Below are 57671 nucleotides of genomic sequence, written 5' to 3'. Positions count from 1 at the left end.
CTGCGTATCGAACTGGGAGAAATCCAGGCGCGGTTGACCCAGTTCTTGGGTGTGAAAGAGGCGGTGGTCCTGGCCCGGGAAGACGTGCCGGGGGACAAGCGCCTGGTGGCTTATTACACCACCGAGCTTTCCAGCGAACGCCTGGAAACCGAGGCCCTGCGCAGCCACCTGCTGGAGCAGTTGCCGGAGTACATGCTGCCGGCGCTGTTCGTGCACCTGGACAGCCTGCCCCTGAGCCCCAACGGCAAGCTCGATCGCAAAGCCTTGCCGGCCCCGGATCTGGAGTCGCTGCGGGTGCATGAATACGAAGCACCGCAAGGCGACACCGAAATCCTCCTGGCGCGGATCTGGGCCGAGTTGCTGAACGTGGAACGGGTAGGGCGGCACGACCATTTCTTCGAGCTGGGCGGACATTCGCTGCTGGCCGTCAGCCTGATTGGTCGGCTGCGCCAGGAAGGCATGGAAGCCGATGTCAGGGCGCTGTTCGAACAGCCGACCCTGGCGGGCTACGCGGCAATGACCGAACGAATGGAGATCGTCCTGTGAGCATGATCGAAGTACTGGCGACACTGAAGGCCAAGGATATTCAACTGGCGCTCAAGGGTGATCAGCTGCTGGTGCAAGGCAACAAGCAGGCGCTGAGCGAACCGGCGACCCTGGCCCTGCTGCGCGAACACAAACCGGCGCTGATCGAGCTGATCCGTAGCGGGCACTATGACGCCAGCACGGCCGGGCGGGTCGCGGTGCCGGCCAACCTGATCGGCGCCGATGCCCGGCATATCACCCCGGCCATGCTGCCCCTGGCCAGCCTGAGCCAGGAGGCGATCGAGCGGATCGTCGCCACGGTGCCCGGCGGCGTGGCCAATGTGCAGGACATCTATCCGCTGGCGCCCTTGCAGCAAGGCATCCTCTACCACCACGCCAGCGCCACCCAAGGCGACCCCTATGTGCTGCAGGCGCAGTTCGCCTTCGCCAGCGCGGAGCGCCTGGCGGCCTTTGCCGAGGCCTTGCAGGGGGTGATCGACCGGCACGACATCCTGCGCACCGCGGTGCATTGGCAAGGGCTGGAAGAACCGGTGCAGGTGGTCTGGCGCCAGGCCACCCTGGAGCTGGAAGAAGTCGTGCTCGACCCGGCGGACGGCCCGGTAGCCGAGCAGTTGCGGGCGCGTTTCGACCCCCGGCATTACCGCCTGGACGTGACCCAGGCGCCGCTGCTGCGCCTGGTATACGCCCGGGACGACGCCGGGCAGCGCCTCGTCGCCAGCCTGCTGTTCCACCATATGGCCATGGACCACAGCGCCCTGGACGTGGTCCGCCACGAATTGCAGGCCTTCCTGCTGGACCAGGCGCAGGGCCTGGGACCGGCGGTGCCGTTTCGCAACTATGTGGCCCAGGCGCGTCTGGGCACCAGCGAGCAGGAGCATGAAGCGTTCTTCCGCGAGATGCTCGGCGATATCGACGAGCCGACCCTGCCGTTCGGTTTGCAGGATGTGCAGGGCGATGGCGGTGCTATTAGCGAGTCCAGCCTGGCCATCGAGCCTGGCTTGAGCCAGCGCCTGCGCTTGCAGGCGCGGCAGGCGGGGGTGAGCGCCGCCTGCCTGTTCCATTTGGCCTGGGCCCAGGTGCTGGGCGCGCTGTCGGGCAAGCAGCAGGTGGTGTTCGGCACGGTGCTGATGGGCCGCATGCAGGGCGGCGGAGACAACGACCGGGCCCTGGGCATGTTTATCAATACCCTGCCGTTGCGGGTGGATGTGGGCAGCCAGCCGCTGCTGGCCGGGGTCAAGGCCACCCACGCCCGACTGACCACCTTGCTGCGCCACGAACACGCGCCTCTGGCCCTGGCGCAACGTTGCAGCGGCGTGCTCGCGCCGGCGCCGCTGTTCAGTGCCTTGCTCAATTATCGGCACAGTGCCGCGCCCAGCAGCGCCGAACCGAGCGCGGCCTGGCAGGGCATCAGCAACCTCAGCTCCCAGGAGCGCAGCAACTACCCGCTGACCCTGAGCGTCGACGACCTCGGCGAAGGTTTCAGCCTGACCCTGCTGGCCAGCGCCGAGGTCGATGGCGCGCGTATCTGCGGTTATATGCACTGTGCCCTGGAGCACCTGGTCCAGGCCCTGGAGCAGACCCCGCAGCAGGCGCTGGACCAGCTGTCGATCCTGGCCCCGGCCGAACGCGAGCAACTGCTGCGCGGCTTCAATGACAGCCGGGTGGATTTCCCTCCGGCGCAGACTATCCACCGGCGCATCGAGGCCCAGGCCGCGGCGACGCCCCAGGCGTTGGCGGCGGTCTGCCTGGGGCAGTCGCTGACCTATGCCGAACTGAACCAGCGGGCCAATGCCCTGGCCCATCACCTGAGCGCGCTGGGCGTCGGCCCGGACGAGCGGGTGGCGATCGTCGCGCGCCGTGGCCTGGACACCCTGGTCGGCCTGCTGGCGATCCTCAAGGCCGGCGGCGCCTATGTGCCGGTGGACCCGGCCCATCCCGCCGAACGCCTGCGTTACCTGCTGGAAGACAGCGCGCCGCTGGCGGTGCTGAGCCAGGGCGAGCTGCTGGCACGCCTGCCGGCCCTGGACGTGCCGCTGATCGACCTCGATGCCTTCGACTGGCAGGCGCAGCCCGAGACCAACCCCCAGGTGTCCGGGCTGACCCCGGCGCACCTGGCGTATGTGATCTACACCTCCGGCTCCACCGGCCTGCCCAAGGGGGTGATGGTCGAGCACCGCAGCCTGGGCAACCTGGTGGACTGGCACTGCACAGCCTTCGACCTGTGCCAGGGCCGGCATACCTCGAGCCTGGCCGGTTTCGGTTTCGACGCCATGGCCTGGGAGGTCTGGCCGGCGCTGTGTGTCGGCGCGACCCTGCACCTGGCGCCGGCCCACGACGGCAGCGAAGACATCGACGGGTTGCTCGACTGGTGGCGCGCCCAGCCGCTGGACGTGAGCTTCTTGCCGACCCCGGTGGCCGAATACGCCTTCAGCCAGAACCTCGAACACCCGACCCTGCGCAAGCTGCTGATCGGCGGCGACCGGCTGCGCCAGTTCGCCCGCACCCAGCGCTTCGAGGTGATCAACAACTACGGGCCGACCGAAGCCACGGTGGTCGCCACCTCCGGGCGGATCGAGGCCGGCCAGCCGCTGCATATCGGCACGCCGGTGGCTAATGCGCGCATCTACTTGCTGGACCCGCAGCTGCGCCCGGTGCCGCTGGGCGTGGCGGGGGAGCTGTATGTGGCGGGCGCCGGGGTGGCGCGGGGTTACTTGAACCGTCCGGAGCTGAGCGCCGAGCGCTTCCTCGACGACCCGTTCGAAGGCCGGGGCGCGCGTATGTACCGCACCGGCGACCTGGCGCGCTGGCTGGCCGACGGCACGCTCGACTACCTGGGGCGCAACGACGACCAGGTGAAGATCCGTGGCGTGCGCATCGAGCTGGGGGAAATCGAGACCCGCCTCAACCAGTTGCCGGGCATCCAGGACGCGGTGCTGCTGGCCCGCGAGGACGAGCCCGGGCATCCCCGGCTGGTGGCCTATTTCACCGAGCAGGAACAGGTCGAACCGCTGGCAGTCGGCGAACTGCGCGCCTACCTGCTGGCGCAGTTGCCCGACTACATGGTGCCGGTGGCCTATGTGAAGCTCGCCAGCCTGCCGCTGACCGCCAACGGCAAGCTGGACCGCAAGGCGTTGCCCAAGCCGGACATGGCCGCGGTCTTCTCCCGCGCCTACGAGGCCCCGCAAGGCGAGCTGGAGCAGGCCCTGGCGCAGATCTGGGCCGAGGTGCTGAAGCTCGAGCGGGTCGGGCGCCAGGATCATTTCTTCGAGCTGGGCGGCCACTCGCTGCTGGCGATGCGCATGGTCTCGCAGATCCGCCAGCGCCTGGGGGTGGACCTGGCCCTCGGCGAGCTTTTCGCCAACGCCGAACTGGCGGCCGTGGCCCGGGTCCTGGCCGAGGCCGGGCGCAGCACGCTGCCACAGATCCTGCCGGTGCCGCGGGACGCGCCGCTGCCGTTGTCGTTCGCCCAGCAGCGCCTGTGGTTCCTGGCGCAGATGGAGGGCGCCAACGCCACTTACAACATTGCCCTGGGCCTGCGCCTGCACGGGCGGCTCGACGTGGCGGCGCTGCAACGGGCGCTGGCGCGCATCGTCCAGCGCCATGAGAGCCTGCGCAGCCGCTTTGTCGTGTTCGACGACCAACCCCGGGTGCTGCTGGCCGCCAGCGAACAGGCCTTCAGCCTGGGCACCGAGGACCTGCGCCAGCATTCCCAGGCGCAGCAGGCCTTGCAGGCGCTGTCGCGGCGTGAAGCCAGCGAGCCTTTCGATTTGCAGCAGGGGCCCTTGTTGCGCGGACGGCTGCTGGTCATGGCCAACGACGAGCATGTGTTGCTGCTGACCCTGCATCACATCGTCACCGATGGCTGGTCCATGGGCGTGCTGACCCGCGAGCTGATGGCGCTGTACCAGGCCTTCAGCCGGGGCGAACAGGATCCGTTGCCGCCGCTGGCGGTGCAGTACGGCGACTTTGCCGTCTGGCAGCGGCGCTGGCTTGGCGGCGAGCTGCTGCAACGCCAGGGCGCCTGGTGGCAGCAGGCCCTGGGCGGCGCCCCGGCCTTGCTGATGCTGCCCACCGACCGGCCGCGCCCGCTGCAACAGGACCATGCCGGCCAGCGGCTCGAAGTGCTGCTGGACGAGTCGCTGAGCGCCGGGCTCAAGGCCTTGAGCCAGCGCCACGGCACCACGCTGTACATGACCCTGATGGCGGCCTGGGCCCAGTTGCTCGGGCGTCTGGCCGGGCAGGCCGAGGTGGTGATAGGCACGCCGGTGGCCAACCGCCGCTGCGTCGAGGTCGAAGGGCTGATCGGCCTGTTCGTCAACACCCTGGCGGTGCGCATCGATACCTCGGGCGCGCCGAACACCGAGGCGCTGCTGGCCCGGGTCAAGGCCTGCACCCTGCAAGCCCAGGCCCACCAGGATCTGCCGTTCGAACAGGTGGTGGAGCTGCTGCGGCCGGTGCGCAGCCTGTCCCACAGCCCGTTGTTCCAGACCCTGCTGAGCTGGGAACACCACGACGGCCCCGAACTGGCCCTGGGCGACTTGCGTCTGCAAGGGCTGGCGCCGGTCAGCGAGGTGGCCAAGTTCGACCTGTCCTTGAGCCTGGGTGAGGTGCGGGGGCGTATCGGCGGCTCGCTGGAATACGCCACGGCGCTGTTCGACGAAACCACGATGCAGCGTTATCTCGGTTACTTCATCCGGTTGTTGCAGGCCATGGTCGGCAACGATCAGGCGGTGCTGGAGCAGGCGGTCTTGCTGGATGACGAGGAGCGCCAGCGGCTGCTGGTGGCGTTCAATGCCAGCGAGGTGCCTTATGACCTTGAGCAGAGCATTCATGGGCTGTTCGAGGCCCAGGTCCAGCGCGCGCCCGAGGCACTGGCAGTCAAGGCCGGCGAGCAATCGCTGACGTACCTTGCCCTGAATGAACGGGCCAACCAGCTGGCGCATTACCTGCGTGAGCAGGGCGTGGGGCCGGACTCGCGGGTGGCGATCTGTGTCGAGCGCGGGCTGGAGATGGTGGTGGGGCTGCTGGCGATTCTCAAGGCCGGCGGTGGGTATGTGCCGCTGGACCCGGCTTACCCGCTTGAGCGGATTGCCTACATGCTGGAGGACAGTGCCCCGGTAGTTGTTTTGGCTCAAGGCGCGACCCGGGAGCTGCTGGGGGATGTGCCGGTGATCGATCTGGATCAGCCGGTTTGGCGGGACCAGCCGCTCAGTAATCCAGTTATCGCCGAGTTGACTCCGCGGCATCTGGTCTATGTGATCTACACCTCCGGATCCACCGGTAAACCCAAAGGTGTGATCAACGAACACCGCGCGGTGGTCAACCGCCTGCTGTGGATGCAGGACCAATATCGCCTGTCCGCCGAGGATGCGGTATTGCAGAAAACACCGTTCAGTTTCGACGTGTCGGTCTGGGAGTTTTTCTGGCCATTGATGACCGGCGCACGGCTGGTGATGGCCCGTCCTGAGGGCCATAAAGACCCTGCCTACCTGTGCGAAGTGATCCAGGCCGAACGCATCAGCACCTTGCATTTTGTGCCGTCGATGCTCGATGTGTTCCTGGCCCATGGCGATACCGCTCGCTGCACTGGACTGCGGCGCGTGCTGTGCAGCGGCGAGGCGCTGCCGGGCAGCCTGGTGCGACGGTTCAAGGCGCAATTGCCGGGCAGCGAATTGCACAACCTCTACGGCCCGACCGAGGCAGCAGTGGACGTGACCGCCTGGAACTGTGGTGGGCCGATGGGCCCAACCCCGGACAACACACCAATCGGCAAGCCGATTGCCAATACCCGTATGTACCTGCTGGACGAACAGCAGCAACCGGTGCCGCTGGGCGTCGTCGGCGAGCTGTATATCGGTGGTGTGCAGGTAGCGCGCGGTTATCTGCATCGTCCCGAACTGACGGCCGAACGTTTCCTCAAGGACCCATTCAGCAGCACAGCCCAGGCCCGCATGTACCGCACCGGCGACCTCGGTCGCTACTTGCCGGACGGCACCATCGAGTACCTGGGACGTAACGATGATCAGGTGAAGATCCGCGGCTTGCGCATCGAGCTGGGGGAAATCCAGGCCCGCCTGACCCAGTTCCCGGATGTGAAAGAGGCTGTGGTCCTGGCCCGCGAAGACGTACCGGGGGACAAGCGCCTGGTGGCTTATTACACCACCAAGGATTCCAGCGAACGGCTGGAAACCGAGGCACTGCGCAGCCACCTGCTGGAGCAACTGCCGGAGTACATGGTGCCGGCGCTGTTCGTGCACCTGGACAGCCTGCCCCTGAGCCCCAACGGCAAGCTGGATCGTAAAGCCTTGCCGGCCCCGGACCTGGAGTCGCTGCGAGTGCGGGAATACGAGGCACCGATAGGCGACACCGAAATCCTCCTGGCGCAGATCTGGGCCGAATTGCTGAATGTGGAACGGGTAGGGCGTCATGACCATTTCTTCGAACTGGGCGGCCACTCGCTGCTGGCGGTGAACCTGATCGCGCGGATGCGCCGGGCCGGGCTGGCGGCGGATGTGCGGGTGCTGTTCGGCCAGCCGACCCTGGCCGCGCTGGCGGCAGCGGCGGGTGCTGGGCGGGAGGTCGCGGTGCCGGCCAATGCCATAGCCCCGGGTTGCGGGCGGATCACCCCGGCCATGCTGCCTCTGGCCAATCTGAGCCAGGAGGCGATCGAGCGCATTGTCGCCAGCGTGCCCGGCGGCCTGGCCAATGTGCAGGACATCTACGCCCTGGCGCCCTTGCAGGCCGGCATCCTCTACCACCATATCGCCGCCAGCCAGGGCGACCCCTATGTGCTGCAGGCGCAGTTCGCCTTCGCCAGCCCCGAGCGCCTGGCGGCCTTTGTCCTGGCCTTGCAGGCAGTGATCGAGCGCCAGGATATCCTGCGCAGTTCGGTGCATTGGCAAGGGCTGGAGGAGCCGGTGCAGGTGGTCTGGCGCCAGGCTCCGCTGGTCTGCGAAACGGTGGCGGTGGACGGCGCGCAGGGCGATGTACTGGACCAACTGCGGGCGCGCTTCGACCCGCGCCGGCATCGCCTGGACCTCGGCCAGGCGCCGTTGCTGCGCCTGGTGCATGCCCATGATCTGGTCAATGGGCGGGTGGTGGCGCTGTTGCTGTTCCATCACCTGGTGATGGACCACATCGCCCTGGAAGTGCTGCAACAGGAGATGCAGGCCTGGCTGCTGGGCGAGGGCGAACAGCTGGGGGAGGCAGTGCCGTACCGCAACTATGTGGCCCAGACCCGCCTGGGCATCGGCGAGCAGGAACACGAAGCGTTCTTCCGCGAACTGCTGGCAGACTTCGACGAGCCGACCCGGCCGTTCGCCCTGCCGGCCCGGGAGCAGGGCAGCGAGACCGAAGAGGCGCGCCTGCCCCTCGATGCCGATTTGAGCCGGCGCTTGCGGGCCCAGGCCCGGCAGCTGGGCATCAGTACCGCGAGCCTGATGCACCTGGCCTGGGGGCAGCTGTTGAGCCGGGTGTCCAACCAGCCATCGGTGGTGTTCGGCACCGTGCTGCTCGGACGCATGCAGGGCGGCGAGGGCGCGGAACGGGCGCTGGGGGTGTTCATCAATACCTTGCCGCTGCGGGTCGAACTGGGCGGGCAGGGGGTGCACACCGCGGCGCTGGCCACCCATCAACGCCTGAGCCAATTGCTCAGCCATGAACATGCGCCCTTGGCCCTGGTGCAGCGCTGTAGCGCGGTGGCGCCGGCCACGCCCTTGTTCAGCACGTTGCTCAACTACCGTCACAGCGCCCCTGCGGCGCTCGATGCGAGCCCGGCGACGACAGCCTGGCAGGGCATGCAACTGCTCAAGGCCGAAGAGCGCACCAACTACCTGCTGACCCTGAGCGTCGATGACCTGGGAGAGGACTTCAGCCTGACCGCGCTGACCCTGCCGGGCATCGGCGCCCAGCGTATCTGCGGTTATATGCAGTGCGTCCTGGAAAACCTGGTGCTGGCCCTGGAGCAGGCGCCGCAGACGCCGGTGGAAGCCCTGGCGATCCTCTCCCGCGAGGAACGGCATCAGGTGCTGGAAGGCTTCAATGCCACGGCGCGGGCGTTCCCCGAGGAGCAGACCGTGGATCGGCTGTTCGAGGCCCAGGCCCTGGCCCACCCCGAGGCCACCGCCGCGGTGCATGGCCAGCAGTCGCTGAGTTATGGCGAGCTGAATGCGCGGGCCAACCGCCTGGCTCATTACCTGATGGGCCTGGGGGTGACGCCGGGGGACAGCGTGGCGATCCTGCTGGAGCGTTCCTTGGGCCTGCTGGTCAGCCAGCTGGCCATCTGCAAATGCGCGGCGGTCTATGTGCCGCTGGACAGCCACGCGCCGGCCGAGCGCCAGGCCTTCATGCTCGAGGACAGCCGGGCGCTGTTGCTGCTGACCCGCAGCGGCGAGTGGCCGGCCGGCCCGGTGCGTCGGGTCGAGCTGGACCGGCTGAACCTCGTCGACCAGCCGGAGCACAACCCGCAGCTGGCGCAGTCCGCCGAGGCGGTGGCGTACATCATGTACACCTCGGGTTCCACCGGCACCCCCAAGGGCGTGCTGGTACCGCACCGTGGCATCACCCGGCTGGTGCTGAACAACGGCTATGCCGATTTCAACCCGCGGGACCGGGTGGCGTTCGCTTCCAACCCGGCGTTCGACGCCAGCACCATGGACGTCTGGGGCGCCTTGCTCAATGGCGGCCAGGTGCAGGTGATCGACCACTACACCCTGCTCGATCCCGAGCGCTTCGGCGCGGCGCTCAAGGCCAGCGCCAGCACTGTGCTGTTCGTCACTACGGCGCTGTTCAACCAGTATGTGCAGCTGATTCCCGATGCCCTCAAGGGCCTGCGGATGCTCCTGTGCGGCGGTGAGCGGGCCGACCCGGCGGCGTTCCGGCGCTTGCTGGCCCAGGCCCCGGCGTTGCGCCTGGTGCATTGCTACGGCCCCACCGAAACCACCACCTATGCCACCACTTATGAAGTCAAGGCGCTGGCGGCGGACGCGGAAAGCGTGCCGGTGGGCCGGCCGATCTCCAACACCCGGGTGTATGTGCTCGACGCCCGGCAACAGCCGGTACCGGTAGGCGTGGTGGGGGAGATCTACATAGGCGGCCATGGGGTGGCCAAGGGTTACCTGAACCGCGCGCAACTGAGCGCCGAGAAGTTTCTCCCCGATCCTTTCAGCCCGCAGCCGCAACGCCTGATGTACCGCACCGGCGACCTCGGGCGCTGGAACGAACAGGGCCTGCTGGAGTGCATCGGGCGCAACGACGACCAGGTGAAGATCCGCGGCTACCGCATCGAGCTGGGGGAAATCCAAGCGCGCCTGGCCACCTGCCCGGGCGTCAAGGAAGTGGTGGTGCTGGCCCGCGAGGACGCGCCGGGGGACAAGCGCCTGGTGGCCTACTGCACGGCCCAGGCCGCCGAGCCCGCGCTGGCCATCGAGCGGCTGCGGGGCTATCTGCAAGGCCAGTTGCCGGACTACATGGTGCCCTCGGCCTATGTGCTGCTGGAGCGACTGCCGCTGACCGCCAACGGCAAGGTGGACCGCAAGGCACTGCCGGCGCCGCAACCGGAGGCCCTGGTGCACGGTGAATACCAGGCGCCCGCCAGCGCGATGGAGCAGACCCTGGCCGAGGCCTGGGCCGAGGTGCTGAAGCTGGAACGGGTCGGGCGCCACGACAGTTTCTTCGAACTGGGCGGGCACTCCCTGCTGGCGATCCGCCTGGTCACCCTGCTGCAACAGGCCGACCTGCACATCACCCTGGCCGAGCTGTTCGAACATGCCAGCGTCGCCGCCATCGCCACCTTGCTCAGCCAGCGTGGGGGCGCCTCGCAACCGCAGCAGCAGACACTGATCCCGGTACGCACCGGCGGCAGCCAGCCGCCGTTGTTCCTGGTCCATGAGTTCAGTGGCCTGGATCTGTATTTCCCGGCGCTGGGCAAGCATATCGCCGGCGATTTCCCGATCTACGGCTTGCCGGGCGTGGCCCTCGACCAACCGCAGCTGCACACCATGCAGTGCCTGGCCACGCGCCTGGTGGGGATCATCCGCGAGGTGCAGGCCGAAGGCCCTTATCGCCTGGCGGGCTGGTCGTTCGGTGGGGTGCTGGCCTACGAGATCGCCCAGCAGTTGATCGGCCAGGACCAGGTGGTGGAGTTCCTCGGTCTGATCGACAGCTACCTGCCGCGCCTGACCGACCAGGGCAAGGCGCGCTGGTCCGGCGACAACGCGCTGAAGCTGCACCTGTTGCTGCAATGCAGCCTGTACTGGAAGGCCCAGGGCGCGGCCGGTGCCGCGGCCCTGGCGAGCCTCGACCCACTGCATCAGGAACTGGACGGGCTGGACTTTGCCGCGTTACTACAACGCTGTCGCGACCAGCAACTGCTGTACCCGGACATGGCCGCGGCGGGGGATGCCGACCTGCTGGGTTTCCTCGAACGCGAGGTGAGCCATGGCCATGCCCTGGCGCATTACAGCCTGTTCGCCCCGGACCTGCCGGTACACCTGTTCTGCGCCGAGGAGCGGCCGACCGAGCTGTCGCGGCGCAGCCAGCTGCTGGGTTGGGACCAGGTGCTGGCGGCGGATCGCCTGCGGGCGATCCCGGTGCCGGGGGATCACCAGAGCATGATGCAGGCGCCGCATATCCAGGTGCTCGGCCAGGCCATCAGCCAGGCCGTGCAGGCCTCGGCGGCGGAGCGTGCGACGGCATCGCCGGCAGCGCTCTACCAGCCGTTGCTGACGATCCAGAGCGGCCGCCCCGGACAGGTGCCGATCTTCTGCGTGCCGGGGGCTGGCGACAGCGTCACCGGCTTTATCGGCCTGACGGAAGCCCTGGGCCCGGACTGGCCGATCCTCGGCCTGCAACCCCGGGGCCTGGAAGGCAACGCGGTACCCCACAGCCGGGTCGAGAGCGCGGCCGCCCATTACCTGAACGCGCTGGAGCCGTTGTACCCCGAGGGGCCGCTGCATCTGGTCGGGCACTCCTTCGGCGGCTGGGTGGTGTACGAAATGGCCACGCTGTTGCAGGCCAAGGGCCGCGAAGTGGCGTCCCTGACCCTGATCGACAGCGAGTCTCCCGGTGGCAACGGGGTGGTCGGCAAGGCCTACACCACCTCGGCGGCCTTGCAGCGCCTGATCGAGAGCCTGCAACTGGCCTCGGGCAAGTCCCTGGGGATAGACATGCGGGCGTTGGCCATGCAGGACGACGCCAGCCAGCTGGAGCAGCTGCATGCCGGCATGGTCCGCGTCGGCCTGCTGTCGGCGCGTTCCACGCCAGAGGCGATCCAGGGCATGGTGCGCACCTTCGCCAGCGCCTTGCGCACCCTCTATCGACCGCGCCGGCGCTACCGGGGCCGGGCGCGCCTGGTGCTGGCCGATGACCCGCGCCTGGATGCCGCGGGCAACCAGCGCGAGCAGCAGGCAATGGTTGAGGGCTGGCGCCAGCAGGTGGATGAACTGCAGGTGTGGCAGGGCCCGGGCAACCATTTCAGCCTGCTCAAGGCGCCGCATGTGGCGCACCTGGCGGCCTGGTGGCAGGCGGGGTGGTCGCTGGCAGCCGGGGAGGCGCTGCCATGAGGGGCAAGGGCCCGCCCGGGCCTTGTGGCAACGGGCGATGAATGGGTTCGGCCGCCGCTTCCACGGTCGGCCGAGCCCGCTGGGTTTATCGGGAAGCACCGCTCATGACGGCAATAGGGTGCTTCGCACAGTGAGGCCCGGCAGCCGCCGGGTTCACCCTCAACGGATTTGTGGTCACCTATGGAAAACTCGAAGTTTCGCAAAATCGCTCTGGGATCGGCGCTGGCCGTGCTGGCCGGTTTGATTTTCTACGCGGTGCGGGCGCCGGCGGAGCCCCCGCAGTACCTGACCGCCAAGGTCGAGCGCGGCGATATCGAGAACGCGGTGCTGGCCTCGGGGCTGCTCGAAGGCATCAAGCAAGTGGATGTCGGCGCCCAGGTCTCCGGGCAGTTGAAGTCGCTCAAGGTCAAGCTCGGCGACAAGGTGAAGAAGGGCCAGTGGCTGGCGGAAATCGACCCGCTGGTGCTGCGCAACACCTTGCGCCAGGCCCAGGTCGACGAGGAAAACCTGCAGGCGCAGCGGCGCGCCACTATTGCCCAGCTCAAGGAAACCCAGTCGATCTACGAACGCTACCTGGGTTTGCAGGAAGACGCGGCGATTTCCAAGCAGGAGTTCGAGACCGCCACGGCCAACTATGAGGTGCAGCGCGCCAATCTGTTGAGCCTCGATGCGCAGATCAAGAACGCGCATATCCAGATCGACACCGCCAAGGTCAACCTGGCCTATACGCGCATCGTCGCGCCGATCGACGGCGACGTGGTGGGCATCGTCACCCAGGAAGGCCAGACCGTGATCGCCAACCAGCTGGCGCCGGTGCTGCTCAAGCTCGCCGACCTCGACACCATGACCGTCAAGGCCCAGGTCTCGGAGGCCGACGTGATCCATATCAGCCCCGGCCAGGAGGTGTACTTCACCATTCTCGGCGAGGACCGGCGCTACTACGCCAAGCTGCGCGGCACCGAACCTGCGCCGCAGAACTTCCTCGACACCCAGCCCGCGGGCACGCCGAAACAGACCACCGCGGTGTTCTACAACGCGCTGTTCGATGTGCCCAACCCCGATCATCGCCTGCGGATCTCCATGACCGCCCAGGTGCGCATCGTGCTCGACACCGCCAAGGATGTGCTGACGGTGCCGGTGGCCGCGCTGGGCCCGCGCAACGACGACGGCAGCTTCCCGGTGCGGGTCCTGGACGCCAAGGGCCAGGCCCGGTCACGTAATGTGCAGGCCGGCATCAACAACAACGTCAAGGTGCAGATCAAGGACGGCCTGGCCGAAGGCGAGCGGGTGGTGATCGGCGATCCGTTGCCGGCCGTGGCGGGGGCCTGAGCATGACCCAGCCCCAGTCTCAACCGCTGCTGGAACTCAAGGGCATCAGTCGCAGTTTCATGGCCGGCGAGCGCGAGTTCATGGCCCTCAAGCACATCGACCTGACGATCGAGGCCGGCGAGATGGTGGCGATCACCGGCGCCTCGGGCTCCGGCAAGTCGACCCTGATGAACATCCTCGGCTGCCTCGACTACGCCACCGGCGGCAGCTACCGGATCAACGGCCGGGAAACCCGCGACCTCGACGACCAGGCGCTGGCGGAGCTGCGCCGCGACTACTTCGGCTTCATCTTCCAGCGCTATCACTTGCTGGCGCACCTGAGCGCCATGCACAACGTCGAGATGCCGGCGATCTATGCCGGCACCGCCGAGGCCAAGCGCCACGCCCGGGCCCGCGAATTGCTGGCGCGGCTGGGCCTGACCGGGCACCTGGGCCACCGGCCGAGCCAGCTGTCCGGCGGCCAGCAGCAGCGGGTGAGCATTGCCCGGGCCTTGATGAACGGCGGCGAAGTGATACTCGCCGACGAACCCACCGGCGCCCTCGACACCGCCAGCGGCAAGGAGGTGATGAACATCCTGCTGGAGCTGCATGCCCTCGGGCACACGGTGATCATCGTCACCCACGACCCCAAGGTCGCGGCCCATGCCGAGCGGATCATCGAGGTGCGCGACGGCGAGATCCTCAGCGACCAGGCCAATCTCCGCGAGGGCGCGCAGGCGCCCAGCGAGCCGCCGGTGGCCCTCGAGGGCAATGGCGCGCGGCGCCTGGTGGCCAGCCTCGGGCTGTTCCGCGAGGCCTTCAACATGGCCTGGGTGGCGCTGGTTTCCCATCGCATGCGCACCTTGCTGACCATGCTCGGCATCGTCATCGGCATCACCTCGGTGGTGTCGATCTCGGCCATCGGCGAGGGCGCCAAGCGCTATGTGCTCAAGGACATCCAGGCCATCGGCAGCAACACCATCGATATCTATTCCGGCACCAGCTTCGGCGACAGCCGGGCGACGGCCATCGAAACCCTGGTGCCCGCCGACGTCGCGGCGCTCAACCAGTTGTATTACGTCGACAGCGCGACCCCGGTGGTGGGGCGCAGCATGTTGTTGCGCTACCGCAACATCGACCTCGACGCCCAGGTCAACGGCGTCAGCGACCAGTACTTCCAGGTGCGCGGGCTGAAGCTGGCGGCCGGCATCGCCTTCAGCGAAAGCGATGCGCGGCGCCAGGCCCAGGTGGTGGTCATCGACCACAACGCCCGCCACCGCCTGTTCGGCCCCGGCGAGGATCCCCTGGGCCAGGTGATCCTGGTGGGCAACCTGCCGTGCACGGTGATCGGGGTGACCGCCGAGAACAAGAACATGTTCGCCGCGAGCAAGGCGCTGAATGTCTGGGTGCCCTATGAAACCGCGGCCGGGCGGCTGCTCGGCCAGCGTTACCTGGACAGCATCACGGTGCGGATCAAGGACGGCCAGCCGAGCAAGGTGGTGGAAGACAACGTCACCAGGCTGATGCTGCAACGCCACGGCACCAAGGACTTCTTCACCAACAACCTGGACAGCATCATGCAGACGGTGCAGAAGACCAGCCGCTCCCTGGCGCTGCTGCTATCGCTGATCGCGGTGATTTCCCTGGTGGTCGGCGGCATCGGCGTGATGAACATCATGCTGGTGTCGGTCACCGAACGGACCCGCGAGATCGGCATCCGCATGGCGGTCGGGGCGCGCCAGTCGGACATCCGCCAGCAGTTCCTGGTGGAGGCGGTGATGGTCTGCCTGATCGGCGGGATGATCGGCATTTCCCTGTCCTACGCCATCGGCTACCTGTTCTCGCTGTTCATCAAGGAATGGGAAATGGTCTTCTCCATGGGCTCGATCGTCACCGCGTTCGCCTGCTCGACCCTGATCGGCATCGTCTTCGGCTTCGTGCCGGCGCGCAACGCGGCGCGGCTGGACCCGATCGAGGCCCTGGCGCGCGATTGAAACCTGCCCAGGCCAAGCCTGGGCGGGCTGCCGGCAAGCGAGCGGCAAAAGACTGTGGCGGCGCCCGCGGAATGTCGCGAAAAGCCTGTTTTCCCCACGCAAAGCCGCGTAGTTTACGCGCCACAATTACAAGGACGTTTTGAGGTAGTCAGTGGGAGCGTATCGCCTGTCGTTGGCTGTTCTGGTTGCTGTTTCACATATGGGCAAGACATTCATGGGGCTCAACCCCGGGGTGGTGGCCGTGATTTCTTTCCTGATCATCAGCGGTTTCGTGATGACCTCGCTGATCGAGCGCAGCTACCAGGCGCCGGAAAAAATCGGCCTGTTCTACCTGGACAGGGCCTTGCGGCTTTACCCGCAATTTCTGTTGTACTTCGCCGCCTCCTGCGCGGTGATCTATTTCCTGCTGCCCGGCACGCCGCAAGCCGCCGAGCTGACGCTCGGGAACATCGCCGCCAGCCTGCCGATCGTACCCCTGGGGTTCTATATGTTCGGGGCGGCCGGCGTGGAGATCTTGCCGCCGGCCTGGTCGCTGGGGCTGGAGATGTGCTTCTACCTGGTGATCCCGTTCCTGATCCTCTACGGCGTGCGCGGCGTTGCCTTTGTCCTGTCGGTGGTGGTCTTCCTGGCCGCCTGCCTGGGCTTCATCAATACCGACCTGTACGGCTATCGGCTACTGCCCGGCGTGCTGTTTATGTTCCTGTGCGGCAGCTACCTGTACCAGGCGCGGGCGAAGGGGCTGATGATCGCTGGCGGCAGCGCCGTGGCGGCGGCCCTGATCTTCGTGGCGATCATGGCCGGCTGGATAGAGCGCCGGCCGTTCAATGCCGAGGTGACCGCCGGCCTCGCGCTGGGCGTGCCGGCGGTGTACCTGCTGACGAAGCTCGGATTCCACCGGATCGACGAGTTCCTCGGGAACATCAGCTACGGCGTGTTCCTCAATCACTTTGTGCTCATGTACCTGCTGCGCGCGTTCTGGCCGGTGGCCTACGAGGCGCCCATCGTTGCCAGCGTGCTGGCGCTGTCGTTGTTATTCAGCGGGGTTTCGTACTACTGCGTCGAACGGCCGGCGTTGAAGCTGCGTCATGGGCTTCGGGTCGGCGCGAGGTATGGGGCGGGGGCGTCGCAGGGGCGGGAAGTGGCGGCTTGATGCCGCTGGCCTGCAGGGCGCGCCCCGCTCATGGACGACCGAGCGGAGCGACTCCTGGTTGTTGCACCGGCTGTTCCCCCTGGCATCTGTCCCAGTCCTGGACAACCGGCGCGGGCCTGGAGGATCAGAGGGTGGGGCTCGGGCCTGGGGTGGCCGTGGCCTCATCCGGGGAATACATCCAGCGCAGCAGCGAGTGGCGCCCGCTGATCCCCATCTTGATCGCCGCCCGCTTGAGGTAGCTCTCGACGGTGTGCACCTTGAGTTTCAATTGCCCGGCCAGCTCGGGGGCGGTGCGTCCGGCGAGCAGGCCGACGCAGACCTGCATTTCCCGGTTCGACAGCTTCAGCCCCGACTGCCGCAGGCGGGCGGCGAAGCGCAGGCGCAAGGTCTCCAGGCCTTGGTGTTCCAGGCTGGCGGCGGCCTCGGGGTGGTGCCCTGGCGTGCTGTGCGGCTGCAACGCCGCCAGGTGTTTCTCCACCATGGGCAGCAGCAGTGGGGAGAAGTCCTGCAGGAGGATGCGTTCCTGGTGCGAGAAACTCTGTGACTGGCAGGAGCGGTAGACCGAGATCACGTAGCGGTAATCGTCCTTGTGGCTGGTCAGGTGCAGTTGCGCGGCGGTCTCGGCAGGGCGTGCCGGCGAATGCTTGCCGGACGGGTTGAGCGTGGAGTCGCTGTAGACCTCGTCGCGGGTTTTTCTGGGCTGCGATTGACCCTCTGAATACACACGCATCTGGGTGATATGCGTGGCGTCCACCGCCAGTTGGGTGCGTATCAGATCATGCAGCATGCGCGGAAAACTGCGACTGCCGGTGCTGGCGATGACCTTGCCAATGTGTGGGAACAGTATTTGTGAGTTCATCATTTCATCCATGAGTTTCGTGTTGCGCGACACTTGCCTTAGTAAGCGACGAGTGCGGCGAGACTATGTTTAGAGCCTTTCGCCGGATTCGCCGCCGCCTCGTATCCTAGTACAGGGTTCTGGTGGCGGTTTAATGAAATACGGCAAAAAGACACGGGCAGAGCGTTTTCCTTACGCAATGCCGGCGCTGCTTGGCCAACCCTGGCCGCCTGCAACTGAGCCTATCCTTTTGGATGGCCTCAATTTGCCACTATCTGCCTGTCGGCATGCCCAGGCACGACGCGCTATCTGGCCGGTCGTGCATCAGGGCGGGAAAGGACTCGAGCCCGACCCGGGGCGGGATGAGCACAGCAGCGGACCCGCCGGAGCGGCGGGTCCGCAAGGACATCAGAGTTTCGGCAGTTGGCCGATGCGGCCGAACATTTCAGTGACGATCTGCAGGTCCAGCTGGAACTGCTCGACGGTCTTGAACTCGTTGTCGTTGTGGCCGGTGTACTTGACCTCGGGACGGGCCAGGCCAAATTGCACGCCGTTGGGCAGTTCATGCACCGAGGTGGCGCCGGCGGAGGTGCCGAACTCGTGCTTCATGCCGAGGTTTTCGCTGGCCACCGCCAACAGCGCCTTGACCCATTCACCCTCGGGGTTGCGGTACATCGGCTCGGCGATCTTGTAGTCGAAGTTCACCGCGACCTGGTTCTGCTTGCTCCAGGCGGCCAGCTTGTCGGCGATCTGCTTTTTCAGCACCTCGGGGGTCTTGCCCTTGGGCACGCGCAGGTTGACCGCCAGCTTGAAGGCTTTTTCGTCCTGCCCGACATAGGTCAGGGAGGTGGTCAGCGGGCCCATGAAGTCATCGGCGAAACCGACCCCCAGCGTGTTGCCCAGGTAGTCCAGGCCCCAGTTGTCGGCGGCGTAGCGCGCCGCGTCGGTGATCGGGTTGTGCTTGAGCGCGACCTTGCCGTCGAGGCCGTTGATGAAGTCGAGCATGCGCGCCACCGGGTTGACCCCGGACTCGGGCTCGGAGGAGTGGGCGGACACGCCGGTGACCGTCAGCTTGACGTCCTTGCCTGCGACCTTGGCGGCCACGCTGAAGTCGCCGCCATGGGCCTTGGCGTATTCGGCGCCGGCCTTCTGCAGGCTGGCGGCGAGTTCCGCGGGTTGGTCGGTCACCAGGGTGGCGACCGAGGCGCCCGGGATCTGGTTGGTGGCCAGGCCGCCGGTCATCGAGACGATCTCCGCGCCTTTGCCCTCGGCGGCACGCCGCGGGAAGCTGGCCATGACGGTGCCGTAGCCTTTCTCGGCGATCACCACCGGGTAGCCGCCGTCCAGCGCCAGGTTGTAGTTGGGCGTCGGGTTGCGTTCGAAGTAGTAGGGAATCGCGTCGCCGCTGGTTTCCTCGGTGGTGTCCACCAGCAGCTTGAAGTTGCGCGCCAGGGGCAGCTTCTCTTCCTTGATGATCTTCATGGCGTACAGGGCCACGACTATGCCGTTCTTGTCGTCCTCGGTGCCGCGGCCGTACATGCGGTCGCCGACCAGGGTGACCTTGAACGGGTCGAGTTTGGTGCCGTCCTGCAGCACCCAGTTCTCCGGCGTCACCGGCACCACGTCGGCGTGGGCGTGGATGCCCACCACTTCATCGCCGCTGCCTTGCAGGGAGATCTCGTAGACGCGGTTGTCGATGTTGCGAAAGTTCAGGTCGAAGGCCTGGGCCAGGGCCTGGATCTTGTCGGCGATCTTGAGGAACTCGGGGTTCTCGTGTTGCGGCACGCCATCGACGCGCACGGTGGGGATCGCCACCAGCTCGCGCAGGGTTTCGGTGGCGGCCTTGCCGTACTTCACCCGCGCATACAGGCCCAGCAGGCGATGGATCTCGTTCTGCTGCTCGGCGGAAAGCGTCTTGTTGTCGAGGAAGGCCGTGATGGCCGGGCCGAGGTTGGCGCTCCTGGCCAGCTCGCTCTTGCCCAGGGTGCCGAGGAACTGGCGGAAATCCGTGACCGAGGCATCGGCGAAACTCTTGAGGATTGCCGCGTTCTGCTGCGGGGTGATGTTGGCGTGGGCGGCGGAGGTGAAGGCTGACAGGCTGGCCAGCACCAGGGTGGCCGCGGCCAGTTGCTTGAGGGAAAAATCCATTGCGGGAGGCGTTCCTTGCAGATTGTTAGGAAATATCTGACTTCCCAACCTAACACCACGGGGGACTGGTACGGGAGTCCCCGAAGTGGGATCTGTCGCACAGAAATGCAAAAGCGGCGCAGAAATGAAAAGCCCCGGTAGGGGCAGTCCTGAGCGTTCCGCGCGAGAGGCTGCTGTTTCAGCCTGGGCAACCGCGTTACGACGGCAGTCAGCCAGGCTGATGTCCCGCTGGGTCAAGGCTTCAGGGTTTGGGGGCGGCTGGGTTCGCCGCTGCCAACCCGGGTTCGACCTGCGACGCCGGGCGGGCGATCACGCTGATGATGCTCAAGGCGGCGATCACCAGGCCCGGCGAGGTGGCCAGCAAGACCCCGCTGGTGCCGGCGCCGGCCGCGAGGATCTGCCCGGCGGCGAGGGGGCCGGCCACCGATCCCAGGCGGCCGATGGCCACCGCGGCACCGACGCCGGTGGCGCGCACCAGGGTCGGGTACGAGGGTGGGGCCAGGGCGTACAGCACCAGTTGCGCGGCCATCACGAACAGCCCCGCGGCGAACCCGGCGCAGGCCATGGGCAGCAGGCCCGCCGACAGGCCGACCCCGGCCAGCGCCGCGAGCAAGCCGGCGTAGACGAACAGCACGACCTTGATGCCGTTGCAGCGATCCAGCAGCAGGCCGCCGAGCAGCGAACCGAGGGCGCCGCCGATGTTGAACAGCATCTGCACCAGCCCGGCCTGGGGTTTGCTGAAACCTTGTTCCAGCAGCAACGACGGCAGCCAGTTGAGCAGCATGTACATCACCGTCAGGGTGAAGAAATAGCTCAGCCACAAGGCCAGGGTGGTGCGCGCCCGACCTTCGCCGAACAGCGCCTGGCCGGTGGAGATGCGGGTCAGGCCGGGGGTGCCTTGTTGCTGGCGAAAGGCGCTGGACTCGGGCAGCAGCAGGAGCATCAGCGGCACCACCAGCAGCGGTGCCAGGCCGCCGACGATAAAGGTCGCCTGCCAATGGTCGGTGAACAGCATGGCCACCAGCGCCGCCAGGGCACCCCCCAGGGGCACGCCGGCGTACATGATGCTGATGGCGGTGCCACGGCGTTGCTCGCCCGCGGCCTCGGCGCACAGGGCGATCAGGTTGGGCAGGGCGGCGCCCAGGCCCAGGCCGGTCATGAAACGCGCCAGCAACAGGCCCGAGAGGCTGGCGACACAGGCGGTGACGAGGGAGAACAGGCCGAACAGCAGCACGGCGCCGATGAGGATTCTCTTGCGGCCGATGCGATCGGCGATCCAGCCGCCGAAGAAGGCGCCGGGCAGCAGGCCGGCGATTCCGGCGCTGAACACCCAGCCCAGCATTCTCGGGTCCAGGGCGAAGCTCTGGCGCAGGCCCGCGGCGGCGGTGCCGGCGGCTTGCAGGTCGAAGCCTTCGATCAGGGCAACGATAAAACACAGGGCAATGGTCAGCGTCGTGCGACGCGAGGGAGTGTCCATGGCAAACCTCATTGTTGTTTTTGTGGGGGCGGACGTAGCAGAAGTACCTGCTCGTTCAAGCGTTGGCAGGTGAAATTAAGATTAACAAAGATAACTAAAAATTGAAGGGTGGACGGATCAGCCTGAAAGATCGATTTAGTTTTTTTATAAATCAATTGGTTAGTGACCTTATTCAGCGCTATCCGTTAAATAGTTAATAATATTAACGTTCGATTATCGGTCATTATGGATTGACGCCGGACTCGGCTGTTTCCATTCTCTGGCCGTGGACGCCTGCCATGGCCGGGCGATCCCGTTCCGCAAAACAACAACAATAAGTGGACTCGAACATGCCGAACCTCTCACGCAACGCCCTTGCGGCGACGCTGGCCCTACCTGTCCGTCTGTGCTGCCTGGCCCTCTCGGGGCTGGGTGTGGTGGCCGCTCCGGCGCAGGCCGCGGGCTTTATCGACGACAGCCATGGCACCCTGACCCTGCGCAATTACTACCTCGACCGTGACTACAAGGACGACGGCGCGAAAACCGCGGCCCGGGAATGGGCCCAGGGGGCGATCCTGAACCTGGAGTCGGGCTTTACCCCGGGGACCGTCGGCTTCGGCCTGGACGCACGCGGGCTGATGGGGATCAAGCTCGACTCGGCGCCGGACCGCAGCGGCACCGAACTGCTGCCGGTGTCGGCCAGCGACAAGCGCGCGGCGGACGAATACTCGCGCCTGGCGATGACCGCCAAGCTGCGCCTGGCCCAGACCAGCGTGAAGACCGGCGATGTGTCGATCTTCCTGCCGTTCGCCTTTGCCAGCCCGTCGCGGCTGCTGCCGCAGACCTTTCGCGGCACCACCCTCAGCTCCAGGGACATCGACGGCCTGACCTTTAACACCGGTTATATAGATCGCATCAACAAGCGCGATTCCACCGACTACCAGGCGCTGAGCGTCGCCTCGCCGAACCGGCGCTTCAAAGGCGCGGCCACCTCGTCGCACATGGCTTACCTGGGGGGCGACTACCAGGTCAATCCGGACCTCAGCCTGCGCGTCTACCACGCCGAAGTGGCGGACCTCTACCAGCAGGACACCCTGGCCCTGCTGCATAACCTCAAGCTCGGGGACGGGGTGCTGAGCAGCGACCTGCGCAGTTTCTTCAGCCGCGAAGACGGCAGCGCCAAGGCCGGCAAGGTGGACAACCGCAACCTCTCGGCGCTGTTCGCCTATCGCTGGGGCGGGCATCGACTGAGCCTGGGCTACATGCACGCCAGCGGCGACACGGCGACGCCTTATCTGTCGGGCACCGAATTGATGGGCATGAGCGAACTGACCATGAGTTCCGATTTTCTCAATGCCCGGGAACGCACCTGGCAGGCCATCTACGACTACGATTTCGCCGCCGCCGGGCTGCCCGGGCTGAAGAGCCGCCTGCGCTATGTGCGCGGCGACCATATCGAACTGGTGGCGCTGAATGCCGACGACCGCAAGGAGCGGGAGTTCCAGATGGAGCTGGGGTACGTGATCCAGAGCGGACCGTTGAAGAACCTCGGGCTGCTGGCGCGCAAGTCGATCTACCGCAACGATTTCCCCGCCGGCGCGGCGTTCCGCGATGAAAACCAGACCCGCTTCCTGGTGCTCTACACGTTGCCGATCTGGTGACACATCTGCCGGCCCCTGCATCCGCGATCTGCCTGGAAAACCGCGTTGGCCGGTTTGCGACGGCTGCGCCGTCGATCGCAGCCTGCGGCAGCGGCTACAGGGATCGCAGGCTGGCGGCTACTGTTGATAGACCTTTTTCAGCAGCCTGAGCAGTTCTTCGCGTTCCTGGTCGTCGAGGGAGGCGGTGGCGTCCTGGTCGCTCTCGGCGGCGATCAGCTTCAATTCCTTGAGCAGGGTCTCGCCGGTCTTGCTGAGGAAGATCCCGTAGGAGCGCTTGTCCGGCTTGCAGCGCACCCGCACGGCCAGCGCCCGCTCTTCCAGCTTGTTCAGCAGCGGCACCACCTGCGGCGGCTCGATGGCCAGTGCCCGGGCCAGGTCGGCCTGCATCAGCCCTGGATGCTGCTCGATGATCGCCAGGGCCGAGAACTGCGCCGGCCGCAGGTCGTGGCTCGACAGGCGGCCAATCAGGTTCTGGAACAGTTTCAGCTGCGCCCGGCGCATGGCATAACCGATCAGGTCGTCCAGGGCGGAGTCCAGGGGCGCCTGGGTTTCGCTGTCGGCGACGGGGGCCTCGGCGGCGGTGGCTATCTTGGTGGAAGACTTGGCCATTGCAGGGGAAATCCTCGGGCTGGCGGTTAAGAAGGCTATCTAGTTTGCCGGGATTGTCCGGGGATAGCCATGGCCGATGGCCGATGTCTTGGCGTTGAAGCGCTTAGGGCGCCTGTGAAATCTTGGTTAATTTTATTAATAGTTAATTGACATAACTAATTTGTCGGTTTAGTTTTTGCCCATCTCAAGCCAAGAACAAAGAGAGCAATCGCCATGAGCAACTACGAAGGTCGCTGGACAACCGTCAAGGTCGAGATCGAAGAGGGGATCGCCTGGGTCATCCTCAACCGCCCGGAAAAACGCAACGCCATGAGCCCGACCCTGAACCGTGAGATGGTCGATGTGCTGGAGACGCTGGAGCAGGATCCGGCCGCCGGCGTGCTGGTGTTGACCGGGGCGGGCGAAGCCTGGACCGCGGGCATGGACCTCAAGGAGTACTTTCGCGAAGTGGACGCCGGCCCGGAAATCCTCCAGGAAAAGATCCGCCGCGAAGCCTCGCAATGGCAATGGAAACTGCTGCGCATGTACGCCAAGCCGACCATCGCCATGGTCAACGGCTGGTGCTTCGGCGGCGGCTTCAGCCCATTGGTGGCCTGCGACCTGGCGATCTGCGCCGATGAAGCGACCTTCGGCCTGTCGGAAATCAACTGGGGCATCCCGCCGGGCAACCTGGTGAGCAAGGCCATGGCCGACACCGTGGGCCATCGCCAGTCGCTGTACTACATCATGACCGGCAAGACCTTCGGCGGGCAGAAAGCCGCCGAGATGGGCCTGGTCAACGAAAGCGTGCCGCTTGCGCAACTGCGCGAAACCACTGTCGAGCTGGCGCGCAACCTGCTGGAGAAGAACCCGGTGGTGCTGCGGGCCGCCAAGCATGGCTTCAAGCGCTGCCGCGAACTGACCTGGGAGCAGAACGAGGATTACCTGTACGCCAAGCTCGACCAGTCGCGCCTGCTGGACACCGAAGGCGGCCGCGAGCAGGGCATGAAGCAGTTCCTCGACGACAAGAGCATCAAGCCCGGCCTGCAGGCTTACAAGCGCTGATGGCAACCCGGCGGGCAGCAGTGCCCGCCCGCTGTTCGGCGCAGCGCCCAGGCGCTGGCGTGAACCGCTCCACTGTATTCCCGATAAAGACAATAAAGAGGAATCACCATGCTGGACGTGCCCCTGCTGATCGGTGGCCAGTCGTGCCCCGCCCGCGACGGTCGAACCTTCGAACGGCGTAATCCGGTGACCGGCGCAGTCGTCTCGCGCGTCGCCGCCGCCACCCTGGAAGACGCGGACGCCGCCGTGGCCGCGGCCCAGGCGGCATTCCCGGCCTGGGCGGCGCTGGCGCCCAATGAGCGACGCAGCCGCCTGCTGCGCGCGGCCGGGCAATTGCAGGCCCGTAGCGCGGAGTTCATCGCCGCCGCCGGCGAGACCGGGGCCATGGCCAACTGGTACGGCTTCAACGTGCAGCTGGCGGCGAATATCCTGCGCGAAGCCGCGTCCATGACCACCCAGATCAATGGCGAGGTCATCCCCTCCGATGTTCCCGGCAGCTTCGCCATGGCCCTGCGCCAGCCGTGCGGCGTGGTGCTGGGCATCGCGCCGTGGAACGCCCCGGTGATCCTCGCCACCCGCGCCATTGCCATGCCGCTGGCCTGCGGCAATACCGTGGTGCTCAAGGCGTCCGAGCTGAGCCCGGCGGTGCATCGGCTGATCGGCCAGGTGTTGCAGGAGGCCGGCCTCGGTGACGGCGTGGTCAACGTCATCAGCAACGCACCCGAGGATGCCCCGGCCATTGTCGAGCGGCTGATCGCCAACCCGGCGGTGCGCCGGGTCAACTTCACCGGCTCGACCCGGGTCGGGCGCATTGTCGGCGAGCTTTCGGCGCGGCACCTCAAGCCGGCCCTGCTGGAGCTGGGCGGCAAGGCACCGCTGCTGGTGCTGGAGGACGCCGACCTGGATGCCGCGGTGCAGGCCGCGGCCTTTGGCGCCTACTTCAACCAGGGGCAGATCTGCATGTCCACCGAGCGCCTGATCGTCGATGCCCGGGTGGCCGAGGACTTTGTCGCCAGGCTGGCGGCGAAGATCGCCAGCTTGCCGGCGGGCAACCCAGAGGCTGCGGACTCGGTGCTCGGTTCGCTGGTGGACGCCAGTGCCGGCACGCGCATCAAGGGGCTGATCGACGACGCCCTGGGCAAGGGCGCGACCCTGGTTGCCGGTGGTCAAGTGGAGGGCAGCATTCTGCAGCCGACCTTGCTCGACGGCGTCACCGAGGCCATGCGCTTGTACCGCGAAGAGTCCTTCGGGCCGGTGGCGGTGGTGCTGCGCGGCGAGGGCGACGAAGCCCTGCTACGGCTGGCCAACGATTCCGAGTTCGGCCTGTCGGCGGCGATCTTCAGTCGCGACACCGGACGCGCCCTGGCCCTGGCGCAACGGCTCGAATCGGGCATCTGCCATATCAATGGCCCGACCGTGCACGACGAGGCGCAGATGCCGTTTGGCGGGGTCAAGGCCAGCGGCTACGGCAGCTTTGGCGGCAAGGCGGCCATCGAGCAGTTCACCCAGTTGCGCTGGATTACCCTGCAGAACGGTCCCCGGCACTACCCGATCTGAACTCCGGCCCCCGGACCCAACAATCACAAGGCCCCAGCCCCTGGCTGCCAGGTCCCCGGCCGAGTTCGCCGGCGATGGGCCTTGATGGAGGACAAACACGTGAATTCCGAATTCAGATCGCCAGCGCCGAACGCGGCCGACGCGCCGCCTTATCGACAGGTGACCATCGCCCATCCCGCGGTCGAGGTCAGCGAAGAGCAGGGCATCCTGCAGATGCGTTCCCTGGAGCCCCTGGCCGAGCTGCCGAGGCGCCTGCTGGACCGTCTGGTGCATTGGGCCTGGGAGCGCCCGCAGCAGACTTTTGTCGCCGCGCGCCAGGACGGCGGCGACTGGCGCCGGGTGAGCTATGCCGAGATGCTGGCCAGCGTGCGCGCCATCGCCCAGAGCCTGCTGGGTTATGGCTTGTCGGCCAAGAGGCCGCTGGTGCTGCTTTCCGGCAACGATATCGAGCACCTGCAACTGGCCCTGGGGGCGATGTACGCCGGTATTCCCTATTGCCCGGTGTCGCCGGCTTATTCGCTGTTGTCCCAGGATTTCGCCAAGTTGCGGCATGTTTGCGACCTGATGCAGCCCGGGCTGGTGTTCGTCAGCGACGGCCCGGCTTTCCAGCGGGCAATCGACGCCGTGCTGCCGGGCGACACGCCGCTGATCGTGGTGCGTGGCGCCGTGACGGGCAGGCCGCAGCGCGACTTCGCCAGCCTGTTGCAACACCCCGGCGATGCCGAAGCCGAAGCGGCGTTCGCCGCCACCGGCCCGGACAGCATCGCCAAGTTTCTCTTCACCTCGGGTTCGACCAAGCTGCCCAAGGCGGTGGTCACCACCCAGCGCATGCTCTGCGCCAACCAGCAGATGCTGTTGCAGACCTTTCCGGTGTTCGGCGAGGAACCCCCGGTACTGGTGGACTGGTTGCCGTGGAACCACACCTTCGGCGGCAGTCACAACCTCGGCATCGTGCTCTACAACGGTGGCACCTTTTACCTGGACGACGGCAAGCCGACGGCCCAGGGCTTTGCCGAAACCCTGCGCAACCTCAAGGAAATCGCCCCCACCGCCTACCTGACGGTGCCCAAGGGTTGGGAAGAACTGGTCAATGCCCTGGAGCAGGACGGCGAGTTGCGCGAGCGCTTCTTCTCACGCATGAAGCTGTTCTTTTTCGCCGCGGCCGGCCTGTCCCAGAGGGTCTGGGACCGCCTCGACCAGGTGGCGCAAGCCCATTGCGGCGAACGCATCCGCATGATGGCCGGGCTCGGCATGACCGAGGCGTCGCCGTCCTGCACCTTCACTACCGGGCCCTTGTCCATGGCCGGTTATATCGGCCTGCCGGCCCCGGGTTGCGAGGTGCGCCTGGTGCCGGTGGACGGCAAGCTGGAAGGGCGCTTTCGCGGGCCGCACATCATGCCGGGCTACTGGCGCGCGCCGCAGCAGACCAGCGATGCGTTCGACGAGCAGGGTTTCTACTGCTCCGGCGATGCGCTGAAGCTGGTCGACGCCGCCGACCCGCAACTGGGCCTGATGTTCGACGGGCGCATCGCCGAGGACTTCAAGCTCGGCTCCGGGGTGTTCGTCAGCGTCGGCCCATTGCGCAATCGCGCGGTGCTCGAAGGGTCGCCCTATGTGCAGGACCTGGTGGTGACCGCGCCGGACCGCGAGTGCCTGGGGGCGCTGGTGTTTCCGCGGCTGTACGAATGCCGGCGGCTGGCCGGCTTGCCCGCGAATGCCAGCGATGCCGAGGTCCTGGCCAGCGCGCCGGTGCGGCGTTGGTTCGGTGATTGGCTGCAACGCCTCAACCGCGAGGCCAGCGGCAACGCCAGCCGCCTGGAGTGGATCGCGCTGCTCGACGAACCGGCCTCCATCGACCGTGGGGAAATCACCGACAAGGGCTCGATCAACCAGCGCGCGGTGCTGCAGTGGCGGGCCGACAAGGTCGAGGCGCTGTATCGCGGCGAGGAGCCTTCGATCCTGCGGGCCGAGCCTGGCCGGTGAGTGTCACGGCCCCTGAGGGCCGCAATGTCGCCAGTGCCGTGGCCCAATCCACGCCCCTGGCGTTCAGTTGAACCCGCTTCTAGCCAGAGACTTTTTTCTATAGCCTACGGCTGCGCTTCGCCCGGGCGATGGCGTGTGGTGCGAGCAGGGTTTTCTGTGGATGCCAGAATTCAACGTACACTGATATCTGCGTTCGGCAGGGTAAAAAGGGCGAGGGCGTATGGCGGTTGAGCGACGGGATTTCAGTGGCTGCATGAAGGGCAAGAACCTGCGTTACCTGGAAGAGGCGCGGGTGGTGCCCGCGGCCCATGCGCGGGCGGGCTTCCTGCTGCTCGAGCACTTCTCGTTGCCGGCTTTCACCCAGGCCCTGGATACCATCGTCACCGCCAACCTGCTGCGTCCCGCCTTGTTCTCCTCAACGACTTTTGGCTTGCAGGACGGCGAGGTCACCAGCGACCTCGGGCTGGTGATCCGTCCCGATGCGCGCCTGACCGCGGCGGCGCTCAAGGACCTCGACCTGCTGGTGATCTGCGGCGGCTATCGCACGGAGCTCAAGGCCGATCCGCAGTTGAGCAGCCTGCTGAAAACCGCCGCCGAACTGGGCATCGCCCTGGCCGGGTTGTGGAACGGGGCCTGGTTCCTCGGCGTCGCGGGGCTGCTCGAAGGCTACCGTTGTGCGATCCACCCGGAGCATCGTCCGGCGCTGGCGGAGATTTCCAGGGTCACCCATGTCACCAGCGAGGCCTTTGTGGTGGACCGCGACCGGCTCACGGCGTCCAGTCCCGCCGGCGCCTTCCATATGGCCCTGGAGTGGATCAAGGGGCTGCACGGCAAGGCGCTGGTCGAGGGCATCGAGGACATCCTGTCGTTCGAGGAATCCCGCTACCGGCGCATCAAGCCGACCATGCATGTGTCGTTGAGCGCGCCCTTGCGCGAGGTGGTCAATCTGATGGACGCCAACCTCGAGGAACCGCTGCAAATGGACCAGCTGGCGGAGTATGCCGGGCGTTCCCGGCGGCAGATCGAGCGCTTGTTCAAGGAGCAGCTGGGCACCACCCCGCAGCGCTATTACCTGGAATTGCGCATCACCGAAGCGCGTCGATTGCTGCAGCACACCGAACTGTCCCAGGTCGAGGTGCTGGTGGCCTGCGGCTTCGTCTCGCCGAGCCATTTCAGCAAGTGCTACAGCTCGTATTTCGGCTATCGGCCGTCGAAGGAAAAGCGCCTGGTGAAATGATCGCGGGCGTCAGTATCTATCAGCTTTCGAGCCACCAATATAAGAGTGTTTCATCCTCGTCATCCTCCAGGTTTTTATAGATGTTGGCGTAGTACCACTGAATCCCTGTTCTATCTCGGAACTTGTTAAAGAAGTCGTTGATCTTCTCCAGCCCATTGCGCGCCGGAACCGCGAATGACAGGTTTCCCTCAAATACACCGTCCAGTGTTCCACCCAGCTCACGAGCTACACCGTTTTCCAGCAAGGCTATTTCTTCTTGAGGAATAGAGTCTGCATAGATCTGGATGCAGAAATTTCCGCCTCGTTTCAAGACGACGGCAGGTGCTTCTTTGTCTTTGATTGAAACAATATCTCCTCGTGCCAGGTTCAGCGCGATACCAGGGGAGGAGAGCAACTCGTAAGTATCCTGGTCAATCTTGCGAGCAGGCAGCTCTTCAAAAAAAGGGCCGTCATCATCTGTTACATAAACTTGAATCAGAACAGGTGCTTCTTTATCGCTCATACACTACTCCGTAGCTGTTCTGCTCAATGCACGCATCTATGTTGATAGGGAATGAAGCTTCTGGTGCCAGGGCTGTTCCAGGAGCCAATGTGTTTGTAGTGGAGTTGAATTTCTAGGGGAGATATTTAAATCAATATTGTTCATTAGCGATGGGCTCGTGAGAGGCCGACTGACTCGGGGTCATCGATTTTTTGAAATCACACTGTTCATGTATTGATTCAAATCGCGCAGGTCCTGAATGCTCCAGGCATGCGGCGGTATCTTTACACCATTCTCCCGCAAGGTTCTTGGAATCAGGTCGCCATTGGGGCGAAGTATTATCGATGACACGATAACGCCCGGATAATCATTGAGCCGTTTCTTGAACACGGAGGTTGTAAGGTCAGGTGTTGGAGGGTTGCTTTTATTGGCCAGGGGGCCGGTTCCTTTGATATCGGCTCCGTGGCACACGGCACAGCGCTGCGAATAGAGATTTTTCCCATTGTTATCCGCGAAGGACAGTGATGCTTGAGTGAGCGATAGAACGCCTAGCGAAGCGATGAGCAATACCTTTACTTTCATTTTTCATACGTCCTTGTTGTGTCAATCAGCCTGAATCGAGGGCAAAGGCTTGTCAGCCTTCCATCCAGACATCTTCGTAGCCTTGGTTGTCGATGATGAACTTGGCGCCAGCGGGCAGGCAGAGGTAATTCATCACCTGTGGCAGCATTTCACTGAGATGCTCAGTATGAACCGCTTGATAAAAATCATCAGCGTTCGAATGTTCTCCGCAGTGAATAAACCAACTGACATTACCCCCCTCCGGCAGCGAAATGCGTGCGCCATAAATAGGTGACTTGCCCAGAGTGGCAATCGCGATGGCGACCATTTCGTCTGGAGGCAGTACGGGCAGTCCGTATTTTTCACAGATGTCTTTTTGCATATTACGCAGTGCCTCAGGGTACTTCGATAGCGAACGGTACACTCATCCCAAATCGCCTTCCAGCCAGCGCGGCATGGCCCGGCCGACCCGGCTTAAAGCTCCTTGGCCTTGCGCCCGCGCGGCTTGGATTTTACCGGCACGCTGTTGCCATATTCGCTCCACCAGATGGCCAGCGCCTCCATCGTCGGCCCCAGCGCGCGGGCCTTGGCGGTGATCTCGTACTCGACCCGTGGCGGCACTTCGGCGAATACCGTGCGCGACACCAGGCCGTCGCTTTCCAGCTCGCGAAGTTGCGCGGTCAGCATGTGCTGGGTGATGCCGCTAATGGCTTTTCGCAACTCGCCGAAGCGGTAGATCCGCTGATTGAGCAACCACATGATTTCCAACTTCCACTTGCCTGAGAGCAAGGCGAATGCCCGGCGCATTTCCTCATGCATGTTGACCGTGGCGCTGTCATTAGTCTGCTTTTCCATACTAACCATCACTTTTTCATCCTACTTGTGGCTTTTCATGTTAGGCGACATCTTTGCCCCACGTCGACGCAACCCCCCTCACTCAGGAAGAAAACTCATGATCGAACACGCTTCATATTGGCTCAGCACCACGCTGTTGTCGGTGCTCTATGTGACCTCCGCGACGCTGTACGTGGTCAAGCGCGACTGGGTTCGCCAGGCCCTCGTCGACCTCGGTTATCCCACCTATCTGGTGGCGGGCCTGATCGTGGTGAAGGTGCTGGCGGTGCTGGCCATTGTCTCGCGCTTCAGCGTGGCGCTGAGCGACCTCGCGTATGCCGGGATGCTTTACCACCTGCTGCTGTCGGCGGTGGCGCACCTGGGGGTACGCAAACCTCGCGGCGCATTGCCGGCAGCGGTGTGCCTGGTACTGCTGGGCGTTTCCTTCCTGACGCAGAACGCCGCTCGCGAGCTGCCATCGCCTTATGGCCAGCTCTCGGCGGCACACCTGGCAACCCTCTGACCCATTGGAGAACAACATGGCTCGACTCAACGGAAAAATTGCCATCGTCACCGGCGCCAGCCGTGGCATCGGCCGCGCCACCGCGAAGCTGTTCGCGGCAGAAGGCGCCAGGGTGGCGGTGCTTTCGCGCACCGCCGAACACATCGATCGCGTGGTCGCCGATATCCAGGCCGCGGGCGGCACCGCGTTGGGCGTGGCCTGCGATATCGCCGATCCCGCCCAGATCGACGCTGCCGTGGAGCAGGTGGTGGCGGCCTATGGCGGCATCGACATCCTCGTCAACAACGCTTTCGATCCCATGGCGGTCTCGTCGTCGGTCCTCGAACTGTCGGTCGAGCAGTTGCAGCGCAATTTCGAGATGGGGCCGATCGCCTATCTGCGGACGATGCAAGCCTGCCATCCCTACCTCAAGGTGAGCGGGGCGGGCAGGGTGATCAACTTTGCCTCGCTGGCCGGGGTCCTCGGCATGGTCGGCTACGGCCCCTACAACATGGCCAAGGAAGCGGTGCGCGCCTTGACCCGCTCGGCGGCGCGCGAGTGGGGGGCGGACGGGATCACCGTGAACAACGTCCTGCCGGTGGCGGACACCTGGGGCGCGGCCGATGGGCCGCCACCGAGCAACGCGCTGGCCCGCCATGGCTCGCCGGAGGAAGACATCGCCCCGGTGGTGCTGTTCCTCGCCAGCAAGGATGGGCAGTACCTCACCGGCTACAGCCTGACGCCTGACGGCGGCCAGATCATCGACAGCGCGCGCTGACACCCGGCCCTGTTCTGTCGATTGTCTTAACGCCGACCACCGCTCACGCCGCCACGTTCGTTGCCCTGAAAGGCTTGCGCGTGGCGGCGCGGGCGGCCAGTACCGCCAGCACGGCGGCCACCACCAGCAGTGCCGCGCTCAGTTCGAAGGTCGCCCGATAACCGCTCAGGTCGAAGGCCAGGCCGCCCGCCGTGGCGCCCGCGGCAATCGCCAGCTGGACGATCGCCACCATCAATCCGCCGCCGGCTTCCGCGTCGTCCGGCAGCGCCCGGGTCAGCCAGGTCCACCAGGCGACCGGCGCGGCGGTCGCCACCAATCCCCAGAGGCCCAGCAAGACCGTGGTGACCGACACCGAGGCGCCAAACGCCACCAGGGCCATGGCGATCGCCGCCATCATCAGTGGGATGATGATCAGCGTGCGATACAGGGCGTTTTTCAGGAAGGTTTCGATCAGGAAGGTGCCCGCCAGGCCGGCCAGGCCGATCACCAGTAACATCAGCGACAGGGTGGTGACACTGACCTGGGTGACCGTCTCCAGGAAGGGCCGCAGGTAGGTGAACAGCATGAACTGGCCCATGAAAAACAGGCTGACCGCGAGCATGCCCAGGGCCACCGGCATTCTTTTCATCAGGCTGAAGACATTGCCGGTGCCGGCGGCCGGCTGCGCTTTCAGCGATGGCAGGCTGGCCAGCAGCCAGACGGCGGCGAGGGCGGCCACCGGCACCACGCAGAAGAACGCCCCGCGCCAGCCGATCAGGGAACCCAGGAAGCTGCCCAGGGGCGCCGCGATCACGGTCGCCAGGGCGTTGCCGCCATTGACGATGGCCAGGGCACGCGGCACCTGGTCTTCGGGCACCAGGCGCATGGCCGTGGCCGCCGACAACGACCAGAAGCCGCCGATGGCCACGCCGATCAGCGCGCGGCCGGCCATGAAGGTCAAGTAGTCCGGGGCGAACGCCACCACGGTTCCGGAGACGATCATCAGCAGGGTCAGGGACAGCAGCAGCCGCTTGCGCTCGACCCGGGCCGCCACCGAGGCGATCGCCAGGCTGGTGAACAGGGCAAACAGCCCGGAGACGGAAATGCCCTGGCCGGCTTGCCCCTCGCTGACCTGCAGATCGGCCGCGATCGGGGTCAGCAGGCTGACCGGCATGAACTCGGAGGCCACCAGGGCAAAGGCGGCGAGGGCCATGGCCAGCACGGCGCCCCAGGTGTGTCGGGGTTCGGGCGATTCGACGTGAGAGGTAGCGGTCATGGCGACAGGTTTCCTGTGTGGCTGGAAGCGTCCGTGCTGACCGAGGGGTGTTTCCGGCCGGGTCTTGCGGACGCTTCGATGCATAAATGGGTGCACGCCGCCGGTGGAAGACCGGGCAGGCGCGTGAATGGCGATCGGGACCGGTCCGGTGCTGGAGCGGCTCCGGTCGCGGCAGAAGGAAAACGCGACACCGGATTTGGTGCCGCGAAGCGCTGGATACCCAAGCAGGGCGCCCAGCGGACTATCAGAGGTTGCCCTGGAGGAACGGGATCAGGCGCTTGCCGTGCTTAGCCCGCCAGGGTGGCGTTGTCGATGACGAAGCGGTACTTGACGTCGCCCTTGAGCATGCGTTCGTAGGACTCATTGATCTGGTCCGCGCGCACCAGCTCGATGTCGGCGACGATGCCGTGCTCGGCACAGAAGTCGAGCATCTCCTGGGTCTGGGCAATGCCGCCGATCATCGAGCCGGCGAGGGTCCGGCGCTTCATGATCAGGTTGAACACATTGGGCGAGGCATGCGGAGTCGCCGGGGCGCCCACCAGGGTCATGCCGCCGTCGCGCTTGAGCAGCACGAGGAAGGCGTCGAGATCGTGGGGCGCGGCCACGGTGTTGAGGATCAGGTCGAAGCTCTTGGCGTGGGCGGCCATTTCCCCGGCGTTGCGCGACACCACCACTTCGTCGGCGCCCAGCTGGCGGGCGGCCTCGCGCTTGGAGTCAGAGGTGGTGAACGCCACCACGTGCGCGCCCAGGGCATGGGCCAGCTTGATGCCCATGTGGCCCAGGCCACCGATGCCGACCACGCCGACCTTCTTGCCGGGCCCGACCTTCCAGTGGCGCAGCGGCGAATAGGTGGTGATGCCCGCGCACAGCAGCGGCGCGACGGCGGCCAGCTGTTCCTCGGGGTGGCGGATGCGCAGCACGTAGCGTTCGTGGACCACGATCTGTTGCGAATAGCCGCCCAGGGTCCAGCCCGGGGCGTCCGGCGTCGGGAAGTTGTAGGTGCCGATCATGCCGTCGCAATAGTTCTCCAGGCCGTCCTCGCAGTCGGCGCAGTGCTTGCAGCTGTCGACGATGCAGCCGATGCCGACCACGTCGCCCGGGCGGAAACCGTGCACATGGGCGCCGACCGCCGCGACCCGGCCGACGATCTCGTGGCCGGGCACGCAGGGAAACTGCGTGCCGTGCCACTCGGCGCGCACCTGGTGCAGGTCCGAGTGGCAGATGCCGCAGAAGGCGATGTCGATCTGCACGTCATGGGCGCCGGGGGCGCGGCGGGTGATCTGCAGTGGTTCCAGAGGTTGGTCGCCCGCATGGGCGCCATAGGCGTTGACTAACATTGCACACTCCATCCAGCATTACGTTGGACGGTCATTTTCCCGGGCAGGCGCAGGCGGCCAGTAGTGCATTTCGCTGGAATTCTTGCCTGATTCTCTGGGCTTTGGTTTTTTTGGTAGGACCGGCACTGGGGCCGGGTTAACGTCTGGCAAGGAGGGTCCATACCGACATGACACGCCCATACGACACCCGCGCCCAGGCGCCCCAGGAAACCCTCGCGCGCCTCATTGGCGCTTGGATCAAGCACTCGGGAGACTGCTCGACAGCGATCCCCGGCCTGGTTTTTTTTCGCCGCGAGACCCCTTCACCACCCGCCGTGTGCATGGTCGAGCCGAGCATCGTCCTCGTCGCCCAGGGGGCGAAACAGCTGTGGGTCGGCGGTGAAGCCTACCCATACGACCCCTCGCGCTTTCTCGTGACCTCACTGGACCTGCCGGCCAATTCCGAGGTGACGGCGGCCAGCCTGGAACAACCCTGCCTCGGGCTGGGCTTCAAGCTCGACCCGCGCATGCTGGCGGAGCTGGCCGCCCAGGGCGGGCTGCTGCAACCTCGCGATCGAGGCACAGGCAAGGGCGTGGGCATCGGCACCGCGACGCCGGCCATGCTGGCCTCGTTCGTGCGCCTGCTGGAGTTGCTGGACGAGCCCGAAGCCATCCCGGTGTTGGCGCCGCTGATCCAGCGCGAGATCCACTACCGCTTGCTGCTGAGCGACCAGTCGGCGCGGCTGCGGCAGATCGCCTCCGTCGACGGCCAGGGCCACCGCATCGCCAGGGCCATCGACTGGCTGAAATTGAATTACACCGCGCAACTGCGGGTCGACGAACTCGCCGCCCGGGTGCAGATGAGCACGCCGACCTTTCACCACCACTTCCGCCAACTCACCGTCATGAGCCCGTTGCAATACCAGAAATGGCTACGCCTGACCGAAGCCAAACGCCTGATGATGAACGAACACCTGGACGTCTCCAGTGCCGCCTTCAAGGTCGGCTACGAAAGCCCGTCGCAGTTCAGTCGGGAGTACAGCCGGCTGTTTGGTGCAGCGCCCAGGCGGGATATTGCGCAGTTGCGGGGTTGTGGGGGAGGGGGTGAGTAGGAGGTGCTGGGGCTTGCGGGATTTGATTACGCCCTCAATTGAATGTCCGCGGTTCCTAATAAGAGACCGCGAACACCCCAAAAAGCAGTCATTCGCGAAGGGCAGTAATCGGCCAATTGCGGTAGCTCAACAGGCTCGCCCTCGCTTGAGGATTAGCTGAGTGATATACCGCTGGTTGGGTCTTTGCATGGCAATCAATAGGCAATCTCATGACGCGATTCTCAATTTATAGCGGGTTGGTTTTGGTGGGCTACTCGGCGCTCGATTACGGAGATCCCCCCATGGGCGTTGCTTCAGGCCAATTCGAGCCTGCCGATGGGTACGCAGCTATCCAGAACGAGTGTTCCACGAATCACCACGATCAGACCGGCCTGGATCTTTCTGTTCAAACCGAAGCGGGTCTGGTTATTCCATGTGCGGGCCTGGGCATCTTGGATTACTCCAAAGAGCTACCGCCCCCTTGCATCGAAGTGAACATTTTCGGTATTCCACATCCTCTCTATGGTGAGTTGTTTCCTCAGCAGGTCACTCTGTATGAGCGTCAATTTAGCTAATCTGTTGCATCGACCGGTTGAATCCACAGCCAAAAGCGGTCATTCGTTCAGGCCGCTGCCCAGATCTCACGAGGTCTTGCCTTCATCGCTGAGCCTTACCGCTTCGGCGACTTTTCTGGCGTCGAAACCGATCCACTCGATAAGCCGGCGCATCAAGCCTGGGGCTTTCGCCACCAGCCCCTGGCTGCGTGGCACCGTCACCAGGTCATGCCGCTGCTCGATGCACTCCACCAGGGCGGCTACCACCTGCTCCAGCGCGACGAACTGCCAGACCCCCTGATGGTTGTTCCAGACCAGGGTAGAAGACGGCCCATCGATGACTGCCTCCATCATCGGCGTCTGGAAGAAGGTCGGGTGGAACGAGCCAACGCCCACGCCGTGCTGACGAAGCTCCAGGCGCAAACTGTCACACAGTGCCCAGACTCCGGCCTTACTGGCGGTGTAGGCCGTGTTCAACGGCGAATGGACGAAAGCCGCCATGGACGAGATGGCCAGTAGATAGCCCTGGCGCGCCTTCACATGGGGTAGTGCGGCGCGGAAGGTGCGCGCCACGCCGTTGAGATTGATATCGATGACCCGGTCAAACGCGGCGGGGTCGATGTACTCCAGGGCGACTACCGAGCTGACGCCAGCACCGGCGACCACCACATCAATTCCGCCGAAGTGCCGCGCGGCCTCCTTCAGTGCCGTTTCCAGACTCTCAATCGAGCGCACGTTGGCCACCCAGCCGGCAGCGACATCAGGCCCGCCCAGGGCAGCAGCCATGGCGTTCAGGCTATCCAGATCGAGATCCAGCAAGACCAGCTTCGCGCCTTTGTCGCGCAGAGCCTGCACGGCGGCCCTGCCGAGGCCACCGGTGGCACCGGTGATGGCGATGACGCGGTCGTTCAGCGAGTAGCTTTTCATGGGTGAACCTTAAGCAAGTAGTGGGCATCAACCTGGGTCTGGGTGCGAACGGTTTCTTCTTCCAACTGGTGGAGCAACCGTTGCAGGCGGGCATGGCGTGCCAGATGCCAGTCGGTGAAAACGTTGAACAGGCCGCGCATCAGGGAGATGGGCGCCCAGCGAGCCGGTACAACGATGCGCGGCTGGCGCTTTTGCAGCCCGCGCACCACGCCACGTGCCACCTTTTCCGGCGCAATTGCTCGGTGCAGGAAGGCCGGCAATAGGGTCTCGTTCATCTGGGTGGCGATGGCGTTGCCACCGAAGGCAACCTTGGCGATGGCGGTCGCCGTCCAGCCGGGATAGAGCACGCTGGCGCTGGCCCCGGTCGCACTCAGCTCGGCGCGCAGCGAGCGTGCCAGCGACTCCACCGCTGCTTTGCTCGCGGCATAGGGCGCGTTGGCCATGCCGTTCAAGTAGGCATAGGTAGACGACGTGACCAGCACCTGGCCCCGGTTGCGTACGACCTCCGGCAGTGCGGCGCGCATCGTGTGCCACACACCAAACAGATCCACCTCAATGATGCGGCGGAACTCCGCTTCGTCGCAGGTGCGTAGGGTCGCAGGTACGCCCCGCCAGGAGATGCCGGCATTGGCGAAGGCCACATCGAGACGGCCGAAGCGCTCGACTGCCTGGCGTACCACCGCTTTCGCCGCCTCGGCGTCGGTGACGTCGAACGCCAGCGGCAACACGCGTTGGCTGTTGAACTCCTGGGCCAGCTTGTCCACCGCGTCCTGCGAGGTATCGGTCAGCACCAGGCTGGCGCCCCGCGCATACAGTTCGCGTGCGCTGGCGGCGCCGATGCCGCCAGCCGCGCCGGTGATCAGAACCACTTTGCCTTGAAGGTCGTACATATTCTTATCTCTTCGTTGGGATGCTTGGCACGTTGCGCTTGAGAAAGTCGAGTTGATCACCCACCACCTGCTCGAAGGCTTCGCCCACATAAATATCGAAGTGCCCATGGGCATAGAGCTTGATCTCATGACGTGGCGCGCGCCGGGCGTGACGCAGCGTCTGCTTCGCCGGTGCCACGCTGTCGGGATCGCACACGCAGAACAGCACGGGGGCCTGGATACGAGGTGTACTGCGCCCGGGGTAGTAGCGAATGATGTCCACGGCAAAGCGCGCGGCGGCCTCTTTACGGATACGCGCACCTGACGGGATCAGCCCGTTATAGCCGCTCCAGGCATCCGGCGAAGTCATGAATGCCGTATCGCCAGGTTGACCTGCGAGCGGCACCAGAATGGGTTTGGCGCCGAACCACGAGCCGATACGGTCGGCCAGGGCCAGCACGGTGAGGCGAAGTGACACTAGGGGTTCGGTTGCAAGACTGGAGCTCAGGCCGTCGGTGAAGGGACATTGGGAGATGACAGCGGCCACCCCGGCATCGTCGGCGGCGGTGGTCAGCACATGGCCGCCACCGAACGAGGTGCCCCAGATAACGACACGCTGCGGGTCCACCTCCGCGAGGCAGCGGGCGTGAGCTATCGCGGCTTTCCAGTCGTCGAGCTGGCGGTTGATATCCAGCAGTTGGCGTGGCTCGCCCTCGCTGTCGCCGAAGTGGCGATAGTCGAACACCAGGCAAGCGTAGCCGGCGGCGGCGAAGCGCTCGGCAAAGGCCGGCAAGCGCATCTTGCGCGTCCCGCCAAGCCCATGCGCCATCACCACCACCGGGAAAGGTCCTGCACCCAGTGGGCGGTAAAAGTCGGCAACGCAACGCGAGCCGTTGGAGAAGAACTGGATTGTCGCTGGTGCCAGAAGATCGGTGATCGTGTTCATGAACGGCATCCGCTGGAATGGCTGGAGTGCCGTCATTCTCGGCAGCTGCCGGTAGGAAGGCTTGACGGTATCCGACGACTCGCTTGACACTTTGCGCCAAACAACAAAAGGCAAAGCCACCCAAGGAAGCCCGATGAGCCAGCCTTTATATAGGCGCGTGGTGCCCGAGACCTACGTGCAACTGCTCTATGAATACCTGGAGGCGCTCGGTCACGAGCCCGAGTCGGTGCTTGGTCAGCCCTGGCCCACACCTGCCCAGGAGGGTGTCGGCGGCGTTGACGTGGAATGCTGGGATCGCCTGCTGGTGACAGCGACGCAAGTGCTAGGCGATCCGCTGTTGGGACTGCACCTCGGTCAAACCATCAGCGCTCGGCATATCGGTGTGCTCGGATCGGTGCTGCTGGCCTGCGGTAATCTCGGTACGGCTCTGCAAAGCCTGGAGCGCTACATTCGCCTGGTGTACGACGTCATTCCCATGACTCGCCGCGACGGCGACGGCTGGTTCGAACTGGTCTGGGATGTCAGCCAGTACCAGCCAGGCCCCTTGGTGAACGAAACCGGTATGGTTGCCATAGTGCAGTTCTGCCGTGCCCTAGTGCGCGGCACCGCCAACCCGTTGCGGATCGATTTCAATCATCCCGGCCCCCTCGACACCAGCCCGTATGAAGCCTTCTTCGGCTGTCCGGTACGCTTCGGTCAAGCCGAGGCGGTCCTGCGTTTCTCCACGCAACTGCTCGAACTGCCCTTCAAGAGCCCCGACCCGGCGCTGGTCTCCCTGTTGGAACAACATGCGGATCGCCTGCTGGCCCAGTTGCCACAACAGGATGAATTCGTGGAACGGCTGCGCAAGGCCATCACCCATGCCTTGCGCGAAGGTGAGCCGAGCATCGAGCGGATTAGCCCTCAACTGGGCACCTCGTCACGCACGCTACAGCGCCGTCTGAAAGAGGCCGGCACCAGCTTTCGCGATGAGCTGAACCTGGTCCGCCACGAACTGGCGCTGTCGTACCTGCGCGATCCACGCCTGCAAATCGTGGATATCGCCATGCTGCTGGGCTATTCGGAGCACAGCGCCTTCACTCGCGCCTTCAAGGAGTGGAGCGGAAGGTCGCCCCATGAGACCAGGCAACTTAACTCGGAGAAATACTGAGCGAGAGTCGAGCGCCTCACCGAGCAGGAGCGGCGCTGGATCATCGATTACTGCCGCTACCGGCTGGGCATCGACACTGCCTTGACCCGCCAGGACGATGTGGAAACCTGCGGGAAAAAATAGCCATGGATTGAACGCCCGGAATGCTCCGCCGGCCACCGCCTAAACCCCACCATATCGATACACCGTCGCGCTCCAATAGCGGCTGCCGCCGTTAGGTGTCTGGCGAACCCATCCCTGTGCCTCCAGTTGCCTGGCGATCAGTCGATTCATGAAGCCATGGCCGAGCGTTCGGGACATCGCTCTGATGCCAACCCGAAACCGCAGCAAGGCGAGGCGAGACCAGCGGCTTTGGGGCTCGACGGTCACGCCATCGGCAACAAGTCAGTCTTCGGCCATGACGCGGGCGTGTCTTGCACCCTGGGTTTCAAACCAGTCGCGGTCGCGGTACCACGCCACGGTGTCGGTGATCGTCAGCTCCAGCGCTCGAAAGTTCAGGCCCAGCTCCTGTTCGCTCTTGCGGTGGTTGAAACGGCTGCGGTCCTTCTCCCGTACCAACAGGCGCAAGGTGGCCAGGCTCAGCAGGATGGGCCTGCCGGTCAGGCGCGCGTAGACCTCCTGCACCGCCGCCAGGGTGTAGAGAAGGGGCAGTGGCACGTAGCGAGCAGGGGTCTTGACCCCGGCGATACGCCCGAGCACAGGCACCAGCTCGGCCATGGTCATGTGCCGGCCCGCCGCCAGATAACGTTCGCCTCGCCGCCCGTGCCTGGCCGCGGCAATCTGCGCCAAGGCCACATCGCGGGCATCGACGACGGAAAAGCTGCCGGGGATCAGCCCGGGCAACTTGCCGTGCAGGACATCGTGGACCAACTGCCCCGAGGAGGTCGGGCCCAGGTCGCCAGGGCCCCACATCCAGCCCGGCAGGACCATGCAGGCCTGCATGTCGGGATGGGCCTCGAGGAACGCCAGGACGGCACGGTCGGCGAGGATCTTGCTGCGGTAGTAGCCATCCGCGTTGGCGTCGGCGCGCAGGCAGGTTTCATCGATGGAGCTGCCAGGCGCGCCGTCGAGCACGGCGATCGAGGAGGTATGGATGAACCGGCGGATACCGGCGCGGTAGGCCTGCTCGAGCAGTTCCCGGGTGCCGATGACATTGATCTTTTCCAGTTCCTGCCAGTGGCTGCCGCCCTTGTAGTTGTCGCGAAAGAACGCCGCGGTGTGAAACACCGTATCGCAGCCTCGCAGGGCCGCGGCGAAGGCCTCGACATTGCCCATGTCGCCAACGACCAGTTCCACGCCCGACAGGTTCTTGAACTGCTGTTCACCCTTGGCCCTCGAGCGCACCAGGGCCTTGACCGCGCAGCCACGCGCGAGCAATTCACGCACCAGGTTGTTGCCCAGCAAACCGGTGGCGCCAGTCACGAATGCATGACGCATGGTTCAACCCTCACTCGGTTCGGCTGACGGCATCAACACCGCGCTGTCGAAGAACACCTCTTGATGGATGGCCAAGCCGTCCTTGAAGGTGAAGTGTGCGGCGTAGTGCACGGCAATAAAGCGTCCATGGGGTGCAAGCACCCGGTCCGGCAGCACCAGGGGCGCTGCAAAGGTGCCGCTCAGCATGGCCGTCAGCGCCAGACGATCGGCTCCGACGGCGAACGGGTTGAGGATCACGTGGGCATCGGGGAAGGCTTCGAACAACGCGGTTTCTCGTTGGCGCATGGCCTCGCGGCCCACTTGTATCCCCATGCCATCGAGGTAGGTGAAGTCTTCGCTCACCAGCGCCAGCAGCGCCTCCATATCACGGCGGTTGAAGGCATTGGCGGCGTGTTGCGCATAGTCGTTGGGGCCAATCGGCATACAGTCCATTCCAGTTGTTTCCAGGGCCGGTAGATATACCGTCGAGCCCCCTCTCGAAAAACAGCGACTCCTGCATAATGGCTTTGCATATATGCAAACCAGGGAGCAGATGAAACATGGTGTCGGAAGCGAATTGGGACGATCTTCGCCTGTTGTTGGCCGTTTCGCGGCGTGGCAGCTTTCTGCAAGCGGGCCAGTTGCTGGGGATCGCGGCGTCTACCGTGTCCCGTCGGTTGACCCAGCTTGAGGAGGCCCTGGGCGAGCCGCTCGTCGAACGCGGTGTCGAAGGATGCCGGTTGACCTCGCGGGGCCAGTCCCTAGTGGAAGTCGCCCAGGCGGCGGAAGCGGGCTTGAGGCGGCAAACCGTGACCGGTATGTCCGCACTGGACAGCGAGCTGTCGGGCAGTGTCCTGGTCAGTGCGGGAGAGGGCTTTGCGTCGTGCGTGCTGGAGGCGGCGAGTCGCTTCACCGCGCTTCACCCGCGTTGCACGGTGGAATTGCTGGTAGCCGCCGACTTTCACAAGATCGTGCGCGGCGTGGCCGACATCGCGGTGCGCACCGCGCACCTGGGTGAGCCGTCATTGATTTATCGACCCATGGGCCGGCTCGCCTACGGGGTCTTCGCCACTGCGGATTATCTGCGGCGGTTTCCACAGGTGACGCCGGCCACGGCCGTCAATATCGGCCTGCTGCCGCCGCTGGACATGTTGCCGCAAGTGCGCGTGGCCAAGGCCGCCGGCCTGGAGCGTGCGCAGATCAGCGTGAACTCGTTTGCCCTGCAGCTGGACGCGGTGCGGCGTGGCCTGGGGGTGGCAGTACTGCCGCGTGTTCTGGCGAAGGACTTGATTGAGTTGTTCCCGCAGCTCCAGCTTCCCGATATGGAGGTCTACCTGGTGACCCGGCCACAGGCCTTGAAGCAGGCTCATATCAGCTGTTTCTTTGCCATTGTGCAGCAGGTGCTGTTCGAAGCCCTTGCCCTGGAAACGGTTGAAAGTGACGTCTTGGGGGCGAGGGCTGAGGGGTGAAGCGATCCCGGTTTTCCTGTGTGTTATGCATGATCGGCAGAGAGCGGTCAGAAGCGGGCACTCGGACACTCAACCCTGCACCAGGTAGGCTCCGGACGGAACCCGATCGCGCAGCTTCTTGCATTTGCCGGGTTTGGGCTGATGCCCCGGCGGGCGATCGGGAAACCAGATTCGACATTTACCCGGAGGCGGCCGATGGCCACGGGGAATCTCAATCTCGTCGTACGTGGGGGCTGGCTCGGCGGAAGTCATTCGCAGTTGCCCTTCGGGACTTGGCCTGTCACCCGTCGGCCAGTTCGCTGCGTTCTCCGCCGCTTCGCGGGTGAGGGTCTCAGTGCGGCGTTCAGTGTCCGGCGTGGGCTGCTCGGCGGCGACAGTTTCTGCTTCACGGCGCCTTTTAACCTCTTCTTCCAGGCCCTCCCGTACGGCAACAAGACGCTCGTCGGCGTTGGGTGGGTTATTCGACGCCAGGGCCTTCTGCGCCGCCTGGATCAATTGGAGGTTGCGATTGCGTAGCGCGACGTTGTGACCCACCCGCATATTGGAGCGCGTCGCCAGCGCTTCAGCCTGCTGATACTGCCCTTGCTGAAGGCGCAACACACCGAGGTAATGCAGCGTCGCGGGATTGTTCGGCTGGATATGCAGGGCCCGCTCCAGCGTGGCAGCGGCCTGGTCCAACTGGCCATCCGCATACTGCTGCGAGGCGGATTCAATCAGGGTTGTTGATGCGTTGTTACTTTGCTGAGAGGCTTTGCGCTCGGCCGCAACCGAACAATGCGACGCGGCTGCGCAGAGCGCCAGGATCAGACCCGGCAGAAAACTCTTGGTTGGCATCAGGGGGCAGACTCGGTTGATCATCGACGGCACTGGCGTAAAACAGGCCTTCAGCGCTGCTCGGCTGGGGTTTGTTCACTGTCCCGTCATGACCGATGAAGGGGCTCCTATCGACCTGGCCCGTACCCTGAAGTTCCTGCAGGAACGGCCAACAGGTGGGCAGGTCCGTGCAATTACTCATGAGAAAAAGCAGAGGTGTGTATGCCGCCATTCAAAATGCGCGAGCTAAGCCGTACCGATACGCAAGCGCTGCTGGCGTTTGAAACCCGGAACCGTGAGTGGTTCGAATCCCATATCGAGGCGCGCGCCCCGGCTTTTTATTCGTTGCAGGGCGTCGCCGAGCATATCGCGGGCTACCTGGCCGATTTCGCGGCCGGCACCTGGCATCCCTGGGTGATCGAGGATTGCAGCGGAAACATCATCGGTCGCGCCAACCTGAAAAACATCGATACCGCGCAGCGCTGCGCCGAAGTCGGCTATCGGATTGCCCAAAGCGCCTGCGGCCAGGGGCTCGCGACACAGGCGCTGCGGCAACTGATCGAGCAAGCGCGGACGCGCTGGCAACTGACGCAGTTGGTGGCTTATGTCTACCCGGAAAATCTCGGCTCGACCAAGGTCGTGGAACGCTGCGGGTTCTTGCCGGAGCAGCCCGCAGAAGACGGCAAGGCGGGAGCCGAGCGCCGATTCGTTCTCCCGATCTAGATAAGGGTTGTGGCCCTTTACACACTCGCGACTCTGACTGCTGGCCTGTAACCGCTACGTCGTGTCAGTCAGACGGATAGCGCTTACCCGCGCCGCTCGGCCACCAACAGCAACGACTGCGGCACCGGGCTTTGCGGGTGCTGCGGTTCCTGCAGGCTGGCGAGCTGGAAGCCGGCCATGTCCAGGGCGTTGAGCCAGCTGGACAGGGTGCGGAAGTACCAGGGCATGGGTTGCCACTGGCCCTTGAAGCCGGCGAAGGTCTCTTCGCGCCAGCCATCCTGATAGTCGCCGGCCGCGGCGCTCCAGGGATGCAGGGTCTGGATCGCCAGCGCGCCGCCGGGGGCGAGCAGGGCGTGCATGGCGGCCAGCAGCGGGATGATGTCCTGGTGCAGCAGGGCGAAGTTGGCGCAGATCAGCTCGTAGTCGCGGCCGATGTCCACCTGCGCTTCCACCAGCGCTGCATAGCTGGCCACATGCACCGTTGCCGAGCCAGCAGCGCGCGCCGCCTCCACCAGGGCCGCATCGCCATCCACCCCGACCGCCTCAATGCCCCGTTGCGCCAGGGCGCGCAACAGCCAGCCCTCGCCGCAACCCAGGTCGAGCACGCGCTCGGGCTGACGGCCCAGCACCGCCAGCAGGATCGCCTGGTCGGTGACCTCGACGCGGCTTTGAATGGCGCCGCCGCGGATGGCGTCGATCCAGGCCTGGGCGTTGTGCTGCCAGCTGTGCAGCAGGGTGGATTCGGGAGTGGGCATGTCGGTGTCCAGCGTCAGTGGTGGGAGCTACGGGGTCGCTAGCGCTGACGTTAGCAGGCAGGGCGCCCGGGTCCAATACGTCGTTCGCCAACACGTCGTACCATGTCGGGCCCTATGCCAAGCTGATTGAAGCCGCGGACCCGTCCTGGCTGGCGGGGCTGGTGGTGACTGGTCCGCTGTATGACTGCCTGGCCAGCCGTAGCCGTAAGGCGCGGGTGAAGGGGCGCAGTCGGGGATTGCCGGCGGATAGCACAGTTGCGTGAAGCAAGGCGCCTGGAGTGAAAATCCCAGCGCCTTTTTTTATGGATACAGCGTTCTGAGGCGGAGGGCGCCGGAGGCGAAAAACGCCTCTACTTTTTGTCCCGTGCCGATTAGAGTTGCCGACTTTCGCAAGACGGCGCGACAGCATCCGTCCGTCTCTCATGGAGGAGCGCCATGCAGTACTTCGATCGTAGTTCCGTACCACCGCCAAGTCTGTTGCAGAGCCGGGAGGCCGGTCTCGAGAGACAGGTACTGGCCGATTATTTTCTGGCTGACAAGACCAAGAGGGCACAGAGCCGGGTGCCGGAATTGGCTGTCGACTTGAATGAAGACTCCGTCCGTCTTGGACTGAGCCGGCTGTTTCACGGCAAATGTGCGTTCTGCGAGCGGGCGGAGGTGCCCACGGCCATCTATCGATTTCGTCCGAGGTCACAGGCCAGCCCACTGAAGCGAACGCCGGATGCCCACCTGTACTACATCTGGCTGAGCAGCGCCTGGGAGAATCTCTACTCCATCTGCAAGGGCTGCGAGCCAGAGCGAATGGACTACTTTCCTGTTCGGGGCAGCCGCTCGCCTTTGCCTTCGGCGCGGCAGATCGAGGCCTATGTACTGGAAAACATGGGGCTATGGCGCGACTACCCGCTCAAGGAGCAGCAACTCCTGCTCGATCCCTGCGAACAAGTCGGCCTGGCCCGCCATCTGTCAGTCGATCTCTCGGGCCAACTCTATGCGCTGAGCGAACGTGCCGCTGTAACGATCGAGCATTTCAAGCTCAATCGTCTCCAGGTGCTCAAGCAGCGCAAGAGCAAGCTGGAGGTCTATTTTGACGAGTTGATCGACAACTGGTTCTTCCGGTCGGAAGGCGAAAACCCACCGTTCATGCTCTTCGACTTTGCCACGCTGGACTTTGGCGGCTGCTGGTACCTGCTGTGCCGGCGTATCGTACTGGCACTTTCAAAGTCCAAAGTATCGTCGGCGGCACTGGCTCCCGAGCGTATCGAGGAGACATTGCGAGCACTCGCTCATAGTGCTGATGTCTTCGATTGGCATGGAAACCTTGAGTCCCGACTGGCGGACTCAGTGGTAGAGCGATTCGCCCCGGCTGCGCAAAAAGTGAAGTCTTTGCCGCGGGAATACCCGCCACTGGCATCGATTCGCTTCAACAATTTCAAGGGCATCGAGCAGCTCGAACTGCAGATGCCCGCTGTACAGCCGACGCGGCTTTCCAATACCCGGCCACTGCAACCGGCCCTGCTGATACTTGGCGAAAATGCCGCCGGTAAAAGCTCCATCCTGGAAGCCACGGCCCTGGTGCTCAGCGGCGACAAGGCCTGTGCAAACCTGCCGATCGACCTTTCCTCGTTGCCCCTGGACCCTGAACTGCTGGGTGTTGCGCAGGCCCCGCAATGTAGCTCGGCATCTGTAGTCGCGATGTTTCAGGATGGCAGTCAACGCGATCTGAGCGTTGAAAAGGGGATGTTCTGGCACGACGGCACACACATTGTGCCTCCGGTCTTCGCGTATGGCGCATTCCGGCAATACCAGAAACAGGTGCGGCGCTATAGCCCGAGCAAATCGATCATCAATCTTTTCGACTCGACAGCCTTGCTGTCCAACCCGGAAAAATGGTTGCTGGGCCTCAAGAAGGATGAGTTCAACACTGTGGTGCAAGCCCTGCGAGGCATCCTGTCCATTGAGGGGGCGTTCGATGTCGTGGAGCGCGACGAGCAGAACCAGCGCTGCCTGATCGTCACTGCCGCAGGTGATGACCAGCTGCTGTGCCGGACCCCGCTGAGCCTGGCTTCCTCCGGCTATCGTTCGGTACTGGCGATCGCCTGCGACATCATCCAGGGCTTGATGAATCGGCGTATCAACCCGTATTTCGAAAGCCTGGAAACGGCCCAGGCGATAGTGTTGATCGACGAAGTGGAAGCGCATTTGCACCCGCGCTGGAAAATCCAGATCATGCGGGCGCTGCGGCAGGCGTTTCCCCAGGTCACCTTTATCGCCACCACTCACGATCCGCTATGCCTGCGCGGTATGCAGGACGGTGAGGTGATCGTCATGCAGCGGGTGCCTAAGGACAAACGCTCCGATATCCAGTGGCCGGTGATGGTCGAGCAACTGGTCCGCTTGCCGGAGGTCAGCCAACTGACCGTCGAGCAGTTGCTGACTTCGGATTTTTTCAGCCTGGCCTCCACCGACCAGCCAGATACCGAGCATGAGTTGGCCCACTTGGCCGATCTGTTGAGTGCCCGGGGTAGGGGGGAATCGCTGACGTCGCCACAGCAGGAAAGGCTGCGTAGCCTCGAGCGCAATATCAGCGATGCCTTGCCGGTCGGTTTCACCGAGGTGGAGCGGCTGGTGCAAGAGGCCGTTGTCGAGTACCTGGATAATCGGCGGCGGGTATCGACGCACAAACTCGGGCAGCTGCGGACCGAAGCCAAGCAGCGCATCCTCGGTATTCTGGAGGGGCTCTGAATCATGCGTGCCGTCAGTCGTGAGAGCGTGACCGTTCCCGACGCTATGTCGGGGGACGAGTCACCGGCGAACAAGGAACTGCAGAAATTCCAGGACTACTTCAATGCCCCAAGGGGGGCGTTGCCAGCCTTTACCGTCTACAAGTCAGACAGCGTCAAGAAGCAGTTGCATGAGTTGTTCCATGGCAAATGCGCCTACTGCGAGAGTTTCTACTATGGCAGTGCGCCGGTGGATATCGAGCACTACCGGCCCAAGGGGCGCGTATACGAGGAGCCGGACCATCCCGGCTACTGGTGGATCGCCATGGACTGGGAAAATCTGTTGCCTAGTTGTATCCATTGCAACCGACGCAGCGGGCAGGTGACACCCAGGCTTTCCGCGAGCCTGGTCAGCCTGACCAATGAAGGGAAGGCGTTCAGTCGTTCCCGCGTGATGCAGACCGGCAAGCAGGACAGCTTTCCGATCCTCGGCCAGCGAGCGGCGGTGGGTGCCCGGGACTTTGGCGCTGAACAAGCATTGCTGCTGGACCCGTGTCGGGATCAGCCGCAGGAGCACCTGCGGTTTCATGTCGATAGCGGCAATCTGATCGGCCTGGTGCTACCCAGTTCCCATGACAGCGGTGGCCTGGCCTTGGCTGGCGGTGTGGCGGGGATCAGGCCGGAACTGCAATCGGTCATCGAACAGGCCCTGGCCGATGGGCTGAGTCTCAGGGGCGCGGTGTCGATCCATGTCTATGGATTGAACCGGCTCGGGCTAGTGCAGGAGCGCACGCGCGTGCTGCGCCAGTTGGAGTTCCTGGAAATGTTGACGGTGGAAATGGGGCTGATGGCCCAGGAGCTGGACCCTGACCCGGAGATCCCGATTGTCGACGGGTCTGGTCGGGACAGCAGGTTGCGCGACAGGCGTATCGCCGGGCGCTTGCGCTTTCTTCAGGAGCAGATCCTGGGGCAGATAAAAGCGCTGGCCAGCCCGCAAGCACCGTACTCGGCCATGGTCCGCGAGTGGGTGGAGGGCTTCAAGGCGCGTCTGTTGGCCTGATCGTTGTGTCGCGGGGGCATCGTTCGGGACCGGGCGCAGGCCCTGGTGTGCGGGCACCGAGTGCCAGGCTTCAAGGCGATCAGCCGACGCCGTCAGGCCTTGCCACATCCCTCTGCAATGCCCGGGACCTTGTTGTTCGGTGCTTTACAGGATGCGCATCCGGTCCTCGTCAGGCGATTTGCTGCGACTGGTGATCAGGCTCAGCAGCACCGACGCCAGAATGATTCCGCCGACAGTGGCCAGCGACCATTCCACCGGCATGTGCAGCCAGGGCATCAGCGTCATCTTGGTGCCGATGAACACCAGCACGATCGCCAGGCCGTACTTGAGCAGGTGGAAGCGTTCGGCCATGTCGGCCAGCAGGAAGTACAGGGCGCGCAGGCCCATGATCGCGAAGATGTTCGAGGTGAACACAATGAACGGGTCGGTGGTGATGGCGAAGATCGCCGGGATGCTGTCGACCGCGAACATCAGGTCGCTGGCCTCGATCAGCACCAGCACCAGGAACATCGGCGTGGCCCAGCGCCGACCGTCCTGCTTGATGAAAAAATGCTCGTCATGAAAGCCGCTGGTGATCCGCAGATGGCCCTGTATCCAGCGCAACAGGGGGTTCCTGGCGAGGTCGGGCTGCCGATGGGCGAACAGCAGCATCTTGATCCCGGTGATGATCAGGAACACGCCGAACGCATACAGCAGCCACGCGAACTGCGACACCAGCCACACGCCGGCGAAAATCATCGCTGCGCGCATCACGATCGCCCCGAGCACACCGTACAGCAACACCCGGCGCTGCAACTCCGGGGGCACGGCAAAGTAGCCGAAGATCATCACGAAGATGAACATGTTGTCGATCGACAGCGACTGCTCGATCAGATAGCCGGTAAGGAATTCCAGGGTCTTGCGTTGGGCGATCCCGGGCCCGAACTCACCCTGCAGATACCACCAGAGCAATCCCGCGAAGGCCAGCGCCAGCATGGACCAGGCAATCACCCAGCACGATGCTTCGCGTACCGATACGCGATGGGCCTTGCGTCCGCCGAGGACAAACAGGTCCAAGGCCAGCATGGCCAGAACGAAGGCGATGAAGGCGAACCACATCCAGGGTTCGCCGATGTGCAGGGACTGCATGCCGTTCTCCCGGTCTGGGCGTGTGCTGGAGCCAACGGTTCATGCTAGTGGGGAGATCACCGTGAAGAAAAATCGATTATTCCTGAGCCATGGTTCGTTATTTACGAAGTGTCGCTGAAGGTTCTCCCGCGAGTTGCATTCGGCCATCCCTGATCAGCAAAAAAAGCCACTCCAGCCCGACGTTTTGTGGTGACCGGAGGGGGGCACGGGAAAATTGGGCCCAGCTCGGAGGGCCTTTGCCTCAGTGAGCGCCAGCCGCCTTGTTCAAGTCGCTTTCGGCCCATTCGGTATACACCCCCGAGGCAATCATCGCCGGGGCGAAGCGCGAGCCTTCTTCGTTGGTCCAGTTGACCACCTCGATCGGCCGCTCGGTCGTTATCCCGTGGTCGTTGAGAGTGCGCAGTACTTCCAGCCCGGCCAGCACGCCGTAGATGCCGTCGAACTTGCCACCCGCCGGCTGGGAGTCGCCGTGGGAACCGGTCAGCACCGGCGCCAGGTCGTCGTTGCGCCCGGCGCGCCGGGCAAAGATGTTGCCCATGGCATCGATGCGGATCGTGCACCCCGCCACCTCGGCCCAAGCCACGAACAGGTTGCCGGCACCCATCCGGTGGGCGGCCAGGCGGTGCACGCGGCGTTCGAGCTGCACATCGAGCAAGGCCCGATCCTCGAAGCCCAGGGCCTGACCATCGGCGTGGTCAGCGGGGCCCAGGGCCAGCGCTGGTATGAGGTCGAACTGCTGGGCCGCAGCGCCCACGCCGGGACCACGCCCATGGACCATCGGCTGGACGCCGTGCTCGGCTTCGCCCGGGTGGTGGAGGCAGTCAACCAGCTGGGCCTGGAGCAGGGCGCCGAGGGGCGGGCCACGGTGGGCATGGCCAACCTCTTTCCCAACTCGCGCAATGTGGTGCCCGGGCGGGTGTTCTTCAGCGTCGAGTTCCGCCATCCCGACGAGGCGGTACTGGCCCGCCAGGACCAGCAACTGCGCGAGGCGGTGGCCCGGATTGCCGAGGGGATCGGCCTGCAGCACAGCGTCAAGCAGATCTTCCAGTACGCGCCCATCGCCTTCGACCGCGATTGCGTCGAGGTGGTCCGCGCCGCCAGCGAAGCCTTGGGCTACAGCCACCGGCCGATGATTTCCGGGGCCGGGCACGACGCCTGCTACCTGAACCGGGTAGCGCCCACGGCGATGATTTTCGTGCCCTGCGTGGACGGCCTCAGTCACAACGAAGCCGAAGAGATCCACCCCCATTGGGCCACGGCCGGCGCCGATGTGCTGTTGCAGTCGATCCTGGCCAAGGCGCAGGCCTGAAGAGCGGGTAAAAGCCTAAGGTATTGGGTTATGTGCTAATGAATTTTTAATATTTCTAGTTATATGCGGCGGCCAGTAAAGTGCTTTTACTCCGTCCAATGCCGCCGCCGGGAAGACTTTCATGAGCAGTACCCACGGGCATCCGAGCCCGGTCCTGACGTTGCCTCACGGCGAGAAGGACCCCTTGTCGATCCGGGCGAAGGCGCTGGTATTCGCCGACCCCCGGTCACGCCAGTTGCTGGAGTACCTGCAACGCGTCGGGCCCAGCGACGTACCGGTGCTGATCAATGGCGAGACCGGCACCGGCAAGGAGCTGGTGGCGCGCTATATCCATTCCGCCAGCGGGCGCGGCGGTGCCTTCGTCGCGGTCAATTGCGGGGCGATCAGCGAGCACCTGGCCGAGAGCGAGTTCTTCGGCCACGAGGCCGGCTCGTTCTCCGGCGCGGTCGGGCGTCGCGCCGGCTGGTTCGAAGAGGCCGACGGCGGCACCCTGTTTCTCGACGAGATCGGCGACCTGCCATTGCCGCTGCAGGTGAAACTGCTGCGGGTACTGCAGGAGCAGGAAGTGGTGCGGGTCGGCTCGCGCAAGCCGATCAAGATCGATATCCGCCTGGTCACCGCGACCAACGTCAACCTGGAGCAGGCGGTCGAGGCCGGCAATTTCCGCCTCGACCTGTTCTATCGCATCAACGTCGCCCAGGTGGCGGTGTTGCCGCTGCGGGAACGGCCGCTGGATATCCTGCCGCTGGTGGAGCACTTCCGTAAGCTCTACAGCGCGCGCCTGAAAATCACCGAACCGATGCTCTCGGAGTCCGCCACCCAGGCGCTGCTCGACTATCCCTGGCCGGGCAATATCCGCGAGCTGGAAAACGTCGTGCACCTGGCCTTGCTGGTGGCGGGCGAGCGCTCGATCCGCCCCGAGCACCTGAAGTTTTCCGCCGGACTCAGCGCGTTGCAGGGCCCTGGGCCCGGCGGAGCGCCGAAGCTGCCCCAGGAGGTGCTACGCGAGCAGCTGTTGCGGCTGTTCGAGGTGCCGGGGGATTCGCTGCTGCACGACATCGAAGACCTGATCGTGCGCGAAGCCTTTGCCTTTTGCAGCTTCAACCAGCTGCGCACCGCGCAACTGCTGGGCATCACCCGCAATGCCATGCGCACCTTGCTGGTCAACCACGGCATGCTCAAGGGCCGCGCCAGGCCCTAGGGTGGCTCAGCGCTGTTCGGTCCGGGACAGGGCGCCGCCGATCCGGCGCAGTTGCGGCAGCAATTCCGCGCCCAGGTGAATCGCCTCTTCCAGATGGGGGAAGCCGGACAGAATGAAGCAGTCGACCCCCAACTGGTGGTACTCCTCGATGCGTTCCGCCACCTGCTGGTAGCTGCCCACCAGCGCCGTGCCCGCGCCACCCCGCACCAGCCCGACCCCGGCCCACAGATTGGCCGAGACTTCCAGCTCCCGCGCGCCACGCCGGCGGCCCTTGACCAGGTCGGTCTGGCGCGACTGGCCCACCGACTCGTAGGCGGCCATCTGCAACTGGGCGCGGTCGATGGCTTCCTTGGGGATCTCTTCCAGCAGGCGCTCGACGTGGGCCCAGGCGGCATCGTCGGTGGCCGCGGCGAAAATGTGCAGGCGCAGGCCGAAGCGCAGGCCGCGACCGCGGGCCGCGGTCAGTTCACGCATGCGCAGGATGCGCTCGGCGATCATCGCCGGCGGTTCGCACCACATCAGGTAGGTCTGGGCATGGGCGGCACCGACCTGTTCGGCCGCCGCCGAGGCACCGCCGAAATAGATGGCCGGCGCCTGCGCCTGGGGCGCGATCGGGTTGCCGATGCCACTGCGGTAATAACGCCCGTGATGGGGCTGACCCTTGCCGGCCCACACCGCCTGGAACACTTCGAGAAACTCTGCGGTGCGCGCATAGCGCTCGTCGTGTTCGAGGAAGTCGCCGAGGGAGCGTTGCTCGAAACGGCTGGAGCCGCTCACCAGGTGCAGGTCCAGGCGGTTCTCGCTGAGCAGCTGCAAGGTGGCCGCGCGGTGGGCGCTGTAGGCGGGCAGTTCCAGGCCCGGGCGCAGGGTCAGCAGAAAGCGCAGGCGACGGACTTCCTGGGCCAGCACCGCGGTGATCAGCCAGGGGTCTTCGAAGCCGCTGGCGGTGGGCACCATGATGCCGTCGAAGGCCGCCTGTTCGGCGGCGCGCACGATCTGGCGCAGGTAGTCCAGGGTCGGCGCGCGTTCGCCTTGCTGGAACAGCAAGGCCTTGGGCAGGCCGCTGCTGGTGAGGTGACGGCCATCGCCGTTGGTGGGCAGGAACCAGTCGATCTCGATCGGTTCGCGACGGTCATTGGGCATGCTGGAGGGGCTCCTTGCGCAGGCCTTGGTCATCGAGCAGCGGCAGGATGCGTTCGGCGAAGCGCAACACTTCGCTGACCGCCGGCTGGCCCTGGATGACGATATGTTCCAGGCCCAGGCCGTGCAGTTCCTGCAAGCGGGTGGCGACCTGATGCGGCGTGCCGACCAGGTACAGCGGCTGCCCGGGCTGCAGCTGCACCAGGTTCGGATGGATTTCGAAATGCCGCAGCGGCTGGCGATCCCGGGGCAGGCGGAGCACCGAGGCGGCCGCCGCCGGCAGCGGCGCCAGGTTTCCCGCCAGTTGCCGGTTGGCGGCTTGCCAGGCCTGTTCCTCGGTGTCCCCCAGCACCAGGCCGAAGGCGCAGGCGAACCCCAGGGGCCGCTCCGCGGATCGCTCGGTGCCGCGCAGGCGCTCGATTTCCTGGCGCAGCCAGTGCGGCGGCGCCGAGCGCAGCAGGCAGAAACGCGCGTGGCTGGCGATCAGCGCGCTGCTCTGGCTGTCGTCGAGGATCAGCGCCGGGGCCGGCAGGGGACGGCGGGCGAAACCGGCATTCTCCAGCTGGAAATAACGACCGCTGTAGTTGAAGCCGCCGTCCGCCTCGGCCAGCAACTGGTCGAGGATCTCCAGGTATTCGCCGATGCGTTCGTTGCGCTGGTCGCGGTTGAGCCATTCGCCAAAGGCGCTGCGCAGGCTGCCCTGTTCGCTGTCCGGCAGGTGCAGGCGGACCCGGTTGGCGCTGATCGATTGCAGGCTTTGCACGGTGGTGGCCAGGGCCGCCGGCAACATCACTTCCGGCGGCACGCTGACCGTCAGTCGGACCCGCCGGGTGTGGGCACAGAGGGCCGCGGCCACCCCCAGGCTGTCGGCGCACTGGGCGCCGCCGGGAATCCACAGGCCGTCGATCCCGGCGTACTCCACGGCCTGGGCCAGTTGAATCCATTGCCCGGGGCGCGCCGCCCAGTCGGGGGCGCCACCGGGGCCGCAGAGCGGCATTTGCCAGCTGAACTCAAGCGCCATGGGCAGGCTCCGCGACAGGGGGGAAGGAGGCAGGCGTCATCATCCCACTGTCGCTGGCGGCTGAGTAGCTTGGGTATGAGTAGCTTGGGCATGAGTGGCCCGGGTGGCGGTGGCTTGTTCAGGGCGCGCGGGCTGCCAGCCCAGGGCCGGGGCGATGTCCCGGGCAATCGTCCGCAGGCGCTCCAGCACCTGGGCCTGGGTCGAGCTTTCGGCCTGGACCACGACGATCAGGTAATCGGCATAGTCCAGCAGCGCCGGGTCCTGGCGCAGGCTGTCGAGCACTTCTTCGGGGTGGCCGTGGTGCACGTTCATCAGGCGCAGGTGTTCTTGCAGGTTGACCGCCTCATCGATCAGGCCTTCGCGTTGCAGGCGTGGAATGTGCCGCTCGATATCCACCGCCAGTTCGGCCTGGGCGGTGGCGCGGTCGCGGGCCGGAAACACCGCCCGCACCACGCCGATGCGCGGCGCTCGCCCAGGTGTGTTCCAGGCCTTGAGGTAGGCCTCGGCCAGGGGTTTCTGCACGGTCAGCGGGTCGTGGGTGGCAGTGCCCAGCAGCAGGCCGTTGCCTTGGCTGGCGGTGTAGGCCGCGCCCTCGACACTGCCGTGGGAATGCCACAGCCGCTGGCCCAGGCCCGGTGCCGGCGGTTGCAGGGTCAGCTCGTCGCCGGGGCTGACGGGCTGGCCGTCGAGCAGCTGTTGCAGGCGTTGCTGGTGCTGGATGAACTGCTGCTGGCGCTGTTCGGGATCGCGCTCGAAGGCACTGAAATTGTCGAGGTTGGCGCCGCCGCTGCCGATGCCCAATTGCAGGCGCCCGGCGCTCAGGCTGTCCAGCACGCTGGCGTCCTCGGCCAGGCGGATCGGTTCTTCCAGGGGCAGTACGATCACCCCGGTCCCCAGCTCGATATGCCGGGTGCGCTCGGCGACGGCGGCCAGCAGCACCAGGGGCGAGGGCAGTTGGCCGAAGCCGCTGCTCAGGTGGTGCTGGGCAATCCAGCCACCGTCGTAGCCCAGGGCCTCGGCCACGTCGAACTGCTCCAGCAGGTCGTGGTAGACCTGCCGTGGATCGTCGCCGAAGGCATGGCTGAGAAAACCCAGCTTGAAGGTTTTGCGCGGGTGCGAGGCGGTCATGGCAGGCTGGGCTCCACAAAATGGCGAGTGACGGTGGTCGTGCTGGGGCGCCAGCCCAGGGCGGGGGCGATCTGTTCGCGGATGATTTCCAGGGCGCGGATGGCTTCGCGCAGCGGCGTGCTGGCGGTCTGTACCTGGACGATCAGGTGGTCGTTGGCGCTCAGTCGTGGGCCCTGGCGCAGGCCGGCGACTATCTCGTGGGCCGGGCCATGCAGCACCCCCAGGCGCTTGAGGGTGCTGGCGAAGTCCTCGTCCAGCGGGCCGCTGTAGACGCCGATGCTCTGCTGGCGCTTGACGTAGGCCTGGATATCCCGGCGCAGGGCCGAGTCGTCGCTGACCGGCGAGTCGCTGGGGAACACCCCCTGCACCCGCGCCACCCGCGCCGGAGTGCCGTTGTCGCCGGTCCAGGCCCGGCGATAACGCTCGACCAGTTCCACCCCCGCCTCGGGCGGCAGGTGCGGGTTGGGCGCCATGATCAGGCCGTTGCCGCGGGCCGCCACCAGCTCGACCCGCGAGGTGGCTTCCCACAGGCGCCGGCCCAGGCCCTGGGCGGCGGGACGCAGGCGCAGTCCCTGGGCATTCAGCGGCGCGTTGTTCAAGGCCGCGTGCAGCTGTTGCAGATGCCGCTCGTAGTCGCGATGGCGCTGCTCGTGCCGGCGGCCGAAGGCGTCGAAGGTCTGCGGGTCGAAACCCGCTCCCAGCCCCAGTTCGAGGCGGCCGTTGCTCAGCAGGTCGAGCACCCCGGCGTCTTCGGCCAGGCGCAGCGGTTGCTCTTGCACCAGCACGATGATCCCGCTGCCCAGGCCGATGCGCCGGGTGCGCTGGGCGATGGCCGCGAGCAGGATCAGCGGTGAGGGCAGGCGCCCCTGTTCGCTGGCGAAATGGTGCTGGGCCACCCAGCCGCTGTCGAAGCCCAGTTCTTCGGCGACCTGGAACAACTCCAGGGTGTCGCGGTAGACCTTGGGGTCGAAACCCGGGCGGTAGACCCGGCTGAGAAAACCCAGGGCAAATCCTCCGCTCATGGCTGCGGCTCCTGCTTGTCGAGTAAGGGCAGGGCCAGCAGGCCCTGGAGGTTGCGGTTGTCGCCGGCGGATTCCAGCAGGCCGCTGAACGGGCTGACGGTCAGGTAGCCCTTGGCCACCCAGACGGCTTCGTCATCCTGTTCGTCGTCGGTGGCCGGCGGGCTGTACTGGAAACCGATGCCGGGCTTGCCGGCGAGCGCGTGATCGAGCTTGCCGAGGTCCTCGGTATACAAGGCCTCGAAGCCCACGTAACGACCGATGCGGGTCAGGCGCACGCCCTTGATGGCGGGGCCGGCGGGCAGGTTGACGTTGAGCCCGAGACCTTCGGGCAACAGCTTGCCGTCGCCCTGGCGATGGCGGTCGAGGGCCTCCACCAGTCGCACCACCAGCCGGGCCACCCGCTGCGGATC

The 57671-nt window shown here is 65.2% G+C and carries 43 protein-coding genes and 4 pseudogenes (2 of these 47 cut by a window edge); 22 read left to right on the top strand and 25 right to left on the bottom strand.

Annotation, left to right across the window (positions count from 1 at the left end):
• The 5 genes from CRO75_RS18325 to CRO75_RS18305 all read left to right on the top strand — a co-directional run.
• A protein-coding gene (locus CRO75_RS18325; RefSeq protein WP_097137320.1) for a non-ribosomal peptide synthetase crosses the window boundary here: on the top strand, positions 1-546 show its end. It extends 12600 nt beyond the left edge of the window; only the last 546 of its 13146 coding nucleotides appear in the window; its start codon lies beyond the left edge, outside the window; the stop codon is at positions 544-546.
• Entirely contained in the window at positions 543-12107 is an 11565-nt protein-coding gene (locus CRO75_RS18320) for a non-ribosomal peptide synthetase (protein ID WP_097137318.1), read from the top strand. The genes CRO75_RS18325 and CRO75_RS18320 overlap by 4 nt, the downstream gene beginning before the upstream one ends.
• A 180-nt stretch (positions 12108-12287) precedes the next feature.
• Positions 12288-13436, top strand: coding sequence for a macrolide transporter subunit MacA (gene macA / locus CRO75_RS18315; protein WP_097137316.1), 1149 nt, complete (start codon positions 12288-12290; stop codon positions 13434-13436).
• Between the two features lie 2 nt (positions 13437-13438).
• A complete protein-coding gene (locus tag CRO75_RS18310) occupies positions 13439-15409 on the top strand; it encodes a MacB family efflux pump subunit (RefSeq protein WP_097137314.1) in 1971 nt (656 codons plus the stop codon).
• A gap of 151 nt (positions 15410-15560) precedes the next feature.
• Positions 15561-16559, top strand: a complete 999-nt coding sequence (locus CRO75_RS18305; RefSeq protein WP_097137312.1) for an acyltransferase — start codon at positions 15561-15563, stop codon at positions 16557-16559.
• A gap of 124 nt (positions 16560-16683) precedes the next feature.
• Here the strand turns inward: CRO75_RS18305 and CRO75_RS18300 are convergent, their stop codons facing one another.
• The 3 genes from CRO75_RS18300 to mhpT form a co-directional block, all read right to left on the bottom strand.
• On the bottom strand, positions 16684-17418 hold the full coding sequence (locus tag CRO75_RS18300; protein ID WP_097137368.1) for a helix-turn-helix transcriptional regulator: 735 nt from the start codon (positions 17416-17418) through the stop codon (positions 16684-16686).
• A 387-nt stretch (positions 17419-17805) separates the two neighbouring features.
• A complete protein-coding gene (locus tag CRO75_RS18295) occupies positions 17806-19545 on the bottom strand; it encodes a dipeptidase (protein WP_097137311.1) in 1740 nt (579 codons plus the stop codon).
• 241 nt (positions 19546-19786) lie between these two features.
• Entirely contained in the window at positions 19787-21022 is a 1236-nt protein-coding gene (mhpT, locus tag CRO75_RS18290) for a 3-(3-hydroxy-phenyl)propionate transporter MhpT (protein WP_097137308.1), read from the bottom strand.
• Between the two features lie 329 nt (positions 21023-21351).
• Here mhpT and CRO75_RS18285 point away from each other — a divergent pair, with 329 nt between their 5' ends.
• A complete protein-coding gene (locus CRO75_RS18285; protein ID WP_097137306.1) occupies positions 21352-22662 on the top strand; it encodes an OprD family porin in 1311 nt (436 codons plus the stop codon).
• Positions 22663-22779: 117 nt separating this feature from the next.
• Here CRO75_RS18285 and CRO75_RS18280 read toward each other — a convergent pair whose 3' ends face one another.
• Entirely contained in the window at positions 22780-23271 is a 492-nt protein-coding gene (locus tag CRO75_RS18280; protein WP_097137304.1) for a MarR family transcriptional regulator, read from the bottom strand.
• Between the two features lie 213 nt (positions 23272-23484).
• Between CRO75_RS18280 and CRO75_RS18275 the strand changes: the two genes are divergently transcribed.
• The 4 genes from CRO75_RS18275 to CRO75_RS18260 all read left to right on the top strand — a co-directional run bounded on the left by CRO75_RS18275 (position 23485) and on the right by CRO75_RS18260 (position 29092).
• A complete protein-coding gene (locus CRO75_RS18275; RefSeq protein WP_009044305.1) occupies positions 23485-24315 on the top strand; it encodes a p-hydroxycinnamoyl CoA hydratase/lyase in 831 nt (276 codons plus the stop codon).
• A 108-nt stretch (positions 24316-24423) separates the two neighbouring features.
• Positions 24424-25872: an aldehyde dehydrogenase gene (locus tag CRO75_RS18270; protein ID WP_097137302.1), complete on the top strand. Its 1449-nt coding sequence runs from the start codon at positions 24424-24426 to the stop codon at positions 25870-25872.
• A gap of 99 nt (positions 25873-25971) precedes the next feature.
• The gene (locus CRO75_RS18265) at positions 25972-27855 is read left to right on the top strand and encodes a feruloyl-CoA synthase (RefSeq protein WP_097137300.1); all 1884 of its coding nucleotides are present in this window, start codon (positions 25972-25974) and stop codon (positions 27853-27855) included.
• Between the two features lie 220 nt (positions 27856-28075).
• Complete coding sequence (locus CRO75_RS18260; protein WP_097137298.1) at positions 28076-29092, top strand: GlxA family transcriptional regulator; 1017 nt, start codon at positions 28076-28078, stop codon at positions 29090-29092.
• A 19-nt stretch (positions 29093-29111) separates the two neighbouring features.
• Here CRO75_RS18260 and CRO75_RS18255 read toward each other — a convergent pair whose 3' ends face one another.
• The 4 genes from CRO75_RS18255 to CRO75_RS18240 form a co-directional block, all read right to left on the bottom strand.
• Positions 29112-29594: a DUF4265 domain-containing protein gene (locus CRO75_RS18255; protein WP_097137296.1), complete on the bottom strand. Its 483-nt coding sequence runs from the start codon at positions 29592-29594 to the stop codon at positions 29112-29114.
• A 180-nt stretch (positions 29595-29774) separates the two neighbouring features.
• Positions 29775-30155: a cytochrome c gene (locus tag CRO75_RS18250; RefSeq protein WP_097137294.1), complete on the bottom strand. Its 381-nt coding sequence runs from the start codon at positions 30153-30155 to the stop codon at positions 29775-29777.
• Between the two features lie 52 nt (positions 30156-30207).
• Positions 30208-30516: a hypothetical protein gene (locus tag CRO75_RS18245; RefSeq protein ID WP_097137292.1), complete on the bottom strand. Its 309-nt coding sequence runs from the start codon at positions 30514-30516 to the stop codon at positions 30208-30210.
• 92 nt (positions 30517-30608) lie between these two features.
• Positions 30609-30998: a helix-turn-helix domain-containing protein gene (locus CRO75_RS18240; RefSeq protein WP_204856408.1), complete on the bottom strand. Its 390-nt coding sequence runs from the start codon at positions 30996-30998 to the stop codon at positions 30609-30611.
• 88 nt (positions 30999-31086) lie between these two features.
• Between CRO75_RS18240 and CRO75_RS18235 the strand changes: the two genes are divergently transcribed.
• Positions 31087-31491 carry a DoxX family protein gene (locus tag CRO75_RS18235; RefSeq protein WP_097137288.1) on the top strand — a complete coding sequence of 135 codons (405 nt, stop codon included), beginning with the start codon at positions 31087-31089 and terminating at the stop codon, positions 31489-31491.
• A gap of 16 nt (positions 31492-31507) precedes the next feature.
• The gene (locus CRO75_RS18230) at positions 31508-32248 is read left to right on the top strand and encodes an SDR family oxidoreductase (RefSeq protein ID WP_097137285.1); all 741 of its coding nucleotides are present in this window, start codon (positions 31508-31510) and stop codon (positions 32246-32248) included.
• Between the two features lie 43 nt (positions 32249-32291).
• Here the strand turns inward: CRO75_RS18230 and CRO75_RS18225 are convergent, their stop codons facing one another.
• Together CRO75_RS18225 and CRO75_RS18220 are read right to left on the bottom strand one after the other, a co-directional pair.
• Positions 32292-33503: an MFS transporter gene (locus CRO75_RS18225; protein WP_097137283.1), complete on the bottom strand. Its 1212-nt coding sequence runs from the start codon at positions 33501-33503 to the stop codon at positions 32292-32294.
• Between the two features lie 287 nt (positions 33504-33790).
• The gene (locus tag CRO75_RS18220; RefSeq protein WP_097137281.1) at positions 33791-34840 is read right to left on the bottom strand and encodes an NAD(P)-dependent alcohol dehydrogenase; all 1050 of its coding nucleotides are present in this window, start codon (positions 34838-34840) and stop codon (positions 33791-33793) included.
• 167 nt (positions 34841-35007) lie between these two features.
• Between CRO75_RS18220 and CRO75_RS18215 the strand changes: the two genes are divergently transcribed.
• Entirely contained in the window at positions 35008-35931 is a 924-nt protein-coding gene (locus CRO75_RS18215) for an AraC family transcriptional regulator (RefSeq protein ID WP_097137279.1), read from the top strand.
• Positions 35932-36212: 281 nt separating this feature from the next.
• Entirely contained in the window at positions 36213-36485 is a 273-nt protein-coding gene (locus CRO75_RS18210; protein ID WP_097137365.1) for a hypothetical protein, read from the top strand.
• A 66-nt stretch (positions 36486-36551) separates the two neighbouring features.
• Here CRO75_RS18210 and CRO75_RS18205 read toward each other — a convergent pair whose 3' ends face one another.
• Genes CRO75_RS18205 through CRO75_RS18195 form a run of 3 tightly spaced genes read right to left on the bottom strand, consistent with a single transcriptional unit; the run spans position 36552 to position 39206 of the window.
• Entirely contained in the window at positions 36552-37391 is an 840-nt protein-coding gene (locus CRO75_RS18205) for an SDR family NAD(P)-dependent oxidoreductase (protein WP_097137277.1), read from the bottom strand.
• Positions 37388-38281 carry an SDR family NAD(P)-dependent oxidoreductase gene (locus CRO75_RS18200; RefSeq protein ID WP_097137275.1) on the bottom strand — a complete coding sequence of 298 codons (894 nt, stop codon included), beginning with the start codon at positions 38279-38281 and terminating at the stop codon, positions 37388-37390. Before CRO75_RS18200 ends, CRO75_RS18205 begins: the two co-directional genes overlap by 4 nt.
• 4 nt (positions 38282-38285) lie before the next feature.
• Positions 38286-39206: an alpha/beta hydrolase gene (locus CRO75_RS18195; RefSeq protein ID WP_177409763.1), complete on the bottom strand. Its 921-nt coding sequence runs from the start codon at positions 39204-39206 to the stop codon at positions 38286-38288.
• A gap of 133 nt (positions 39207-39339) precedes the next feature.
• On the opposite strand from CRO75_RS18195, the gene CRO75_RS18190 reads away from it, so the two are divergent.
• Positions 39340-40356, top strand: coding sequence for an AraC family transcriptional regulator (locus tag CRO75_RS18190; protein ID WP_097137270.1), 1017 nt, complete (start codon positions 39340-39342; stop codon positions 40354-40356).
• 162 nt (positions 40357-40518) lie between these two features.
• Here the strand turns inward: CRO75_RS18190 and CRO75_RS33235 are convergent.
• From CRO75_RS33235 to CRO75_RS18175, 3 genes and pseudogenes are all read right to left on the bottom strand, one after another.
• Positions 40519-40644: pseudogene (locus tag CRO75_RS33235) on the bottom strand (histidine phosphatase family protein); the annotation flags it as partial.
• A 96-nt stretch (positions 40645-40740) separates the two neighbouring features.
• Positions 40741-41793, bottom strand: a complete 1053-nt coding sequence (locus CRO75_RS18180; RefSeq protein WP_097137266.1) for an SDR family oxidoreductase — start codon at positions 41791-41793, stop codon at positions 40741-40743.
• A 3-nt stretch (positions 41794-41796) separates the two neighbouring features.
• A complete protein-coding gene (locus tag CRO75_RS18175; protein WP_009044289.1) occupies positions 41797-42216 on the bottom strand; it encodes a nuclear transport factor 2 family protein in 420 nt (139 codons plus the stop codon).
• Between the two features lie 116 nt (positions 42217-42332).
• On the opposite strand from CRO75_RS18175, the gene CRO75_RS18170 reads away from it, so the two are divergent.
• Complete coding sequence (locus tag CRO75_RS18170) at positions 42333-43241, top strand: LysR family transcriptional regulator (RefSeq protein ID WP_097137264.1); 909 nt, start codon at positions 42333-42335, stop codon at positions 43239-43241.
• 69 nt (positions 43242-43310) lie between these two features.
• Here CRO75_RS18170 and CRO75_RS18165 read toward each other — a convergent pair whose 3' ends face one another.
• Complete coding sequence (locus CRO75_RS18165; RefSeq protein WP_097137363.1) at positions 43311-44075, bottom strand: tetratricopeptide repeat protein; 765 nt, start codon at positions 44073-44075, stop codon at positions 43311-43313.
• A 201-nt stretch (positions 44076-44276) separates the two neighbouring features.
• Here CRO75_RS18165 and CRO75_RS18160 point away from each other — a divergent pair, with 201 nt between their 5' ends.
• Positions 44277-44777, top strand: coding sequence for a GNAT family N-acetyltransferase (locus tag CRO75_RS18160; protein WP_097137261.1), 501 nt, complete (start codon positions 44277-44279; stop codon positions 44775-44777).
• A gap of 83 nt (positions 44778-44860) precedes the next feature.
• Here the strand turns inward: CRO75_RS18160 and CRO75_RS18155 are convergent, their stop codons facing one another.
• Positions 44861-45532, bottom strand: coding sequence for a methyltransferase domain-containing protein (locus CRO75_RS18155; RefSeq protein ID WP_097137259.1), 672 nt, complete (start codon positions 45530-45532; stop codon positions 44861-44863).
• 83 nt (positions 45533-45615) lie between these two features.
• Between CRO75_RS18155 and CRO75_RS33230 the strand changes: the two are divergent.
• The 3 genes and pseudogenes from CRO75_RS33230 to CRO75_RS18140 form a co-directional block, all read left to right on the top strand.
• Positions 45616-45795, top strand: a pseudogene (locus CRO75_RS33230) (hypothetical protein); the annotation flags it as partial.
• Between the two features lie 172 nt (positions 45796-45967).
• Positions 45968-48274, top strand: a complete 2307-nt coding sequence (locus CRO75_RS33225; RefSeq protein ID WP_239990606.1) for an AAA family ATPase — start codon at positions 45968-45970, stop codon at positions 48272-48274.
• Between the two features lie 3 nt (positions 48275-48277).
• On the top strand, positions 48278-49312 hold the full coding sequence (locus CRO75_RS18140; RefSeq protein WP_097137257.1) for an endonuclease: 1035 nt from the start codon (positions 48278-48280) through the stop codon (positions 49310-49312).
• A gap of 144 nt (positions 49313-49456) precedes the next feature.
• On the opposite strand, the gene CRO75_RS18135 is transcribed toward CRO75_RS18140, so the two are convergent.
• Both CRO75_RS18135 and CRO75_RS18130 read right to left on the bottom strand, forming a co-directional pair.
• Positions 49457-50440 (bottom strand): TerC family protein, encoded by a 984-nt coding sequence (locus CRO75_RS18135; protein ID WP_097137255.1) that lies wholly within the window; start codon positions 50438-50440, stop codon positions 49457-49459.
• Between the two features lie 289 nt (positions 50441-50729).
• Positions 50730-51038 (bottom strand): annotated as a pseudogene (locus tag CRO75_RS18130) (M20/M25/M40 family metallo-hydrolase); the annotation flags it as partial.
• Between CRO75_RS18130 and CRO75_RS18125 the strand changes: the two are divergent.
• Positions 50967-51749: pseudogene (locus CRO75_RS18125) on the top strand (hydantoinase/carbamoylase family amidase); the annotation flags it as partial. The pseudogenes CRO75_RS18130 and CRO75_RS18125 sit on opposite strands and share 72 nt — an antisense overlap.
• 121 nt (positions 51750-51870) lie before the next feature.
• Entirely contained in the window at positions 51871-52950 is a 1080-nt protein-coding gene (locus tag CRO75_RS18120; RefSeq protein ID WP_097137253.1) for a sigma-54 dependent transcriptional regulator, read from the top strand.
• A 6-nt stretch (positions 52951-52956) separates the two neighbouring features.
• Here the strand turns inward: CRO75_RS18120 and CRO75_RS18115 are convergent, their stop codons facing one another.
• The 5 genes in view from CRO75_RS18115 to CRO75_RS18095 are tightly spaced (at most 39 nt apart) and all read right to left on the bottom strand, a layout consistent with a single transcriptional unit that may run on beyond the window.
• A complete protein-coding gene (locus tag CRO75_RS18115; RefSeq protein ID WP_097137251.1) occupies positions 52957-54093 on the bottom strand; it encodes an LLM class flavin-dependent oxidoreductase in 1137 nt (378 codons plus the stop codon).
• Positions 54083-55111, bottom strand: a complete 1029-nt coding sequence (locus CRO75_RS18110; RefSeq protein WP_097137249.1) for an LLM class flavin-dependent oxidoreductase — start codon at positions 55109-55111, stop codon at positions 54083-54085. Before CRO75_RS18110 ends, CRO75_RS18115 begins: the two co-directional genes overlap by 11 nt.
• A 39-nt stretch (positions 55112-55150) precedes the next feature.
• A complete protein-coding gene (locus tag CRO75_RS18105; protein WP_097137247.1) occupies positions 55151-56239 on the bottom strand; it encodes an LLM class flavin-dependent oxidoreductase in 1089 nt (362 codons plus the stop codon).
• Positions 56236-57261: an LLM class flavin-dependent oxidoreductase gene (locus CRO75_RS18100; protein WP_097137245.1), complete on the bottom strand. Its 1026-nt coding sequence runs from the start codon at positions 57259-57261 to the stop codon at positions 56236-56238. Before CRO75_RS18100 ends, CRO75_RS18105 begins: the two co-directional genes overlap by 4 nt.
• A protein-coding gene (locus tag CRO75_RS18095) for a 5'/3'-nucleotidase SurE (protein WP_097137242.1) crosses the window boundary here: on the bottom strand, positions 57258-57671 show its 3' end. It continues 528 nt past the right edge of the window; the window shows 414 of its 942 coding nt (coding positions 529-942); its start codon lies off the right edge, out of view; its stop codon occupies positions 57258-57260. Before CRO75_RS18095 ends, CRO75_RS18100 begins: the two co-directional genes overlap by 4 nt.

This window comes from Pseudomonas sp. LAMO17WK12:I10, from assembly GCF_900215185.1.
Classification (GTDB): domain Bacteria; phylum Pseudomonadota; class Gammaproteobacteria; order Pseudomonadales; family Pseudomonadaceae; genus Aquipseudomonas; species Aquipseudomonas chlororaphis.
Note: the sequence above shows the minus strand (reverse complement) of the source record. Positions and strands in the feature narration are given on the sequence as shown.

Excerpts from the sequence above, each read along its gene's own strand:
- macA (WP_097137316.1), top strand. The coding sequence starts at position 12,288 with ATGGAAAACTCGAAGTTTCGCAAAATCGCTCTGGGATCGGCGCTGGCC.
- CRO75_RS18310 (WP_097137314.1), top strand. The coding sequence starts at position 13,439 with ATGACCCAGCCCCAGTCTCAACCGCTGCTGGAACTCAAGGGCATCAGT.
- CRO75_RS18300 (WP_097137368.1), bottom strand. The coding sequence starts at position 17,418 with ATGAACTCACAAATACTGTTCCCACACATTGGCAAGGTCATCGCCAGC.
- CRO75_RS18295 (WP_097137311.1), bottom strand. The coding sequence starts at position 19,545 with ATGGATTTTTCCCTCAAGCAACTGGCCGCGGCCACCCTGGTGCTGGCC.
- mhpT (WP_097137308.1), bottom strand. The coding sequence starts at position 21,022 with ATGGACACTCCCTCGCGTCGCACGACGCTGACCATTGCCCTGTGTTTT.
- CRO75_RS18285 (WP_097137306.1), top strand. The coding sequence starts at position 21,352 with ATGCCGAACCTCTCACGCAACGCCCTTGCGGCGACGCTGGCCCTACCT.
- CRO75_RS18280 (WP_097137304.1), bottom strand. The coding sequence starts at position 23,271 with ATGGCCAAGTCTTCCACCAAGATAGCCACCGCCGCCGAGGCCCCCGTC.
- CRO75_RS18275 (WP_009044305.1), top strand. The coding sequence starts at position 23,485 with ATGAGCAACTACGAAGGTCGCTGGACAACCGTCAAGGTCGAGATCGAA.
- CRO75_RS18270 (WP_097137302.1), top strand. The coding sequence starts at position 24,424 with ATGCTGGACGTGCCCCTGCTGATCGGTGGCCAGTCGTGCCCCGCCCGC.
- CRO75_RS18260 (WP_097137298.1), top strand. The coding sequence starts at position 28,076 with ATGGCGGTTGAGCGACGGGATTTCAGTGGCTGCATGAAGGGCAAGAAC.
- CRO75_RS18255 (WP_097137296.1), bottom strand. The coding sequence starts at position 29,594 with ATGAGCGATAAAGAAGCACCTGTTCTGATTCAAGTTTATGTAACAGAT.
- CRO75_RS18250 (WP_097137294.1), bottom strand. The coding sequence starts at position 30,155 with ATGAAAGTAAAGGTATTGCTCATCGCTTCGCTAGGCGTTCTATCGCTC.
- CRO75_RS18245 (WP_097137292.1), bottom strand. The coding sequence starts at position 30,516 with ATGCAAAAAGACATCTGTGAAAAATACGGACTGCCCGTACTGCCTCCA.
- CRO75_RS18240 (WP_204856408.1), bottom strand. The coding sequence starts at position 30,998 with ATGGTTAGTATGGAAAAGCAGACTAATGACAGCGCCACGGTCAACATG.
- CRO75_RS18235 (WP_097137288.1), top strand. The coding sequence starts at position 31,087 with ATGATCGAACACGCTTCATATTGGCTCAGCACCACGCTGTTGTCGGTG.
- CRO75_RS18230 (WP_097137285.1), top strand. The coding sequence starts at position 31,508 with ATGGCTCGACTCAACGGAAAAATTGCCATCGTCACCGGCGCCAGCCGT.
- CRO75_RS18225 (WP_097137283.1), bottom strand. The coding sequence starts at position 33,503 with ATGACCGCTACCTCTCACGTCGAATCGCCCGAACCCCGACACACCTGG.
- CRO75_RS18220 (WP_097137281.1), bottom strand. The coding sequence starts at position 34,840 with ATGTTAGTCAACGCCTATGGCGCCCATGCGGGCGACCAACCTCTGGAA.
- CRO75_RS18215 (WP_097137279.1), top strand. The coding sequence starts at position 35,008 with ATGACACGCCCATACGACACCCGCGCCCAGGCGCCCCAGGAAACCCTC.
- CRO75_RS18210 (WP_097137365.1), top strand. The coding sequence starts at position 36,213 with ATGGGCGTTGCTTCAGGCCAATTCGAGCCTGCCGATGGGTACGCAGCT.
- CRO75_RS18205 (WP_097137277.1), bottom strand. The coding sequence starts at position 37,391 with ATGAAAAGCTACTCGCTGAACGACCGCGTCATCGCCATCACCGGTGCC.
- CRO75_RS18200 (WP_097137275.1), bottom strand. The coding sequence starts at position 38,281 with ATGTACGACCTTCAAGGCAAAGTGGTTCTGATCACCGGCGCGGCTGGC.
- CRO75_RS18195 (WP_177409763.1), bottom strand. The coding sequence starts at position 39,206 with ATGAACACGATCACCGATCTTCTGGCACCAGCGACAATCCAGTTCTTC.
- CRO75_RS18190 (WP_097137270.1), top strand. The coding sequence starts at position 39,340 with ATGAGCCAGCCTTTATATAGGCGCGTGGTGCCCGAGACCTACGTGCAA.
- CRO75_RS18180 (WP_097137266.1), bottom strand. The coding sequence starts at position 41,793 with ATGCGTCATGCATTCGTGACTGGCGCCACCGGTTTGCTGGGCAACAAC.
- CRO75_RS18175 (WP_009044289.1), bottom strand. The coding sequence starts at position 42,216 with ATGCCGATTGGCCCCAACGACTATGCGCAACACGCCGCCAATGCCTTC.
- CRO75_RS18170 (WP_097137264.1), top strand. The coding sequence starts at position 42,333 with ATGGTGTCGGAAGCGAATTGGGACGATCTTCGCCTGTTGTTGGCCGTT.
- CRO75_RS18165 (WP_097137363.1), bottom strand. The coding sequence starts at position 44,075 with ATGCCAACCAAGAGTTTTCTGCCGGGTCTGATCCTGGCGCTCTGCGCA.
- CRO75_RS18160 (WP_097137261.1), top strand. The coding sequence starts at position 44,277 with ATGCCGCCATTCAAAATGCGCGAGCTAAGCCGTACCGATACGCAAGCG.
- CRO75_RS18155 (WP_097137259.1), bottom strand. The coding sequence starts at position 45,532 with ATGCCCACTCCCGAATCCACCCTGCTGCACAGCTGGCAGCACAACGCC.
- CRO75_RS33225 (WP_239990606.1), top strand. The coding sequence starts at position 45,968 with ATGCAGTACTTCGATCGTAGTTCCGTACCACCGCCAAGTCTGTTGCAG.
- CRO75_RS18140 (WP_097137257.1), top strand. The coding sequence starts at position 48,278 with ATGCGTGCCGTCAGTCGTGAGAGCGTGACCGTTCCCGACGCTATGTCG.
- CRO75_RS18135 (WP_097137255.1), bottom strand. The coding sequence starts at position 50,440 with ATGCAGTCCCTGCACATCGGCGAACCCTGGATGTGGTTCGCCTTCATC.
- CRO75_RS18120 (WP_097137253.1), top strand. The coding sequence starts at position 51,871 with ATGAGCAGTACCCACGGGCATCCGAGCCCGGTCCTGACGTTGCCTCAC.
- CRO75_RS18115 (WP_097137251.1), bottom strand. The coding sequence starts at position 54,093 with ATGCCCAATGACCGTCGCGAACCGATCGAGATCGACTGGTTCCTGCCC.
- CRO75_RS18110 (WP_097137249.1), bottom strand. The coding sequence starts at position 55,111 with ATGGCGCTTGAGTTCAGCTGGCAAATGCCGCTCTGCGGCCCCGGTGGC.
- CRO75_RS18105 (WP_097137247.1), bottom strand. The coding sequence starts at position 56,239 with ATGACCGCCTCGCACCCGCGCAAAACCTTCAAGCTGGGTTTTCTCAGC.
- CRO75_RS18100 (WP_097137245.1), bottom strand. The coding sequence starts at position 57,261 with ATGAGCGGAGGATTTGCCCTGGGTTTTCTCAGCCGGGTCTACCGCCCG.